The 55,963-nt window shown below is 68.8% G+C and carries 50 protein-coding genes, 1 tRNA gene and 2 pseudogenes (1 of these 53 cut by a window edge); 19 read left to right on the top strand and 34 right to left on the bottom strand.

Annotation, left to right across the window (positions count from 1 at the left end; genetic code table 11):
* Together glgP and ftsH are read left to right on the top strand one after the other, a co-directional pair.
* Positions 1 to 1,433: the 3' portion of an alpha-glucan family phosphorylase gene (glgP, locus tag BMZ38_RS06930; RefSeq protein ID WP_217638738.1), read on the top strand. It extends 379 nt beyond the left edge of the window; only the last 1,433 of its 1,812 coding nucleotides appear in the window; its start codon lies beyond the left edge, outside the window; its stop codon occupies positions 1,431 to 1,433.
* A gap of 43 nt (positions 1,434 to 1,476) precedes the next feature.
* Complete coding sequence (gene ftsH / locus BMZ38_RS06925; protein WP_091335787.1) at positions 1,477 to 3,351, top strand: ATP-dependent zinc metalloprotease FtsH; 1,875 nt, start codon at positions 1,477 to 1,479, stop codon at positions 3,349 to 3,351.
* A 61-nt stretch (positions 3,352 to 3,412) separates the two neighbouring features.
* Here the strand turns inward: ftsH and BMZ38_RS06920 are convergent, their stop codons facing one another.
* Positions 3,413 to 3,856 carry an Hsp20/alpha crystallin family protein gene (locus BMZ38_RS06920; protein ID WP_175483726.1) on the bottom strand — a complete coding sequence of 148 codons (444 nt, stop codon included), beginning with the start codon at positions 3,854 to 3,856 and terminating at the stop codon, positions 3,413 to 3,415.
* Positions 3,857 to 4,020: 164 nt separating this feature from the next.
* Positions 4,021 to 5,103 carry a hypothetical protein gene (locus BMZ38_RS06915; protein WP_175483727.1) on the bottom strand — a complete coding sequence of 361 codons (1,083 nt, stop codon included), beginning with the start codon at positions 5,101 to 5,103 and terminating at the stop codon, positions 4,021 to 4,023.
* 151 nt (positions 5,104 to 5,254) lie between these two features.
* Here BMZ38_RS06915 and BMZ38_RS06910 point away from each other — a divergent pair, with 151 nt between their 5' ends.
* From BMZ38_RS06910 to BMZ38_RS06900, 3 genes are read left to right on the top strand one after another with little or no spacing between them, the layout of a single operon-like run.
* Positions 5,255 to 6,337: an efflux RND transporter periplasmic adaptor subunit gene (locus BMZ38_RS06910; RefSeq protein WP_175483728.1), complete on the top strand. Its 1,083-nt coding sequence runs from the start codon at positions 5,255 to 5,257 to the stop codon at positions 6,335 to 6,337.
* Positions 6,334 to 7,581 (top strand): ABC transporter permease, encoded by a 1,248-nt coding sequence (locus tag BMZ38_RS06905; RefSeq protein ID WP_217638739.1) that lies wholly within the window; start codon positions 6,334 to 6,336, stop codon positions 7,579 to 7,581. The genes BMZ38_RS06910 and BMZ38_RS06905 overlap by 4 nt, the downstream gene beginning before the upstream one ends.
* The gene (locus tag BMZ38_RS06900; protein WP_091335779.1) at positions 7,581 to 8,255 is read left to right on the top strand and encodes an ABC transporter ATP-binding protein; all 675 of its coding nucleotides are present in this window, start codon (positions 7,581 to 7,583) and stop codon (positions 8,253 to 8,255) included. Before BMZ38_RS06905 ends, BMZ38_RS06900 begins: the two co-directional genes overlap by 1 nt.
* On the opposite strand, the gene BMZ38_RS06895 is transcribed toward BMZ38_RS06900, so the two are convergent.
* From BMZ38_RS06895 to BMZ38_RS06860, 8 genes are all read right to left on the bottom strand, one after another.
* Entirely contained in the window at positions 8,252 to 9,622 is a 1,371-nt protein-coding gene (locus BMZ38_RS06895; RefSeq protein WP_091335776.1) for an alpha/beta family hydrolase, read from the bottom strand. The two genes, BMZ38_RS06900 and BMZ38_RS06895, sit on opposite strands and share 4 nt — an antisense overlap.
* A 54-nt stretch (positions 9,623 to 9,676) precedes the next feature.
* Entirely contained in the window at positions 9,677 to 9,883 is a 207-nt protein-coding gene (locus BMZ38_RS06890) for a dodecin family protein (RefSeq protein ID WP_091335775.1), read from the bottom strand.
* 113 nt (positions 9,884 to 9,996) lie between these two features.
* Entirely contained in the window at positions 9,997 to 10,455 is a 459-nt protein-coding gene (locus BMZ38_RS06885) for an OsmC family protein (protein WP_245747224.1), read from the bottom strand.
* Positions 10,452 to 13,676, bottom strand: a complete 3,225-nt coding sequence (locus tag BMZ38_RS06880; protein ID WP_091335771.1) for an efflux RND transporter permease subunit — start codon at positions 13,674 to 13,676, stop codon at positions 10,452 to 10,454. Before BMZ38_RS06880 ends, BMZ38_RS06885 begins: the two co-directional genes overlap by 4 nt.
* Complete coding sequence (locus BMZ38_RS06875) at positions 13,673 to 14,743, bottom strand: efflux RND transporter periplasmic adaptor subunit (RefSeq protein WP_091335770.1); 1,071 nt, start codon at positions 14,741 to 14,743, stop codon at positions 13,673 to 13,675. The genes BMZ38_RS06880 and BMZ38_RS06875 overlap by 4 nt, the downstream gene beginning before the upstream one ends.
* Entirely contained in the window at positions 14,743 to 15,126 is a 384-nt protein-coding gene (locus BMZ38_RS06870) for a DUF302 domain-containing protein (protein WP_091335768.1), read from the bottom strand. Before BMZ38_RS06870 ends, BMZ38_RS06875 begins: the two co-directional genes overlap by 1 nt.
* A gap of 12 nt (positions 15,127 to 15,138) precedes the next feature.
* The gene (locus BMZ38_RS06865) at positions 15,139 to 15,351 is read right to left on the bottom strand and encodes a YgaP family membrane protein (protein ID WP_091335766.1); all 213 of its coding nucleotides are present in this window, start codon (positions 15,349 to 15,351) and stop codon (positions 15,139 to 15,141) included.
* Positions 15,348 to 16,649 carry an NAD(P)/FAD-dependent oxidoreductase gene (locus tag BMZ38_RS06860; protein WP_091335764.1) on the bottom strand — a complete coding sequence of 434 codons (1,302 nt, stop codon included), beginning with the start codon at positions 16,647 to 16,649 and terminating at the stop codon, positions 15,348 to 15,350. Before BMZ38_RS06860 ends, BMZ38_RS06865 begins: the two co-directional genes overlap by 4 nt.
* Positions 16,650 to 16,800: 151 nt before the next feature.
* Here BMZ38_RS06860 and BMZ38_RS06855 point away from each other — a divergent pair, with 151 nt between their 5' ends.
* The 3 genes from BMZ38_RS06855 to BMZ38_RS17500 all read left to right on the top strand — a co-directional run bounded on the left by BMZ38_RS06855 (position 16,801) and on the right by BMZ38_RS17500 (position 18,503).
* Positions 16,801 to 17,163, top strand: a complete 363-nt coding sequence (locus BMZ38_RS06855) for an ArsR/SmtB family transcription factor (protein WP_245747225.1) — start codon at positions 16,801 to 16,803, stop codon at positions 17,161 to 17,163.
* A gap of 64 nt (positions 17,164 to 17,227) precedes the next feature.
* On the top strand, positions 17,228 to 18,049 hold the full coding sequence (locus BMZ38_RS17505; RefSeq protein WP_139202419.1) for a universal stress protein: 822 nt from the start codon (positions 17,228 to 17,230) through the stop codon (positions 18,047 to 18,049).
* Between the two features lie 25 nt (positions 18,050 to 18,074).
* A complete protein-coding gene (locus BMZ38_RS17500) occupies positions 18,075 to 18,503 on the top strand; it encodes a universal stress protein (RefSeq protein ID WP_139202420.1) in 429 nt (142 codons plus the stop codon).
* On the opposite strand, the gene BMZ38_RS06845 is transcribed toward BMZ38_RS17500, so the two are convergent.
* The 3 genes from BMZ38_RS06845 to BMZ38_RS06835 are packed head-to-tail and all read right to left on the bottom strand — an operon-like array spanning position 18,500 to position 21,380.
* Positions 18,500 to 19,393 (bottom strand): ribose-phosphate diphosphokinase, encoded by an 894-nt coding sequence (locus BMZ38_RS06845; RefSeq protein WP_091335759.1) that lies wholly within the window; start codon positions 19,391 to 19,393, stop codon positions 18,500 to 18,502. The two genes, BMZ38_RS17500 and BMZ38_RS06845, sit on opposite strands and share 4 nt — an antisense overlap.
* Entirely contained in the window at positions 19,390 to 20,925 is a 1,536-nt protein-coding gene (locus BMZ38_RS06840; protein ID WP_245747226.1) for a thymidine phosphorylase family protein, read from the bottom strand. The genes BMZ38_RS06845 and BMZ38_RS06840 overlap by 4 nt, the downstream gene beginning before the upstream one ends.
* A gap of 8 nt (positions 20,926 to 20,933) precedes the next feature.
* A complete protein-coding gene (locus tag BMZ38_RS06835; protein WP_091335757.1) occupies positions 20,934 to 21,380 on the bottom strand; it encodes a CBS domain-containing protein in 447 nt (148 codons plus the stop codon).
* A gap of 59 nt (positions 21,381 to 21,439) precedes the next feature.
* Here BMZ38_RS06835 and BMZ38_RS06830 point away from each other — a divergent pair, with 59 nt between their 5' ends.
* Positions 21,440 to 21,937, top strand: a complete 498-nt coding sequence (locus tag BMZ38_RS06830) for a host attachment protein (RefSeq protein ID WP_139202421.1) — start codon at positions 21,440 to 21,442, stop codon at positions 21,935 to 21,937.
* 57 nt (positions 21,938 to 21,994) lie between these two features.
* Here the strand turns inward: BMZ38_RS06830 and BMZ38_RS06825 are convergent, their stop codons facing one another.
* Positions 21,995 to 22,786, bottom strand: coding sequence for a universal stress protein (locus tag BMZ38_RS06825; protein ID WP_091335752.1), 792 nt, complete (start codon positions 22,784 to 22,786; stop codon positions 21,995 to 21,997).
* 243 nt (positions 22,787 to 23,029) lie between these two features.
* On the opposite strand from BMZ38_RS06825, the gene BMZ38_RS06820 reads away from it, so the two are divergent.
* Positions 23,030 to 23,749, top strand: a complete 720-nt coding sequence (locus BMZ38_RS06820) for a response regulator (protein WP_091335750.1) — start codon at positions 23,030 to 23,032, stop codon at positions 23,747 to 23,749.
* A gap of 4 nt (positions 23,750 to 23,753) precedes the next feature.
* Positions 23,754 to 25,787: a PAS domain S-box protein gene (locus BMZ38_RS06815; RefSeq protein WP_091335748.1), complete on the top strand. Its 2,034-nt coding sequence runs from the start codon at positions 23,754 to 23,756 to the stop codon at positions 25,785 to 25,787.
* Between the two features lie 94 nt (positions 25,788 to 25,881).
* On the opposite strand, the pseudogene BMZ38_RS06810 reads toward BMZ38_RS06815, so the two are convergent.
* The 3 genes and pseudogenes from BMZ38_RS06810 to BMZ38_RS06800 form a co-directional block, all read right to left on the bottom strand.
* Positions 25,882 to 26,460: pseudogene (locus BMZ38_RS06810) on the bottom strand (Crp/Fnr family transcriptional regulator); the annotation flags it as partial.
* A gap of 166 nt (positions 26,461 to 26,626) precedes the next feature.
* Positions 26,627 to 27,610: a zinc-dependent alcohol dehydrogenase family protein gene (locus BMZ38_RS06805; RefSeq protein WP_091335743.1), complete on the bottom strand. Its 984-nt coding sequence runs from the start codon at positions 27,608 to 27,610 to the stop codon at positions 26,627 to 26,629.
* Between the two features lie 8 nt (positions 27,611 to 27,618).
* Positions 27,619 to 28,446 carry a universal stress protein gene (locus tag BMZ38_RS06800; protein WP_091335742.1) on the bottom strand — a complete coding sequence of 276 codons (828 nt, stop codon included), beginning with the start codon at positions 28,444 to 28,446 and terminating at the stop codon, positions 27,619 to 27,621.
* A gap of 174 nt (positions 28,447 to 28,620) precedes the next feature.
* Between BMZ38_RS06800 and BMZ38_RS06795 the strand changes: the two genes are divergently transcribed.
* Entirely contained in the window at positions 28,621 to 29,445 is an 825-nt protein-coding gene (locus tag BMZ38_RS06795) for a universal stress protein (RefSeq protein ID WP_091335740.1), read from the top strand.
* 53 nt (positions 29,446 to 29,498) lie between these two features.
* Here the strand turns inward: BMZ38_RS06795 and BMZ38_RS06790 are convergent, their stop codons facing one another.
* Positions 29,499 to 30,149 carry a BON domain-containing protein gene (locus BMZ38_RS06790; RefSeq protein ID WP_091335737.1) on the bottom strand — a complete coding sequence of 217 codons (651 nt, stop codon included), beginning with the start codon at positions 30,147 to 30,149 and terminating at the stop codon, positions 29,499 to 29,501.
* Between the two features lie 171 nt (positions 30,150 to 30,320).
* On the opposite strand from BMZ38_RS06790, the gene BMZ38_RS06785 reads away from it, so the two are divergent.
* Positions 30,321 to 31,715, top strand: a complete 1,395-nt coding sequence (locus BMZ38_RS06785; RefSeq protein ID WP_091335735.1) for an MBL fold metallo-hydrolase — start codon at positions 30,321 to 30,323, stop codon at positions 31,713 to 31,715.
* An 11-nt stretch (positions 31,716 to 31,726) separates the two neighbouring features.
* Here the strand turns inward: BMZ38_RS06785 and BMZ38_RS06780 are convergent, their stop codons facing one another.
* From BMZ38_RS06780 to BMZ38_RS06755, 6 genes are all read right to left on the bottom strand, one after another.
* Entirely contained in the window at positions 31,727 to 32,314 is a 588-nt protein-coding gene (locus BMZ38_RS06780; protein ID WP_091335733.1) for a SagB/ThcOx family dehydrogenase, read from the bottom strand.
* Positions 32,315 to 32,353: 39 nt separating this feature from the next.
* Positions 32,354 to 33,238, bottom strand: coding sequence for a universal stress protein (locus tag BMZ38_RS06775; protein ID WP_245747227.1), 885 nt, complete (start codon positions 33,236 to 33,238; stop codon positions 32,354 to 32,356).
* A gap of 9 nt (positions 33,239 to 33,247) precedes the next feature.
* Entirely contained in the window at positions 33,248 to 33,820 is a 573-nt protein-coding gene (locus tag BMZ38_RS06770) for a GNAT family N-acetyltransferase (protein WP_091335731.1), read from the bottom strand.
* A gap of 81 nt (positions 33,821 to 33,901) precedes the next feature.
* The gene (locus tag BMZ38_RS06765) at positions 33,902 to 36,469 is read right to left on the bottom strand and encodes a cation-translocating P-type ATPase (RefSeq protein WP_091335729.1); all 2,568 of its coding nucleotides are present in this window, start codon (positions 36,467 to 36,469) and stop codon (positions 33,902 to 33,904) included.
* Positions 36,466 to 36,903: a universal stress protein gene (locus BMZ38_RS06760; protein ID WP_091335727.1), complete on the bottom strand. Its 438-nt coding sequence runs from the start codon at positions 36,901 to 36,903 to the stop codon at positions 36,466 to 36,468. Before BMZ38_RS06760 ends, BMZ38_RS06765 begins: the two co-directional genes overlap by 4 nt.
* Before the next feature lie 11 nt (positions 36,904 to 36,914).
* Positions 36,915 to 37,685 carry an SDR family NAD(P)-dependent oxidoreductase gene (locus BMZ38_RS06755; RefSeq protein ID WP_091335725.1) on the bottom strand — a complete coding sequence of 257 codons (771 nt, stop codon included), beginning with the start codon at positions 37,683 to 37,685 and terminating at the stop codon, positions 36,915 to 36,917.
* A gap of 127 nt (positions 37,686 to 37,812) precedes the next feature.
* On the opposite strand from BMZ38_RS06755, the gene BMZ38_RS06750 reads away from it, so the two are divergent.
* The 4 genes from BMZ38_RS06750 to BMZ38_RS06735 all read left to right on the top strand — a co-directional run bounded on the left by BMZ38_RS06750 (position 37,813) and on the right by BMZ38_RS06735 (position 43,697).
* Entirely contained in the window at positions 37,813 to 39,099 is a 1,287-nt protein-coding gene (locus BMZ38_RS06750) for an NRAMP family divalent metal transporter (protein ID WP_091335722.1), read from the top strand.
* Between the two features lie 79 nt (positions 39,100 to 39,178).
* Positions 39,179 to 39,979, top strand: coding sequence for a universal stress protein (locus tag BMZ38_RS06745; protein WP_091335720.1), 801 nt, complete (start codon positions 39,179 to 39,181; stop codon positions 39,977 to 39,979).
* A gap of 47 nt (positions 39,980 to 40,026) precedes the next feature.
* On the top strand, positions 40,027 to 42,435 hold the full coding sequence (locus tag BMZ38_RS06740) for a phosphoketolase family protein (protein WP_281243889.1): 2,409 nt from the start codon (positions 40,027 to 40,029) through the stop codon (positions 42,433 to 42,435).
* 2 nt (positions 42,436 to 42,437) lie between these two features.
* Positions 42,438 to 43,697 carry an acetate/propionate family kinase gene (locus tag BMZ38_RS06735; protein ID WP_091336524.1) on the top strand — a complete coding sequence of 420 codons (1,260 nt, stop codon included), beginning with the start codon at positions 42,438 to 42,440 and terminating at the stop codon, positions 43,695 to 43,697.
* Here the strand turns inward: BMZ38_RS06735 and BMZ38_RS06730 are convergent.
* From BMZ38_RS06730 to ald, 10 genes are all read right to left on the bottom strand, one after another.
* Positions 43,619 to 44,275 carry a murein L,D-transpeptidase catalytic domain family protein gene (locus BMZ38_RS06730; RefSeq protein ID WP_342707641.1) on the bottom strand — a complete coding sequence of 219 codons (657 nt, stop codon included), beginning with the start codon at positions 44,273 to 44,275 and terminating at the stop codon, positions 43,619 to 43,621. The genes BMZ38_RS06735 and BMZ38_RS06730 overlap by 79 nt on opposite strands.
* A 93-nt stretch (positions 44,276 to 44,368) precedes the next feature.
* Entirely contained in the window at positions 44,369 to 45,403 is a 1,035-nt protein-coding gene (locus BMZ38_RS06725) for a L,D-transpeptidase family protein (protein WP_091335713.1), read from the bottom strand.
* A gap of 167 nt (positions 45,404 to 45,570) precedes the next feature.
* Positions 45,571 to 45,660 (bottom strand) — tRNA-Ser (locus BMZ38_RS06720).
* 17 nt (positions 45,661 to 45,677) lie between these two features.
* On the bottom strand, positions 45,678 to 46,958 hold the full coding sequence (serS, locus tag BMZ38_RS06715; protein WP_091335711.1) for a serine--tRNA ligase: 1,281 nt from the start codon (positions 46,956 to 46,958) through the stop codon (positions 45,678 to 45,680).
* Positions 46,959 to 47,076: 118 nt separating this feature from the next.
* Positions 47,077 to 47,655, bottom strand: a complete 579-nt coding sequence (locus BMZ38_RS06710) for a hypothetical protein (protein WP_091335709.1) — start codon at positions 47,653 to 47,655, stop codon at positions 47,077 to 47,079.
* 99 nt (positions 47,656 to 47,754) lie between these two features.
* Positions 47,755 to 49,089: a replication-associated recombination protein A gene (locus tag BMZ38_RS06705; RefSeq protein WP_091336522.1), complete on the bottom strand. Its 1,335-nt coding sequence runs from the start codon at positions 49,087 to 49,089 to the stop codon at positions 47,755 to 47,757.
* Between the two features lie 175 nt (positions 49,090 to 49,264).
* Positions 49,265 to 49,951 (bottom strand): YoaK family protein, encoded by a 687-nt coding sequence (locus BMZ38_RS06700; protein WP_091335705.1) that lies wholly within the window; start codon positions 49,949 to 49,951, stop codon positions 49,265 to 49,267.
* A gap of 7 nt (positions 49,952 to 49,958) precedes the next feature.
* Entirely contained in the window at positions 49,959 to 50,621 is a 663-nt protein-coding gene (gene lolA, locus BMZ38_RS06695) for an outer membrane lipoprotein periplasmic chaperone LolA (protein ID WP_091335703.1), read from the bottom strand.
* Positions 50,622 to 50,832: 211 nt separating this feature from the next.
* The gene (locus BMZ38_RS06690) at positions 50,833 to 53,157 is read right to left on the bottom strand and encodes a DNA translocase FtsK (protein ID WP_175483729.1); all 2,325 of its coding nucleotides are present in this window, start codon (positions 53,155 to 53,157) and stop codon (positions 50,833 to 50,835) included.
* Positions 53,158 to 53,386: 229 nt separating this feature from the next.
* The gene (gene ald, locus BMZ38_RS06685; RefSeq protein ID WP_091335701.1) at positions 53,387 to 54,451 is read right to left on the bottom strand and encodes an alanine dehydrogenase; all 1,065 of its coding nucleotides are present in this window, start codon (positions 54,449 to 54,451) and stop codon (positions 53,387 to 53,389) included.
* Between the two features lie 202 nt (positions 54,452 to 54,653).
* Between ald and trxB the strand changes: the two genes are divergently transcribed.
* Together trxB and BMZ38_RS06675 are read left to right on the top strand one after the other, a co-directional pair.
* Positions 54,654 to 55,616 carry a thioredoxin-disulfide reductase gene (gene trxB, locus BMZ38_RS06680; RefSeq protein ID WP_091335698.1) on the top strand — a complete coding sequence of 321 codons (963 nt, stop codon included), beginning with the start codon at positions 54,654 to 54,656 and terminating at the stop codon, positions 55,614 to 55,616.
* A gap of 130 nt (positions 55,617 to 55,746) precedes the next feature.
* Positions 55,747 to 55,963: pseudogene (locus tag BMZ38_RS06675) on the top strand (transposase family protein); the annotation flags it as partial.

Here is a 55,963-nt window from a genome sequence, read left to right as displayed (position 1 = left end):
TGCACGGCCGTCTCGGGCAACCGGTGCCCGTGCTGCTGCTGGACACCGACCTGCCCGAGAACAGCCCGGAGGATCGCGCGATCACCAGCGAGCTGTATGGGGGCGACGCCAGCTACCGGCTCAGGCAGGAAATCGTGCTGGGCATCGCCGGCGTGCGCGTCCTGCACGCGCTCGGCTTCGAGATCACCACCTACCATCTGAACGAGGGCCATGCGGCGTTGCTCGGACTGGAACTCCTGCGCCGCTATCCGCTGCCGGCCGACACCGTGGGCGCCGGCGAGCTGGGCTTCGATGCCGGTCCGGTACGCCGCTCCTGCGTATTCACCACGCACACGCCGGTCGATGCGGGCCACGACCGCTTTGCATACGACCTCTACGAGCGCCTGCTGCCGGGCTATGTCGACAGCGGGCAGGTGCGCCTGCTGGCCGGCCCGGACGCGCTCAACCTGACCCGGCTGGCGCTCAACCTGGCCGGCTTCGTCAATGGCGTCGCCGTGCGCCACGCGGAGGTGACCACGCGCCTGTTCCCCGGCTATGACGTGCGCGCGGTGACCAATGGCGTCTACCTGCCCGACTGGGTGCATCCGGCATTTGCCACCCTCTTCCACCGCTGCTCCAACTGCTGGGTGCACGATCCGGAGACGCTGGCGCGGTTCGACCAGTTGCCTGATGGCGACGTATGGCAGGCCCACGCGCAGGCGCGCGGCGACCTGGTCGCGTTCGTCGCCGACCGCACCGGTGTGGCGCTGGATACGCAGCTGCCGATCATCGGCTTCGCCCGCCGCATGACGGCCTACAAGCGGCCGATGCTGCTGTTCACCGACACGCTGCGCCTGCGCGCGATCCATGCGAAGGCGCCCTTCCAGGTCGTCATGGCAGGCAAGGCGCACCCGCACGACGAGGCGGGCAAGCAGCTGGTGCGGCAGTTGCACGCGCTGTCCCGCGAACTGGCCCCGCAGATCCGCCTGGTGTTCCTGCCCGACTACGACCTTGCCGCCGCGCGGGCGCTGGTGGCCGGTTGCGACCTCTGGCTCAACACGCCGCTGCCGCCGCTGGAGGCCTCCGGCACCAGCGGCATGAAGGCCGCCGCCAACGGCGTGCTCAACCTGAGCGTGCTGGACGGGTGGTGGGTCGAGGGCTGCATCGATGGCGTCACCGGCTGGTCGCTGGGCGAGGAGCACGACGACGGTGCGGCGAGCCGGAAGCTCTACGACTGCCTGGAGCAGGTCGTGCTGCCGCTCTACCACCGCAACCGCGCCGGCTGGATCGGGATGATGAAGCAGTCGGTGAGCAAGCTCGCCAGCTACTTCAACGCCCACCGCATGATGCGCCGGTACGCGGCGGAGGCCTATCTCCAGCATCGCGGTTCGGCCATCCGTACGGCAACGGACCAGCCGGCCGGCCGATCGCCGCCGCCCGTCCGTGCAGCTTGACCTGCGTCAAAAGCGAACGGCTGGACGCGGGCATAAAAACTCCATGGACACCCCGCGACGCGTTTCCCTCTGGTACCTGCTGATACCGCTGATCATCCTGGTCGGTACGCAGCTGATGCTCCCCCCGCTGCAGGACGACTCCATTGCCTACAGCCAGTTCCGCGCCGCCCTGGCCGCGGGGCGGATCGAGCGTGTGCAGGTCGGGCGCGACGAGATCAGCGGGACGTTCAAGCCGGCCCGGCCCGGTACGGCAGGTCGCCGGTTCACCACGGTCCCTGTCGAACCGCGGCTTGCCGATACGCTGGCTGCCGCCAGGGTGGAATTCAGCGCTGAGCCGCCTCCCGGTTCCTACGATCGCGTGCTGCCGTGGCTGGTTGGCGGGCTGGTGCTTTCCGGCCTGTGGCTGTGGTCGATGGGAAGAGCGACCAGCGGCAGTCCGACCTCCGGCCTGATGAGCGTGGGCAAGAGCAAGGCCAAGGTGTACCTGGAGCGCGGCACCGGCGTCACCTTCGCCGACGTGGCCGGCGAGGACGAGGCCAAGGACGAACTGAAGGAGGTCATCAGCTTCCTGCGCAACCCCAAGCAGTACGGCCGCCTGGGTGCGCGCATGCCCAAGGGCATCCTGCTGGTGGGGCCGCCGGGCACCGGCAAGACGCTGCTGGCCCGTGCGGTCGCCGGCGAGGCCGGCGTGCCGTTCTTCTCGATCAGCGGCTCGGAATTCGTGGAGCTGTTCGTCGGCGTGGGCGCGGCGCGCGTGCGCGACCTGTTCGAGCAGGCGCGGGCGCAGGCGCCATGCATCATCTTCATCGACGAACTGGACGCGGTCGGCCGCGCACGCGGCGCGTCCCTGCCGACCGGCGGGCACGACGAGAAGGAACAGACGCTCAACCAGCTGCTCAAGGAAATGGACGGCTTCGACCCCAGCGCTGGCGTGGTGCTGCTTGCCGCGACCAACCGGCCGGAGATCCTCGACCCGGCCCTGCTCCGCGCCGGGCGCTTCGACCGCCAGATCCTGGTCGACCGTCCGGACAAGCGCGAGCGCGTGGCGATCCTGCGCGTGCACCTTGCCAGACTGGTGCTCGGCAAGGACGTGAACGTCGAGGAGATCGCTGCCCTGACCACCGGCTTCAGCGGCGCGGACCTTGCCAACCTCGCCAACGAAGCGGCGCTGCTCGCCACTCGCCGGGGCGCCCAGGACGTCGGCATGGATGACCTGACCGATGCGCTCGAACGCGTGGTCGCCGGACTGGAAAAGCACAGTCGCGTGCTCAGTGCCAGGGAGCGGCGCATCGTCGCATTCCACGAGGTCGGGCATGCGCTGGTCTCGATCGAGCTGTCGGGCGATACCAAGGTGCAGAAGCTCTCCATCGTGCCGCGCGGCATCGGCGCGCTCGGCTACACGATCGAGCGGCCGACCGAAGACCGCTTCCTGATGCAGCGGCAGGAGATCACGCAGCGCCTGGCGATGTTGCTGGGCGGGCGCGCGGCCGAACTGATGATCTTCGGCGAAGCATCCACCGGCGCAGCCGACGACCTGGCCAAGGCGACCGGACTTGCACGCGCCATGGTCACGCACCATGGCATGGCCGCCGAGCTGGGCACGGTCAGCTACGAAACCGACGCCACGCCCATGCTGGGCACTCCCGCCGATGCCTGGCAACCACGGCGCTATGCCGAGGTCACCGCGGCGGCGATCGATCGTGCGGTACGCCAGCTGCTCGACGAGGCCTTGCTCACGGCGACCGACGTACTGCGCCACCATCGCGTCGGGCTGGAAGCGGCGGCGGAACAACTGCTCCTGCACGAAACACTCAGTGGCGACCAGCTGAAAGCCCTCGTGCAACAGGCCGACCGGCCGACGGACGTGCCGCCAGCTGCAAGCTCCCTGCAGGCCATGCGCGCGGCTGGCCGCGGCTGACTCCAGGTGACAAATCAAGGGCGCCCGCCAGGGGCGCCCTTTTCCGCCAGCATCCGGGCAGTCAGCCGACCTTGATCCGCCGCTGGTGGCCGTCTTCCTTCTTGGGCAGGTGCAGGCTCAGCACGCCGTTTTCGTAACGGGCATTTGCCTTGGCGTCGTCCACATCGGTGGGCAGGCTGAACGAACGGAACACCCGGCCGTAGTAGCGCTCCGTACGCACCTCGCGGCCACCGTTCTTCCTTTCCGATTCGCGACGGGCTTCGGCGGTAATGGACACCTGGTTGCCGTCGACCGTGACGTCGATGTCCTCCTTGCGTACGCCAGGCAGATCGGCGTCGATGTCGTAGGCTTCCTCGCTCTCGTTGACGTCGATGCGGATTTCCGGCGCCACGTCCAGATCACGGAACATCGGACGCAAACCGAAAGTGCGGAAGAGGTCGTCGAAATCGGCGGTGTCGCCCCGTGCGAGCGACTTCATGGGATTCCAGCGGGCGAGCATGGTCATGATGGCAAGCCTCCAATAGGGGTTGGGGAGAAGGCCCCGGGGCAGCACACCCGCTGGGCCGACTTCGACCCTACCCCGCCCGGGCGCCCACGGTTTGATCGACGTCAATCCGACCGCGCCACGCCGCACCGGGCCCGGCCGGGCCGGACCGAACGGGAACACGTTCAACGGAGCAGCGCCAACAGGATCTCCAGGCTGATGAGTGCAATGATGATGACCTCCAGCAGCCCCGCGCGGCTGGCAGCGGCCTCGTCGTAGAGCGCCGCGTAGGTGTCCCGGACGATCGCCAGCTTGCGGTCCACGGCCTGGTTCAGGGGCTCGACCTGCAGCAACTCGAGCGCGGCCGTGTAGGCACGGGCGAGATGCGTGCTGCCGGCAAGCTGCATGCTGGCATCCAGCCTGCCGGTCAGCTCGCTCACTTCCGCCACCAGGGTGTAGAGCCGACGTGCCAGGTTCGCCATGCGCCGGGGCGCGAGCAGATCGAAGCGCCGGCGGCTGCGGGCGACGAGGGCATACATGCGCGGCAGTTCGGCATCGAGCAGAGCGTCGTAATAGCGCAGTTCGAGCAGACGGGCATGGGCTGCCTCCAGCACTTCGGCCATGCCCGGGGTGGAACCGGGGCGGTAGACGAAGCTGCGCAGGCGACCGAGCGCCACCAGGTCATCGGCATGGTGCGAAAAGCAGTGCCTGAGCAGGTGCTGCCTCGTCCGTGCGGACAAGGGAAAGGGGTCGCCGGCCAGGAACCGGGGAAGATCCAGTTGCGTCGGCAACGAGGAGACCTCCGGCGACGCCGCGAACGCGTCCACTTCCACTATCAGGTGCTGCTCCGCCAGCGGCAGCCCCTCGCCATCGCGGAACGCCAGGCCGGTGGTTGCAAGCAGCCTGTGCGTGATCGTGTCCCAGGCCCGCACGACCGGATCGGGCAGCGTCTCGGGGGCGAGTGGCTCGACCTGCGCCAACACGGCGTCCCATTCCAGGTGCACCACCTCGCAGGTGAGCGCCAGTGCGACCACGCCGAAATCGTAGATACGCGCCATCGCCCTGCCCTCGATGCCCACGCCTGCGAGAGCGACCGTGCCGAGGTCGATGGCTACGGCGGGCAGGCCCGCCGTCAGGCGTGGCGCGTGCCCACCGGCTGCCGATGCGGGCCTGGCACGGATGTGCCGCAGGTCGATCGCATCGGCGATGTCGATCAGCCGCTGCAGGATGACGCGGCCCGATCGCACTTCGAGGGGGTCTGGGCTCATGGCAGAGGGCGTGGGAGGACGACACGATCGTCGCCTACGTCATCGCAGCTCCTTTGACATGCATCAAAGTGGCCCGGCGGCGAGGACGTACGGTTCCGGACGAGCGACGCGGTGTGCCATGGACGGCCCCGCGCCGTTCGCCGGAGTTGCCATGCCAGACGACCTCCCCCTCCCCCAGCAGGCGACCACCGCGCGCACCTTGCCGGCTCGCCCGGCTCGGCGCCACCACCTGCTCGCCTGGCTCATGGGAATCGTGCTCGTGCTTGCCTTGGCCGGGCTGTCGACATGGTGGATGCTGCCGCCGCGCGTGACGGTGGTGCACGCGCATCGGGGCCTGGCCGTCGAGGCGGTGTATGCCACCGGCACGGTGGAGCCCACCATCATGCTGCCGATCGCCGCGCGCATCACGGCGCGCCTGGTCGAACTGGACGTGGACGAAGGCGCGCGCGTGCGCGCCGGCCAGCAACTGGCCCGGCTGGAGGACACCGACCTGGCCAGCAACCTGGCTCAGTTGCGCTCACAGGAAGCGTTCGCGCAGGCCGAGTATCGCCGCTATGCCGCCCTGCTTCCGCGGGGCGTGATCGCGCGCACGCAGTACGACAAGGCCCGCTCGGACTGGCTGGCGACGCGCTCGGCCGCCGACCGTGCCGCCGCCGAGCTGCGCTACGCCCGCCTGCTGGCACCCACGGCAGGCACGGTGATCCGCCGCGATGGCGAGATCGGCCAGCTGATGACACCGGGCAGCACCGTGTTCTGGCTGGCCGTCGACTCGCCGCCACGGGTGACCGCCGACGTCGACGAGGAAGACATCGCGCGGGTGAGTCCCGGGCAGGCGGTGCTGATCCGCGCCGATGCCTTTCCCGGCCTGGTGTTCCAGGGTCGGGTGCACAGCGTCACGCCCAAGGGCGATCCGACCGGTCGAAGCTACCGCGTGCGCATCGCGATCGACGGGTCCACGCCGCTGCGCGTGGGCATGACCGCCGAGGTCAACATCATCGTGCGCCGCCATGCCGATGCCCTGCTGTTGCCCGACGGCGCGGTTGCCGGTGACCGCGTCTGGGTCGTGCGCGGCGACCGGTTGCAGGCGCGCCCGGTCGAGGTCGGCATCCGCGGCGAACGGCAGGTGGAAATCACCAGCGGCCTGTCGACGGACGACGCGGTCGTGGCCGCACCGTCCGAGGGCCTGCGCGCAGATGCGAAGGTGCGCGTGGCTGATGGCGGGGCACGCCGGTGATCCGCCTGCTCGTCGACGTCGCCGCGCGACACCTGCTGGCACGCCGGCGGCAGAGCATCGTCTCGCTGCTGGGCGTGGTGCTGGGCGTGTCCTTCTTCCTGTCGATCTCGGCGATGATGCGAGGCTCCGAGCAGGACATCATCCACCGGCTGGTCGACAACGCGCCGCACATCACCATCGAGGACGACTACCGCAATCCGACCCTGCAACCGGTGAGCCAGCTGTTCCCGGACGCCGCCGTGCAGCTGCGCCACGTGGTCCCGCAGACCGAGACACGCGGCATCCGCGGCTATGCGCAGATCCTCGACTTCCTGCGCCGCACGCCGGGCCTGCGCGCGTCGGCAGTGCTGAGCGGCCAGGCGCTGGCCAGCTTCGCCGGCAAGGACCGCGCGATCGGCCTCTACGGCATCGTCGCCAGCGAGTACGCGCAGGTCTCCACGATCCGCCGCTACATGGTGCGCGGCTCGCTGGACGAGTTGGAGGCCAACCCCAATGGCATCGTCATCGGCGACGAGCTGGCGCGGCGGATGAGCCTGTCGATGGGCGACAACCTGCGCATCGCCAGCACCACCGGGCAGGTGCGCACGTTCAAGATCATCGGGCTGTTCCACACGGGCCGCTCCGATTTCGACGCGGGCCAGGCGTTCGTCGCGCTCAAGCGCGTGCAGTCGATGCTCGATCGTCCCAACCGCATCAACACCATCGTGATCAAGCTGGCCGATCCCAACGCCGCGCGCACCGAGGCGGCGCGTATCGAGCAGCGCGTGCGCTACAAGACGGTGTCCTGGCAGGAACGGTCCGAAGACCTGATGAGCGCCCTGGCGATCCGCAGCGTCATCATGTACGCCGTGGTCGGTGCTGTGCTGGTGGTGGCCGCGTTCGGCATCTACAACGTGATCTCCACGGTGGTGCTGGAGAAGCAGCGGGACATCGCGATCCTGCGCGCCATGGGCTTTCAGGCGCGCGACATCGAGGGCATGTTCCTCGCCCAGGGCGCGCTGATCGGCGCGGTCGGCAACGTGTTCGGGATCGGGCTGGGCTGCGGGCTGATGGCCGGGCTGATGCGCATCCATTTCCGCGTCCCGGGCAGCACCGACGTCAATTACCTGGCGATCGACTGGAGCCTGTTCCAGTTTGTCCTGGCCGGCGGCGTGGCGATGCTGGCGGCGATGATCGCGGCCTACCTGCCGGCGCGTCGCGCGGCCAAGGTCGAGCCGGTCGACGTGCTGCGCGGGGGCACGTGATGGCCGAGGCGATCCGGCTGGAGCACGTGACGCGCCGGCTGGAGGGCGAGGTGCCGGTGACGCTGGTGAGCGACGCCAGCCTGCGCATCGATGGCGGCGAGTGTGTGGCGATCACCGGTCCGTCCGGCTCGGGCAAGTCGTCGCTGCTCTACCTGATGGGCCTGCTCGACCTGCCGAGCGAGGGGCGGGTCTGGCTCGGTGGCGCCGACACGGCCGGGTACGGCGAGGTCGAGCGCTCCGAGGCGCGGCTGCGCACGATCGGCTTCGTGTTCCAGTCGCACTTCCTGCTGCCGGAATTCAGCGCCTGCGAGAACGTGATGCTGCCGATGCGCCGGCTGGGCGCCTACGACGACGCAACGATCCGCGAGCGGGCGCGTGTGCTGCTCGGCGGGCTGGGCCTGGAAGACCAGCGCGACAAGGGGCCGCGCCAGCTTTCCGGCGGCCAGAGCCAGCGCGTGGCGATCGCCCGTGCGCTGGCCAACGATCCGATGCTGGTGCTGGCCGACGAACCGACCGGCAACCTGGACAGCGTCGCCAGCCGCAACGTGCAACGAACCGTCCTGGCCCTGGCGCACGAGCAAGGACGCGCGGTCGCGGTGGTCACGCACGATCCCGACTTCGCCGCGCAGGCGGACCGGCGCGTCCGCATCGTCGACGGGCGCATCCAGCCCTAGCTGGCCAGCCGTCCCGTTTCACGCCCGGCCGCCGGCTTCCTGCGTGGAGCGCGCACGGCCCCGCCCAGCCAGCAGCCGAACCAGTCGCAGGCCAGCTTCGACGCCGCATCGAGTGCACCGGGCTCGGGGAACAGGTGGGTGGCGCCGGGCACCACCACCAGTTCGTTCTTGCCGGGAATGCGCTTCTGCGCGGCGCGGTTGAGTGCCTGGATCTGCTTGTCCTCGCCACCCACGATCAGCAACGTCGGCGCGGTGACGCGGGCAAGCGTGCCCGGCCCGGCCAGATCCGGCCGGCCGCTGCGCGATACCACCGCGGCGATGTCCCGTGGCCGGGACGCGGCCACGGCCAAAGCGGCACTGGTGCCCGTGCTGGCGCCGAACAGACCGAGCGGCAGCTGGCCCAGCACCGGATCGTTGCGGACCTGCGCCACCACCGCGGCGAGCCGGTCGGCCAATGCCGCGATATCGAAAACGGACGCCCGCGATTGTTCCTCCTCGGGCGTCAGCAGATCGACCAACAAGGTGGCCAGGCCCGCCTGTTGCAGCCATTGCGCAACGCTGCGGTTGCGCGGGCTTTGCCGGCCGCTGCCGCTGCCGTGCGCGAAGACCACCAGTCCACGCGCATGAGGCGGTACGGCCAGGTCACCCGGCAAGCGCACGTCCGGCAGCATGAAGGCGACCGGCTCGGGGGCGGGCAATCCGGCGGCGACCCTGGGCGGGGCGGACAGCAGCCGCAGCACGTCCAGGTCGTCGACCGGCTGGAAGTCGGCGTAGAACGCCCCGACCGCGCGGAAATGCGCCGGCGCGTGCAGGCACACCACCTCGTCGGCCAGCTCGTTCAGCCCTTCCAGGCTGGACGGCGCGGCCACCGGCACGGCCACGACCAGCAACGCGGGACGCTGCTGGCGTACCGCTTCCAGCGCAGCGCGCATGGAGGCACCCGTTGCCAGGCCATCATCGACCACGATCACCACGCGCCCGGTGGGGCTGGCCGCATGGCGGCCGGGACTGTAGATGGCGCGGCGCTTGCGGATGATCGCCAGTTGGCGCGCGGTCTCCGCGCGCACGTAGCTCATGCCCACGCTGTTGAGGCAGCAATCGGTGTTGAGCTCGATGCGGCCCTGCTCATCGACCGCGCCGATGGCGACCTCGCAGTTGGCCGGCGAGCCGAGCTTGCGCACCAGCACCACGTCCAGGTCGCCGTCCAGCGCATCGGCGACGATGCGTCCGATCGGAACCCCCCCGCGGGGAATGGCGAGCACGAGGGGGCGTTGGCCGCGGAAACCGGCCAACGCCTCGGCCAGTTGCCGGGCCGCGTCGGCGCGGTCGCTGTAGCGCCTGCTGCCGGATGTCGGAAAAACGTTCATGAGGTTCTCCAGGGCCGCGCCGCGCAATGCGCGGCAGCTTGCGATTCGCCGGGCTCAACCGAGCACGAAACTGACCCGCATGCACACGCGCCAGGCGGTGATCCTGCCGTCGGGTCCGGTCACCACCTTGGTTTCGCTGATCCAGGCGCCGGTGATGCCGTCGAGCGTGCGGGCGGCCCGCTCCAGGCCCTGCTGCACGGCGTCCTCCACGCTGGAGGGCGATTCGGAAATGATCTCGATGACCTTGACGACGCTGCTCATGGCGCTTTCTCCGGCGATGAGGAATACCGGCGCGGGCTCCGTCCCGAGCGGGGCATCCCACCCTAAGCCGGCGGGACGCGGGATCCTTGATCCCGGTCAAGAAGTGGGCGGCTTCAGTTGCGCGGCAATGGAACGCCCGCCGGATCGAGCACGCGCACGTCCACCTCGACGCCCTGGCGCACGCTGCCGGTGACCACGCAGAAGTCCTCGAACTGGGCCAGCGCCCGATCCAGGTGCTGCAGCGACGCGGCCGCGTCGGCCAGTTGCAGGTCCACCTCGATGCGCGGCACGCGCCAGCGCCCGCCCGCGTTGCGCGCCACCGTCGCGCGCGCCTTGGCGGCGATCGGCGCCGGCCCGTTGCCGAACTTGCGCAGCGCGAACAGCAGGCTCGCCGCCAGGCAGTTGGCGACCGCTGTTGCGAGCAGGCGCGACGGATTGGGGCCATGGCCCTGCCCCAGCGGCGGCGGCTCGTCGGTCACCAGTTCGCCGAACGTGGCGCCGTCGAAGCGCACGTTGAATTCATAGTTGCCCACCTGGCGCAGGCTGACCTCGACCGTCTGCGTTTCGCTCACGTTGCGTCTCCTTCGGATGCCGGCGCGCGGTGCGCCAGCCATGCGTAGTAGAGCAGCGGAATGACCAGCAGCGTAAGCACCGTGGAGACCATGATGCCGAAGATCAGCGATACCGCCAGGCCCTGGAAGATCGGGTCGTCGATGATGAAGAAGCCGCCGACCATCGCCGCCACGCCGGTCAGCGCGATCGGCTTGGCGCGTACCGCCGCCGCTTCGACCACCGCCTCGCCCAGCGGCCGGCCGGCGGCCAGCGCGTGGTTGATGAAGTCGATCAGCAGGATCGAGTTGCGCACGATGATGCCGGCCAGCGCAATCATGCCGATCATGGAGGTGGCGGTGTACTGCGCGCCGAGCAGCGCGTGCCCGGGCATCACGCCGATCACGGTCAGCGGGATGGGCGCCATGATGATCAGCGGCACCACGTAGCTCTTGAACTGGCCGACCACCAGCAGGTAGATCAGCAGCAGGCCGACCGAGTAGGCCAGGCCCATGTCGCGGAAGGTCTCGTAGGTGATCTGCCACTCGCCGTCCCATTTCACCGAGGGCGCGCTGGCGTCCTCCGGCTGCGCAATGTAGTGCTGCTGCAGGCGTGCCCCGGCGACGTCCTCGTGGCGCAGCGCGCCGACCAGGCTGAACATGCCGTACAGCGGGCTGTCGGTGGCGCCCGCGTCGTCGCCGGTAACGAAGGCGTAGGGCAGCAGGTCCTTGTGGTAGATCGCCTGCTCCCAGGCGGCCGGGCGCACGCTCACCACCTCGGACAAGGGTACCAGCGCCCCGCCCTGGGCGCGCACGCGCAAGGCAAGCAGCTGCGGCAGCGAGGCCTGGTCGCCGGCCGGCAGGCGCAGGCGCACCGGTACCGCATACCTGGCGTGGCTGTCCATCAGGTAGGTGGCGTCCTCGCCCGAGAGCGCGGCGCGCAGTGCCTGCGCGATGCCCGCCTGGTCGAGCCCGAGGCGGGCGGCGCGTTCGCGGTCGACCACCATCACCTCGCGCGTGGCGGCGGCCTCGACGCTGGTGTCGATGTCCACCACGTCGGGATTCGCCTTGAAGCGCCGCTCCAGGCCCAGCGCGGTGCGGCGCACCGTGTCGTAGTCGGGCCCGTAGACCTCCGCGACGATGGGCGCGAGTACCGGCGGACCGGGCGGCACCTCGACGATCTTCACCGATGCGCCGTAGCGCGAGCCGATCGCCGCCAGCGTCGGGCGGATCGCCAGCGCGATCGCGTGGCTCTGCCGGTGGCGCAGCGACTTATCCACCAGGTTGACCTGCAGGTCGCCCACGTCCGGCCCGCTGCGCAGGTAGTACTGGCGCACCAGCCCGTTGAAGGTGATCGGCGCAGCCGTGCCGGCGTAGCCCTGCCAGTTGGCGATCTCCGGCAGCGTCGACACCGCCTGGGCCAGCTCGCCGAGCACGCGGTTGGTGCGCTCCAGCGTGCTGCCCTCGGGCATGTCGACCACCACCTGGAACTCCGACTTGTTGTCGAACGGCAGCATCTTGAGGATCACCGCCTTGACTACCACCAGAGCGACCGCGGCGAGCACCAGCACGCCCATCGCCGCGAACAGCAGGCGCCGCCGGCGGCGGGCCCGCTCGCCCGCGATGAACGGCGTCATCACCCGGTCGAACGCGCGATGCAGACGGCTCCCGGCGGGCACGTGCGGACCTGCCTTCGCGTGCGCAGGGTGGCGCAGCAGCTTGAGCGCCAGCCACGGGGTGACGATCAGCGCCACCGCCAGCGACAGCAGCATGCCCGCCGAGGCGTTGATCGGGATCGGCCGCATGTAGGGCCCCATCAGGCCGGACACGAACGCCATCGGCAGCAGCGCGGCGATGACGGTGAAGGTCGCCAGGATGGTCGGGCCGCCCACCTCGCCGACCGCCTCGGGGATGGCCTCGCGCAAGGTACGCCCGCCCAGCGCCATGTGCCGGTGGATGTTCTCCACCACCACGATCGCATCGTCGACCAGGATGCCGATCGAGAAGATCAGCGCGAACAGCGACACGCGGTTGATGGTGAAGCCCATCGCCCACGAGGCGAACAGAGTGAGCATCAGGGTGATGACCACCGCGCTGCCCACCACGATCGCCTCGCGCCAGCCCAGCGCGAACAGCACCAGCAGGACCACCGACCCGGTCGCGAAGATCAGCTTGTGGATCAGCTTGTCGGCCTTGTTCGTGGCGGTCTGGCCGTAGTCGCGGGTGACCGTGACGTGCACGTCGGCGGGGATCACCACGTTGCGCAACGCGGCGAGCCGTGCACCGATCGCGGTGGTGATGTCGGCGGCGTTGCTGCCGGGTTTCTTGGCCACCGCGATCGTCACCGCCGGCGCATTGCCGGCCGGGCCGCCCTTGCCTGCCGGTGCGCCGAACCAGGCGTAGCGGCTGGGCAGGTCGGCGCCGGCGTGGATGCGCGCCACGTCGGACAGGAACACCGGTTGGCCGTGCCGCAGGCCGATCACCAGGTTGGCCACGTCCCCGGCGTTGGCCAGGAAGGTGCCCGCGGTGACGGGCACGTCGCGGTCGCCCGCGACGCGGTCGCCGGCCTGGGCCACGACGTTGGCGGCCTTGAGCGCCCCGGCGAGGTCGCCCACCGCCATGCCGTAGGCGGCCAGCCGCGCCGCATCCAGCTCGACCACCACCGCCCGCGTCGGCGCGCCGATGGTGTAGACGTCGCGCGTGCCGGCCACGCGCTTGAGCTCGGTCTCCAGCGTATGGGCGACCTCGCCCAGCCGCGTCGGGTTCTGTGCCGGCGAATCGCTCCACAGCGTCAGCGCCATCACCGGCACGTCGTCGATGCCCATCGGGCGGATCAGCGGCGGCCCGACGCCCAGTCCGGGCGGCACGAAGTCCTGGTTCTGGAACACCTGGTTGTACAGCCGCACGATCGCGCTCTGGCGCGGCACGCCGACCTGGAACTCGACGGTGAACACCGCCATGCCCGGCCGGCTGATCGAATAGACGTGCTTGATGCCTTCGATCTCCGAGAGCTTCTGCTCCAGCGGGAAGGCGACCAGGTTCTCCACGTCCCGCACGTCGGCGCCGGGGAACGGCACCATCACGTTGGCCATGGTCACGTCGATCTGCGGTTCTTCCTCGCGCGGCGTGATGATGGCGGCGGCCAGGCCCAGCAGCAGCGCGGCCAGCGCCAGGATCGGCGTCAGCGGGGAAGCCTGGAAGGCGCGAGCGATGCGGCCGGAGAAACCGAGGCCCGGTCCGCTCATGGCGCCGCTTCGCCGCGATGCGCGCCGATCCAGCGCGCGGCCGCGGCCGGATCGACCGCGATGCGCTCGCCGTCGTCCAGTCCGGCGATCACTTCCACGGCGGCGCCGTAGCGTGCTCCGGTGCGCACCTGGCGCAACTGCGGCGCACCCTGCCCCAGCACGTAGATGCCCTGCAGCTCGCCACGCTGCACCAGCGCGGAGGCCGGCACCAGCAGACGGCGCTCGCGGCCGACGGCGAAGGCGACCTTCACCGTCATGCCCGGATACAGGCCGGTGTTCTCGCCCGGCAGCTCCAGCCGCACGCTGAAGGTGTGCGTGTCGGGATCGGCATAGGGAAACACCGTCAGCCGCGTCGCGGCGACGCGGTGCGCGCCATCGTCGAGCAGCACCTCGGCATGGTCCTGGCGCCGGATCGCCGCCACCGCGCTCTGCGGCACCTGCACCGTCACGCGCAGGTCCGTGAGCGACACGCCGGCCATCAGCGGCTGCCCCGGCTGCACCGATTCGCCGATCTGCACGAAGCGCCGCGTGACGATGCCGGCGTAGGGGGCACGCACCACGGTGTAGTCCAGTTGCTGGCCGACCTCGCGCATCTGCGCCTGGGCAGCCTGCAGCGTGGCCAGGGCGGCGTCGCGGCGCGCGCGTTCCTGGTCGAGCTGCTGGCGCGCGACCAGGCCGCGCGCGGCGATCGCTGCGACGCGCGCGTACGACGCGTTGGCCTCGTCATAGGCGGCCTGCGCGGCGGCGATCTGCGCCTGCGCGCGGGTATGCGCGGATTTCTGCTCGACGTCGGTGAAGCGCACGATCACCGCTCCTTGGGGCACAGTGTCGTTCACGTCGTAGGGCAGCTCGACCACGCGCCCGGCCGTCTGCGCCGAGACGGTGGCCTGGTGGACCGCCTCGACCACGCCATCCCACGCCTGCTCGCGCGAAGCGTCCTGCAGGCGCACGACACGGCTGTCGAGGTCCATCGCCACCGCTGTGCGGGGGGGCGGCGCCTCGCTGCCACAGCACCCCGCCAGCAGCACGACGCCGAGCGCCAGCCCGGGCAGCCGATGGCACCGCATCAGCGGGCCTCGTCGATCATCCGGCGCATCTGCGTCTCGACCTCGTTGGCGATGGGCTGCAGTACGGGGTCGTCCGACAGCATGCGCAGCAGGTGGTCCGGCTCGATCATGCCGATGCTGGTCTGCCCGCCTCCGGTATAGACCGAGATGCGGCACGGCAGCGCCATGTTCAGGCGCATGTCCGCCTGCATGACCTGGGCGGCCTGCCGCGGATTGCAGATCTCGAACACCTTGCACTCGCGTTCGAACGGCACGCCCTTGCTGCGCAGCGTGGCGCCGATGTCATGCACGTGCAGCACGCCGAAGCCGTTGCGGCGCACGGCCGCGTCCAGGTCTTCGGCGGCCTGCGCGAAAGTCTTGCGGGATTCGACGATGTAGTACACGGCAGACGTCCTTCAGCGACGGGCGGGAAAGGCGCAGCCAGGTTCGAGGCCCATGGCCTCGAGGATCCGTGCCAGCGGGCAGAAACCGGTGAAGGCCGACTGCAGGAGGTTGGCGCCGACGAATGCGGCGAGCCAGAACCAGGCCGGCGCCACCCACCAGCCCAGCGCGAGGGAGAGCAGCACCATGCTCCCGGCGAAAGCCATGACGATGCGATCGATGTTCATGGCAGGTCTCCCTGGGCATGCTTCACGGGCGGCTTGAGCCGCTCGATGCCGAGCAGCTTGAGCACGTACTTCTCGTACACCGGCTCGGTGTTGCCGCTGCGGATCTTGTGCAGGTAGTACTTCTCGAAGGCGAGCTTGGCCAGGTGCACCCACTTGCCCTCCTTCGCCCAGGTGACGTTGCGCGGCGGGATCTGCGGCAGCGCTACGAACGCGGCTCCCGTGTCGCCCATGTCGGCCAGGCACACCGCGTTCCAGGTCGCGCGGGCGTCGGGCTGGCGACCGGCGATCTCCTCGCGCAGGTTGTGCGCGATGGCGGTAACCATCGACTCGATCATGAAACCGGTCTTGGGCGCGCCGGTGGGTACCGGCGTTACCTCGACGGGCGGGATCGCGACGCACACGCCCGCGGCGAAGATGTTGCGGAAGCGCGGGTTGCGCTGGTGCTCGTCGATCAGGATGAAGCCGCGCGGGTTGGTCAATCCTTCGATGCCGCGTACCGCGTCCACGCCGGTGAACGCCGGCAGCAGCATGGCGTAGGTGAACGGCAGCTCGCTCTCGCCTTCGGGCTCGCCCCTGGCGTCGAGCTCCTGCAGGCGGAGCTTGCCGGCCTCGGCGCCGAGCACCTTGGCATTGGCGATCCAGCGAATGCCCCGCTGGCGGAACTCGTGTTCCATCAACGTCTTCGAATCGCCTACGCCACCCAGCCCCATGTGGCCGGCGTACGGCTCGGGCGTGACGTAGGTGATCGGCACGCGGTCGCGCAGCCTGCGCCGGCGCAGGTCGGCATCCACCAGCATGGCGAACTCGTAGGCGGGCCCGAAACAGCTTGCACCCGGCGCCGCGCCGACTACCACCGGACCCGGGCTGCCGAGGAACTTCTGGTAGGCCTCCCATGCCAGCTGCGCATGCTCGGCGGTGCAGATCGACTGGGTGTGGCCCTCCGGCCCGAGCCCCGGCACTTCGTCGAAGGCCAGGCGCGGCCCAGTGGTGACCACCAGATAGTCGTAGTCGAGCGTCCGGCCGTCGCGCAGCTGCAACCGGCTCTCGGCCGCGAGCACCTTCTGCGCCGGCACGTCGATGAAACCGATGCCGTGGCGCTCCAGCGGTGCGGCGAGCTCGAAGCCGATGTCCTCGCGTTTGCGCGTGCCCAGCGCCAGCCAGGGATTGGATGGCGTGAAGTTGAAGCGCGGCCCGTCGCCGACGAGGGTGACGGTGTGCCCACTGCCCAGTGCGGCATGAATTTCGTAGGCGGCGGCGGTTCCACCCAAACCGGCGCCCAGGACGATGATGTTGGCCATGGATGTCGCTCCTGTGGAGTGCCCGGTCATGCTCCGGCTTCATGCGTCGCGCCCGTTGACCCTGATCAAGGTCAACTTATATTAGTCATTACTAATATTATGTACAGCTAATATTCAAGCCTGCTAAAGTCCAGGCGAACCGGACCCCGCCATGCCCAACGAACCGCGACCCGATCTCTCCGCCATGCACGAGCGAGCCGACGAGGCTGCACGCCTGCTCAAGGCACTGGGCAACCCACAGCGCCTGCGGGTGCTGTGCCTGCTGGTGGAAGGCGAGCGTTCGGTCGGCGAGATCCACAAGGACCTGCCGGACCTGAGCCAGTCAGCCCTGTCGCAGCACCTGGCGCGGCTGCGCGAGGAAGGCCTGGTGCGCACGCGGCGCGAGGCCCAGTCGATCCACTATGCACTCGAGCCGGGACCGGCACGGGCGGTGATCGAGGTCCTGCACGCCGCCTACTGCCGGCCCTCGCGGCGTGGGGCCGCCGCCATTAAGCGGGGCGCGCGGTCGGGCTGACTCGGGCATCCGTCCAGGTGATCTGAACTTGATCCCGGTCAAATGCGGCCTTACGCAGCCGCGCATGCTGCGTACGAATCCCGCAGGGGCGCGCGGCATGACCGAGCTGATCGTCAACGTGGCGGAACCGGAGCGGGAGGCGCCGCTGATCGACTATGCGTTCTCCCTCGCCCGCCAGTGGCGCGCCTGGCTGACAGGGCTGTGCGTGGTGCCGGTGGATGCGCTGGTCATGGCGCTGCCCGACTCGCTCGGCGTCCTGGCGAGCGAGGAGCGCGATGCGCTTGCCGACGACGCATGGTGGCAGGCGCGCTGCCGGAAGGCCGCCGTTGCCGGTAGCTGGGAGGTCGTGTGCGGTGTCTACCGCAAGGTCGTGGCCGAGCGTGCCAGCCTGGCGAACCTCGTCATCGGGCGCCTGCCCGGATGGCCGGCCAGCCTGCAGGATGCCTCGCGCCGGCTCGCCGAGACGCTGGTCCACGGCGGCTGCCCGATCATCGTGGTGCCGGACGACTGGATCGCCCGGCCGGCGCTCGGGCACGTGCTGCTGGCCTGGAACGGCAGCGCCCCGTCCGCCCGCGCCGCGCGTGCGGCGCTGCCGCTGCTGCACATGGCCCATCGGGTGACCGTCCTGGATGGCACGCAGGGCGCCGGCAAGACCGCCGCCCCGCTGCGCGAATGGCTGGCCCGGCAGGACGTGCAATGCGATTGGCAGCCGTTCAAGCCCAGGGCAGACGTGGGCGAAGCCATTCACCAGGAAGCCGACCGCCTGTGCGTCGACCTGCTGGTGCAGGGCGCCTGGGGCCGCCGGCGGACCAGCGAGCGGCTGCTGGGCGGTGCGACGCGACACTCGTTGCGTCACAGCCGTGTCCCGCTCCTGCTCGCGCCCTAGCCCCGGTCATGAAGGGACGTCCATCATGAAGATCCTGCTGCCTGTCGACGGGAGCCCGAGCAGCCATCGCGCCGTCCGCTACGTCATCCGCCACTGGAATGGCATGCCGGTGGCGGGGCGCCCGCAGCTGGTCCTGCTGCACGTGGATCCGGCGCTCAGCGCCGGGGTGACCCGTTACCTGAGTGCGAACGACGTGAGCCGGTTCCATTCGACCAACGCGAGTGCGGCCCTGCGCACCGCCCGGCGCACATTGGCCCGGGCCAACCAGCTGTTCGACGAGATGCACGAGATCGGCGACCCGGCCTCGGTGATCATCCAGCTGGCCTCCCGCCTCAAGTGCGACCTGGTGGCGATGGGCTCGCATGGCTGGGGCGCGCTGCTCAGCCTGGTGCTCGGCTCGGTGGTGGTGAAGGTGCTGGCCCATTCGCGCGTGCCGGTGCTGGTGGTGCGCTAGAGGACCTTACCGGCGATGGCCGACAGCGCCTCGGCGACGCGGGCGCTGACGTCGATGGCGGCCACCTCGCCGGGCACCGTATTGGTGGTCACCAGTCGCGCGATCCCGGCACCATGCAGTGCATCGAGCGACTTGCGGCCAAGCAGTCCATGCACGACCACCGCGACGGGCGCCGGTTGCACCAGTTGCTCGCGCACGCCCCTGGCCGTGTCGATGAGGGTCTGTCCCGAGGCGATGATGTCGTCCAGCAGCACCGGCGTGTGGCCACGCCAGCGCGCCAGCGACGGCAGCCGCACGCTGACGGCGCGATCGCCGTGCCGCTGCTTGCGCGCCACCACGCAGGGCACGTCGAGCCGGTCGGCCACCGCCTGCACCCATTGCGCGCTCTCCCCATCCGGACCCACCAGCAGGGGCAGGCGCACGTTCGCGCCAATCCATGCCGCCAGATCCGGCGCCGTGCGGACGACAACCGTGCGGCAGGCGAACACGTCCGCCAGGTCGCGGATGCGGTGCAGGTGTGGATCGACCGTCACCACCCAGTCGAAGGCACCACCGAGCAAGCCGCCGATGACCCGCGCCGACACCGCTTCGCCCGGACGGAACCGCTGGTCCTGGCGCATGTAGGCGAGGTAAGGCGCGAGCAGCCCGACCTGCGTGGCGCCGAGTTCCCGCGCGGTGTTCGCCGCGGCGAGCAGCGGGAACAGCTTGGCATCGGGCCGGTGCAGCGAGCACGCCAGCGCCACTGCGCCGTGCGGCGGCGTCACCAGCCGCACACGCGACTCGCCGTCGGGAAAGCGATGCAGTTCCAGCTCGCCACGCTGCCAGCCCGCATGCCGGCGCACGGCCCGGGCAAAGGCCGCGTTGCCGGGCAACGCGTAGAGCATGCTCATGGGGCGGGACCAATGCGGACGATGTCGGGATGCCGGGCGACGTATTCCATGGCGTAGGCCACTTCGCCGGGACTCTGCGCATGCAGGGTGAAGAGCGGCTGCTCGCGGACCACCGGGGCGCCCACGCGCACGTCGACGGTCAGGCCGGCCAGCGGGGAAAAGGGAGCGCCCGCGAGTTTGGCCGCCTGCGCCAGGCGCCGGTTGTCGATGCCCTCGACCTTGCCGGACGTGCTCGCCACCACCGGATGCCGGTACGGCGCAAGGCCAGGAGTACGCAGGCCGCCCTGGGCCTCGCAGATCGCCTGGAACTGGCGCCAGGCCTGCCCGGTGTCCAGACACTCGCGCGCCAGCGCAAGCGACGTGTCGGCCCCGGCGCGCCCCGCCGTTTCGAGCACGACGGCCGCAAGCGCCAGTGCACGCTCGCGCAGGTCCAGCGGCTGTGACGGCAGGTTCTGCATGACGGCCAGCACGTCACGCGCTTCCAGTGCCGGCCCCACGCCACGCCCGACCGGCTGCAGGCCGTCGGTCCGCAATACCGTCAGCCCGAGGCCGAAGCGGGCAGCCACCGCGAGCAGCATCTGCTCGAGCATCCCGGCCTGGCGCGGTTCACGCACCTTGGCGGTCGGGCCGACCGGCATGTCGATCACTACGTGCGTCGAGCCGGCGGCGATCTTCTTGGACAGGATCGAAGCGACCAGTTGCCCGGGACTGTCGATGTCCAGCGCACGCTCGATGTGGATCAGCGTGTCGTCCACCGGCGCCAGGTTGATCGCCCCGCCCCACACGATGCACCCGCCCGTACGCTCGACCGTGCGGCGCATCCGCTCGATGTCCAGGTCCACCGGCGTCAGCACCGCCATGGTGTCCGCTGTTCCCGCGGGGGAAGTGATCGCCCGCGAGGAGGTCTTGGGCATGGTCAGGCCCAGTGCGGTGGCGATGGCGACCACGATCGGCGTGGTGCGGTTGCCCGGGAGGCCGCCGACGCAGTGCTTGTCCACCACGACCGGGACCGGCCAGCGAAGCCGGGTACCGGTGTCGACCATCGCACCGGTCAGCGCGACCACCTCGTCCAGCGCCAGATGGTCGCCGCTGCAGCCGGCGATGAACGCAGCCATTTCGATGTTCGAGTAACGCTGCGCCGCGATGTCGGTGACGATCGCGCGCAATTCGGCCTCGGACAAGGTCCGTCCGTAGAGTTTGGCGCGGACGCTCGGCAACGACTCGACACTCGGCGGGTGGGACAGGCTCACGCGCTCATGCGTGGTGGGTTGCAGGTGTAACCACACCGATTCGGACAAGCCGATCTCGTCAGCCGCCAGCGCGCCGCCTTGCACGATCGCAAGCGTGGCCATCACGCGGCGGCTGCCCACGCTCAACTGCAGCCGCGAGTGCGGCCCGAAGCCCTCGCCGTGGCATGCCGGAGCCCCATGCAGGAGATAGACCACGTGCTCGCCACCGGTATCAATGCCCATGCGGCGCGGGCGCAGCCGTTCGGGCGGGAACGGCAGATCAGGCAATGGCACGGCGGGCACGGGGCCTCCTAGAGATAGGCACGATCGAGCGTCGGCTGGACGTTGAGCGTCTGGTTGACGCGGTCGGCCAGCGCCGCGAGCGCCACCAGCACGTCGTCCGTGCTCACGATGCCGACCAGCGCGCCCGACGGGTCGACCAACGGCAGCCGACGGACGCCGCGCTCCTGCATCGTGTCCACGATCTCGTCGAGGGTGGCCTCCGGATGGCAGCACAGCAAGGGCGCCGACATGATGCACTCGATCGCCGTGGTGGCCGGATCGAAGTGCGCGGCAATGCCCCGGGTGACCAGGTCCCGGTCGGTGACGATGCCCACCGGCAGGGTGCGGCCATCCTCTCCGCGAGTGACCACGATGCTGCCGGCCTGGTGCCTGCGCATGATGCCGGCCGCCTCGGTCACGGTCATGGAAGCATCAGCCTGGATCACACGCCGGGTACCGATGTCGACAGCGCGCATGGCGGCTCCTGTCAGTGGCTGCTGGCATCCGCAGGATCGGCCACTCGTGCGGAGAACGGTTGACCAGGATCAACTGGACGACCGCCTGCGTTACTACCCTTCGCCTGCATGTCACCGCCTGGCGGGAGGGAGCCATGAACAAGACGTGGGTACTGGTCGCCGACAGCGTGAAGGCGCGTCTCTTCGAGTTCGAAAGGTCCAACGATCCGTGGGCCGAAACGGCCTGCTTCATCAATCCCTATGCCGATACCGGCCCGGCCCCCGAGCGACCGGCGCGGGTCCACGAAAGCATGGGACCGGCCCGCCACGCCATTGAGCCGCACACCCGTCGCAAGGATGCCTCCAACGCGCGCTTTGCTTCGATGCTGGCGCTCACGTTGCGCAAGGCACACGAGGAGCGGCGCTTCGAGACGCTCGTCATTGCCGCGGCCCCACGCTTTCTGGGCGCGCTGCACGGGCAGATGGACAAGGCGCTGCAGCACTGCGTGAGCCGGGAGATCAGGCGCAATCTGACAGGCGTGGACAGCGCCGGCATCCGGGAGTACCTGCTTCACTAGCGGCCCCGGCCCGAGGCGCAGCGGGATACCGGTAAGCAACCTCCCGGACCGCAAGGCTCAGTGCGCAAGAAGGATGGGCCGGTCGATATGGCTGAGCAGCGCCTGGGTCAGGCGACTGCGTCCCAGCGCGGTCGTCCAGTGGCGACCGTACGCGCCCATCACCAGCAGGTCGGCGCCCATACGATTGGCCTTGTCGGCGATCGTCGCTTCGCGATGGTGCGAAGGGTCTAGCGATTCCCACTGTGCCGGCACGCCCTGCCTGGCCATCCACGCAAGCAGCGGCAGCGGCGAGGGAGTGATGCCCGGCAGGCAGGCCTGCTCACCGTCGAGCACGTGGACATCCGTGGCCTGGGTCAGCAGGGGCAGCGCCGCATGGATCGCCGTGGCTGCCTCGGCCGAGCCGTTCCAGGCCACCAGGATGCGCGTGCCCATGGCCCCTCTCCAGCTCGAGGGCACCAGCAGGAGCGGGCCTGCCGCCTGTACCAGCGCCCGGTCAGGCTCGGGTGAGTGCACGTCGCGCGCGCCGCCTGCGCTGGACACTTCGAGGCACACCAGGTCGGCCAGCCGCGAGCGCTTGGCAATCGCGGGAGCGACGTCGCCGCGAAGCACTTCCCAGTCTCCCTCCACGCCCTGCCTCTCACATTGTCCCAGCCACCAGTCCCGACGTGCCCGCGCGCTCTGTTCCTCCGCCTCGAGCAAAGTCGTTTCGAAGGACAGCGCCACCGGCGGCTGCAACGGAAGCACCTGGAAACCACAGGCGAACGCTTTCACGCGCTTGGCGAGCGCCAGCGTCGTCTCGATGAAGGGGTTCCCCGCGTGGGGACCGGCATCGACAAGCAGCTCGAACATCTGGGGGCCTCGGTCCGGAGGACGGGGTACCAGCGTGGCGCGGCACGTACCCAGGCTTGTTGACGCGGATCAATCCGGGCGTTTTGACGTCTACTTAATCAAGTTCGCGCGGGGTATATTTATTGGTATAAAAGGGAAGGTTTTGCCCAGGAGTGGGCGTTTGTTGCTTTCGGCGCGCTCGTGCGCCATTCCCTCACACCATTGGGGGCTTTCGTGTCAGCACAGCATCCTGACAAGCGAGAGATGTCCTTCCGGCAGGCGCACCTGCTGGTGGTCGACGACGACATGGAAATCTCGGCGCTGCTCAAGCGCTATCTCTCCGCGCAGGGTTTCCAGACGAGCACGGTGGGCAACGGCAACGCCATGCTTGGGCTGCTCGCCACCGTCGCGATCGACCTTGTCCTGCTGGACCTCGGCCTGCCCGGCGAGGACGGCCTGGAGCTGACCCGGCACCTGCACGAGCACTGGCACGGTCCGGTCATCATCGTCACCGGGCGCGGCGATTCGGTCGACCGCATCGTGGGGCTGGAAGTGGGCGCGGACGACTACGTCACCAAACCCTTCGAGTTGCGCGAGCTGCTGGCGCGCATCCGCAGCGTGCTGCGCCGCGCAGGCGAGCGTCCGCGCCAGACGGCATCGCAGCCTGCGGTCTACCGGTTCGCCGGCTACCGTTTCGAACTCGACAGCCGGTCCCTCACCTCACCCTCCGGCGACTGCGTGCCGCTGACCAGCGGCGAGTACGGGCTGCTGCGGGTGCTGGTGACGCACGCTAACCGGGTGCTTTCGCGCGACGAGCTGATGAACCACCTCTACGGCAGGGACGCGGGTCCCTACGACCGCGCCGTGGACGTGCAGATCGGTCGCCTGCGTCGCAAGATCGAATCGGACCCGGCCGCTCCCGTCCTCATCAAGTCCGTGCGTGGGGCCGGCTACATCTTCAGCGACACGGTACGCCAGGAGTAGCGCCATGCCGTCCGTTCGCGTCACCGGCAATGAAGACCTCTACCGCACGCTCTTCGAAACGGCCCCCGACGCGATGGTGGTGGTCGATCCGACGGGCGATGTCGTACTGGTCAATCCGCAGGCCCAGCGGCTGTTCGGCTACCCGCCCGAAGAGCTGGTCGGCCAGCCGGTGGAAAAACTGCTGCCGGAGGCCGCGCGGGCCGCGCACGTGGCGCACCGAGCGCGCTACATGGCCCATCCCCGCGTCCGCCCGATGGGTGCAGGCTACGAACTGACCGGGGTACGCCGCGACGGCGGGACCTTTCCGATGGAGATCGCCCTGAGTCCGGTCGGCAGCGGCCTCTATGCCGCGTCCATACGCGATATCTCCGAAACACAGCGGGCGCGGCAGGCGCTGGAGCGTGCGCGCCGCGACGGCTACCTGGCCGAGCTGGGCCGGCTGGTGCTCGAATCCGGCCGCGACGCGTCGCTCCGTGTCGAGGTGTCCGCCCTGATCGCCCAGGCACTGGAGGTCGACGGCGTGGCTGTCGCCGTGGGCCTGCCCGGTGGCAACGCGCTGCCGATCCGTTCGGCCAGCGGCCTGGGACCCGCACTGATCGACGCCATGGCGGACGCCTTCGCGCGCGATCAGCTGATCGCTCACCTGACGCAGAGGCAGCGCACGGATGCCTGGATGATGACGCAGGCGCCCGCGGACGAACTGCCCGCCGTGCGGGCAGCACTCGCCACGCACGGTTTCGCCGATGCAGCCATCCTGCCGCTGCTGGACCGGCACCGCGTCACCGGCGCGCTGCTGGCGCTCATCCGCGAACCGGCCGACCTGGACAGCGACCAGCGCCACTTCCTGCAACTGGCCGCCAACATGCTTGCCGCGGCCATCCAGCGCGGCCGCAGCGACGAGCAGCTTGCCCACGCACAACGGCTCGACGCGCTGGGCCAGCTTACCGGCGGCATCGCACACGACTTCAACAACCTGCTGACCATCGTCTCGGGCAACCTGCAGATCCTCGACGCCGAGTACAGCCAGATCGCCGATGCCCGCGAGCTGATCGACAGTGCCTCCCGGGCGGTCGACCGCTGCATCAACCTGACCCGCAAGCTGCTGGGCTTCTCGCGCCACCGCGCGCTGAGTCCGCGTGGCGTGCGGCCGCAACAGATATTTGGCGACGTGCAGGAGATGCTGACGCGCACGTTTGGCGCCCGCATCCACGTAAGCCTGGATTGTCCGGACGATGTTCCCGCGGTCTATGCCGACCCCGGGGAACTGGAGACGGCGCTGGTCAATCTTTCGATCAACGCGCGTGACGCCATGCCCGAGGGCGGCTCGCTGCGCATCAGCGCCCGCGAGCGCGACATCGTCGCCGGGGAGGCGGGCGGCCTGCCGCCGGGGCGGTACGTGGCATTCCTGGTCGAAGACACCGGCACCGGCATGCCGCAGGAAGTACTCGACCATGCACTGGAGCCCTTCTTCACCACCAAGGATGCCGGCAAGGGCAGCGGCCTGGGACTGAGCATGGTCTACGGCTTCGTCCGGCAATCGGGCGGACGCCTGACGATCGGCAGCCAACCGGATCGCGGAACGCGCGTGGAGATCCTGCTGCCCACGGCGCCGCCCGCGGAAGACGCCGGTGAGGCCCGCACCGCCGGCAGCATCAGCCCTGGGCATGCGCGGGTGCTGGTGGTCGAGGACGAACCTGGTGTGCGCCGGGTGGCCGTGCGCTTCCTGCACTCGTTGGGCTACGACACGCTGGAGGCCGTGGATGCCACGCAGGCATTGGCGCTGCTGCGCAGCGATGCCGGAATTCGACTGGTGTTCTCGGACGTCGCCCTGGCCAACGACACGACCGGGTTCCAACTGGTGCGCGAGGCCCGGCGCCTGCGCCCGGGGCTGCCCGCGCTGCTGGCCTCCGGCTACGAACACGCCACCGATGGCGCAGAGCAAGCCCTGCCGGACGGTGTCCGGCTGCTGCGCAAACCCTACCGGGTGGATCAGCTGGGCGAGGCCTTGGCGCAGGCGCTGGAGGCCCGGCCGATCTGATCGCCCCTCAATGGATGGTTTCGCCCTGCCCTGCCATGCGTTGCAGCCCGTCCGCATCGAGCAGGCGGATCTCGCGCCGCTGTACTTCGATGCACTGGAGCCGGTCGAGCCTGGTCAGCGCGCGGGTCACGGTCTCGTGCTTGAGCCCCAGGAAGCTTGCGATATCGGCGCGCCCCATGCGCAGCAGGAAGTGCCGCGCGCTGAAGCCCAGCCGCAGGTGCCGCCTGGCCATGTCCAGCAGGAAAGCGGCCACGCGTTGCTCGGCCGAGAGCGTGCCCAGGGCCAGCATCCAGGCCCGGTCGTTGCGGATCTCCTCGGCCAGCGCCGCGGTCAGGCGGCTCTGCAGCTCGGGCATGTACAGGCACGCGTGCATCACCGGCGGATAGGGCAACTCCCAGATCTCGCTGTCGTCCAGCGCCACCACGTCGCACGAATAATGGGCAAGCCCGATCGACTCGACACCCACCAGGTCGCCGCGCATGCGGAAGCCGGTGACCCGCTCGCGTCCGTCCTCGGACAGCTCGCAGGTTTTGAGGAAGCCGGCGTGGACGAGGTAGATGGCGTGGAACGACTGTCCCGCCCGGTAAGCGTGCTGTCCGGGCGCAAGCTTCCGGCGCAGGATCTGAACGTGCCTGGACAATTGGTCGATGTCGATCGGGCCCGCCACGGCCATCGCCTGGGACTGCGGGCTGTAAGGGGGAAACGAAGTCTGCGTGGCAAGGGCGTTCATGGCGGTTTCCGGAGAGGCGGGACACGGCCAGACTAGCCCGCCATTGCCACCGCACGACGACGGCCCTGCAACCCTGTGTAACGGTCGGTAACAGCGTGGCTACCGTTGGTTACGGCACCAGCACGGCCGCTCCGCTGAGGTTCCCGTGGCGAAGGTCTTCGAGCGCCTCGTTCGCCGCGTCCAGCCGGTAGCGCCGGATCGCGGCATGGACGTCCGCGCGGCCCGCCTCGGCAAAGAAGGCGTGGGCATCGGCCCGCGTCAGGTTGGCGACCGACACCAGTTCCCTCTCCTCCCACAACAGCCGGTAGGGAAACGCCGGGATGTCGGACATGTGGATGCCGCCGCACACGACCCGCCCCCCCTTGCGTACGGCCGCGAGCGCCAGCGGCACGAGCTCACCCGCCGGCGCGAAGATGATCGCCGCATCGAGCGGCTCGGGTGCGGCAGCCGCGGCATCGCCCGCCCAGGCCGCGCCTTGCGACAGGGCGAACGATTGCGCCGCCAGGTCGCCCGCACGGGTGAACGCATACACCCGCCGGCCCTGGTGCCGCGCGACCTGGGTCATCAGGTGGGCGGCGGCCCCGAAGCCGTAGATGCCGATCCGCCTCGCCGTTCCCGTCCTGCACAGCGCGCGCCAGCCGATCAGGCCTGCGCACAGCAGCGGTGCGGTCGCGACCGGATCGATCTCCTCGCCCAGGGGAATGCAGAAGTCGGCCCGTGCGACCAGATGGCTGGCGAAGCCACCGGGTCGGGTATAGCCGGTAAAGCCTGGCGCATCGCACAGGTTCTCGCGGCCGCTGCGGCAGTAATCGCACACGCCGCAGGTCGAGCCCAGCCATGGCACGCCCAACCGCTGGCCAAGCCCGAAGCGGCCGACGCCGGTGCCGAGCCGGTCGACCTTGCCGATTACCTCATGCCCCGGCACGAGCGGCGGCGTCACGTCCGGAAGCTCGCCATCGACCACGTGCAGATCGGTGCGACACACGCCGCAGGCCTCGACCCGCAAGCGGACTTCGCCGGGCCCCGGCTCGGGGTCCGGCAGCTTGTGCAGTACCAGCGGGTGCCCGATCCGGTCGAGCGTCATCGCCCGCATGGAACGCCTCAATGCCGGAACAGCACGGGCAGCCGTGCGTTCGAAAGCACGTCCCGCGTCGCCCCGCCCAGGGCCCACTCGCTGAAGCGGCTGTGGCCATAGGCGCCCATCACCAACAGGTCGGCGTGGAAGCGATCGGACTGTTCGAGCAATGCTTCGCCGGCGCCGTGCTCGTTGGTCAGCAGATCCTGCGAGCGCGCGCGGACACCGTGCCGCTTGAGGTAGGCATCGATGTCGAAAGGCGGCTTCCAGGTGACTTCCTGGAACGTGTCCTTGGGTGCCCCGCGCAGCAGCAGCACCTCGTCGGCCCGCTGCAGCAGCGGCAAGGCTGCGTGCACCGCGCGGATCGCTTCGGAGGCACCGTTCCAGGCAATCGCCACGCGCGACAGCGCCACCGTCAGCACCGGCTGGGGCGGTACCACGATGCACGGCAGGCCCACCGAAAGGATCAGCGAGGCCAGATCCGAAGGCGACGACCACGCCCAGCCCGGATTGCGTTCGAGCACGAGCAGGTCATGCCAGCACGCGATCTGCACCAGCGCATCGGGAAGGTTGCCCTGCCCCACGACCCAGGCGGCATGCTCGATGCCCATGCCGTTCGCCCAGTCGATGAAGGGTCGCTCGGCGGCCAGCGCGCTCGCTTCGAGCGTGCGGCACGTTTCCAGAACCGCCTCGATCAATTCCGGCGTGCTGAAGCTTGGTGTCGCATACAGGGGGGACGGATAAACGTACGCCCCCGTGACCGATGCCTGCAGGAGGCCCGCCAGCTGCGTGCCGTACTGTGCACCACGCGACCAGTTTTCGTGGCTCAGGGTGTTGATGAGGATGTCATACATGGCGTACCTCCAGGCCTGCGCCGCCCGGCCGGGCCGCGTCGTCGCGACACTAGGCCAGCGTGCAGCGGACAAGCTGACGCAGGTCAACTGCACCACGTGCGCGCCGCGCCACGCCTAGGACTGACCTAAGTCAAAACCGCGCACGCAAGGTGCGCCACGCTGCGATGGCGCAACTTGATCGAGGAGGTCACGACCGTGCGCGACATCGTGGCCCACAGCCCCGGATTCCAGACCTGGCACGGCAGCGTCCGCTACGCGGCGCAGCTTGCCGCCGCCATGCAGGCATCGCTCACCGGCCTCTTCGTGGCCGCGCGCAATACACCGGTGCCCGGCCCGCGGAGGCTGGTCGCCGAGATGGCAGCCTACGCACAGGACGAACTGCAGCGGGCGATGCTCGCGGGGCGCGACTTCGCGGCATGGGCGAACCAGCTCGGGGTGTCCGATACCCGTTGGCAGGTTGCGATCGGGCCGGCAGCCGATGCGCTGGCGATGGCCGGCGACTGGCACGACCTGATCGTGCTGCAGGGCGATGCCACGGCCGACGGTCCGGTAGAGCGCCTGATCGGCGAAGTCCTGCTCGCCGGGGCCACCTGCATCGCCGTCCCCCCAGCCAACGTGGCCCCGGGTCGCCTGATCCACGCAATGGTGACCTGGGATGGCTCCCCGGCATCCAGCCGTGCCCTGCATGCCGCCCTGCCGCTGTTGCGCAGCGCCCAGGTGGTCTCCCTGTTGCAGCCGGACCGGGAATGGATGCGCATCGACCAGACGGACGCACTCTCGCATCTGCGCACCCAGGGCGTCCCAGTTGCCGCCGTGGAAACCGTGCCGGGGGTCGATGAGGCCGCAAGCGAACAGTTGCTGGCGTACGCCAGCGACATGCGCGCGGACCTGATCGTGATGGGAGCAAGCGGACACCGTCGCCGCGGAGAGCGTTGCCTGGGGCCGACCACGCGTGCCGTGCTGGCGCAGAGTCGCCTGCCGGTCTTGCTCAAGAACTGAGCGGGCAAAAAAAGGGGCGCTGGCGCGCCCCTCTGGAAGGCAGTCGGCCTTCCTTATGCGATGCGCACCCGGTTCTCCACCGTGCGCACGCCCGGCGCCGACCAGGCAGCGCGCTCGACGGCCTGGCGCTCCTCCCAGTCGTCGACGCGGCCTTCGATGGCCACCGCTCCGTTGGCATGGATGTCCACCTTGATCCGGTCGGCCTCCACTTCCGCATGCCGCTTGAGCGCATCGAGGATGTTCTTGCGCACGTCGCCGGCCTGCACGTGCGGCACCACCTGGATGTCGTTAGACACGCCGGTCACGCCGGACAGTTTGCGCACGTCCGCCTCCGCGGCCTGGCGCTGGTAGTTCCAGGGCACCTCGCCGGTCAGGGTGACCCAGCCGTCGGACACCTTCACGTGGATCTTGTCCGAGGGCGTCAGGTCGTCCCAGGTCATGATGTTGAGCGCGCGCTTGGCGATGTCGTCGTCGCTGAGCTTCTTGCTGCCCGGCAGCTGGACCTCGATCTTCTGGGCGATCGCCTTGACGCCGTTGACGCGCCACGTCGCGCGTTCGGCAGCGATCTTCTGGGCATAGCTGGAGACGTGTCCGGTCAAGGTCACCACGCCGTCCTTGGCCATGACGGCGATGTTCGATGCGTCGACGCTCGGCTCGAAATCCAGTTCCTCCAGTACGTCGTCCCTCAGGCTCAGGTCGTTCATGGCACACCTCGTTATGTCGGTGGGGGAGAGGTGCCATTGCGCCATTACGGAACGGGCCGCCATTTGAGCGAGATCAAGTTTGCCGTTCGGCCAGCCGCGATTGACCCTGGTCAAGCCGCCGGGTGCCATGCGTGCCACGGTACGCCGCACTGGATCGGCGGATGCATCGCGATGCCCCTTACCTACGCTTGTCACGGCGCCGCGCGCGAGGTCACCGGCTCGTGCCACCTCATCGAGGCCGGCGGCCACCGCCTGCTCGTCGACTGCGGCATGTTCCAGGGCGACCGCGATACCGAAGCGGCCAACGCGCAGCCGTTCGGCTTCGATCCGGCGTCCGTCGACGCATTGCTGCTTACCCATGCACACCTGGACCACTGCGGGCGCATCCCCCTGCTCGTGCGCCAGGGGTTCCACGGACGAATCCTGGCGACGTCGGCGACCCGGGAGCTGGTGCGCGTGGTGCTGCTCGATGCCGCCAGCCTGCAGGTGGAAGACGCAGCGCACGCGAGCCGCAGCAGCCGCAACGGCCAGGACCATGCCGCGCCGCTCTACGACCTGGACGATGCCTTGCATGCGCTGGATTTCTTCGACCGGGGCGTCGGGTACGACGAGGCGACCGAGGTCGTCCCCGGCATCGTTGCGCGCTTTCTCGACGCCGGCCACATTCTGGGTTCGGCCTCGGTTCGTCTCGACGTGCGGGATGGCGAACTGCACCGCTCGGTGCTGTTTTCCGGCGACCTCGGCAACCCGGGACGGCCGCTGCTGCGCGACCCGACACCCGCCCCGGATGCGGACTACGTCGTGATGGAATGCACCTACGGCGACCGTCCACACCGCCCCCTCCCGGATTCCGTGCAGGAGTTGTTCCGCGCGATCCGCGAGACGGCCCAGCGGCACGGCAATGTCGTGATCCCGACCTTCGCGCTGGAACGCGCGCAGGAGATCCTCTACTACCTCCACCAGGGTTTGCGCGAAGGTGCGATTCCCGCCCACGTACGCGTCTTCCTCGATTCGCCGATGGCCATTTCCGCGACGGAAATCTTTCGCCGCCACCCCGAGTGCTTCGACCAGGCGTTCCTGGACGTGCTTCGCCATGGCGACCCGTTCGCCATGGAGGGCCTGCATTTCACCCGCAGCAGCGTCGAATCGATGGCCATCAACAACATCGACGGGGGCGCCGTGATCCTGGCCGGCTCGGGCATGTGCAACGGCGGGCGCGTGCGCCACCACCTGAAGCACAACCTGTGGCGGGAGCGCAGCTCCGTGGTGTTCGTCGGCTATGCGGCGGAGGGCACGCTCGCCCGGCGCATCGTCGATGGCGCATCCAGCGTGCGCGTGTTCAACGAGGACATTCCGGTCCGCGCGCAGGTATGGACCATCAACGGCTTTTCCGCCCATGCCGATCGCCCTTCCCTGCTGGCCTGGCTAGGCGACCGGCCGCGCAGGCAGGTCCTGCTGGTCCATGGCGAGTACGAGCGTGGCATGCGCTGCTTCGCCAACGTACTGGCCTCGCGCGGCCTGGCCCCGCAGATGCCGCGAATGGGCGAGCGCATCGACCTGGACTAGCGCTGCGGGCCTCAGGCCGCGAATCCCACCGTCTGCGCAAGCAGCACGCGCTGGCGCGCACCCAGCCCCAGCGCCGTGGCCAGCGCGCGGCGGTCCACCAGTCCGCGCACGACCGTCGCCAGGCCTTCGGCCGCGCAGAACAGGTAGACGTTCTGTGCGATCGCGCCGGCGTCGGCGCCGCAGTAGAAACGCCGCTCGAGCGGATCGGTCGCCTCCATCCGTGCCAGATTCGCGACGTAGACCAGGTCGAGCGCGGCCGTACCCACGAACTCCTGCATGCCGGTCGACGCGCGCACGTCACTCGCCAGCACCCGTTGCAGGCAGTGCGCTTCGGGTTCGTATCGCCAGGCACCGTCAGCCGCTGCGAGGTAGATGTCGATCGCGTGCCAGTTGCGGGCCGAGGGGGCCGTGCGACCGCCGGTGGCGGGGCGATTGATGCCGCACGCGGCCCACAGCAGGTCAGACAGCAACTGTGGAGACAGCGGTCGATCGGTATACAGACGCGTGCTGTGGCGCCGGGAGAGCGCCATCATCAGCGGCATGCCGCCGGCCTTGTGCGGCACCGAAAGGGCTATCCGATTGGTGATTTCGATGTCCATGGATGCCTCCTGTGGGGACCGAGCGCCTGCCGGTCGCCATCAGTGCTGGAGGAACACGGGAATGCGCGAGTGCTCGAGCATGTAGCGCGTCGCGCCGCCGATCACGTTCTCGCGCAGCCGGGAATGTCCGAACGCGCCCATGACGATGAGGTCAGCCCCCACCTGCTCGGCCTTCTTCAGGAGTGCGGCACCCGCGGCGCGGGCCGGAACGCCGACGCACATGGGGTCGGCTTCGACGCCGTGCCGGGCCATGTAGACGAAAGGTTCGAAGTGCGGCAGATAGCATTCGCCCTCGGGTCTGTGCGGCCGTCCGCCATCGAGCAGGACCACGCGCTGGGCATCCTGCAGGAACGGTAGCGCCGCGTGGATGGCGCGCGTGGCCTCGACGCTGCCGTCCCAGGCCACCAGTACGCGCGAGAAGCGGGCGTCGCGGTCCCAGCCCGAGGGCAGGATCAGACTGGGCAACCGGCAGGTGATCAGCACTTCGCCGAGCAGCTCGGCGAGGCTGTCGCCCTCGACCACGTCCCGTTCCAGCACCGCCATGCTGTGCCATGCCCCCAGTTCGCGCAGGACGCGCGCAAGCCCGGTATGGGCGACGACCCATGACGCGTGCGGTGCGCCTTTGCTCCGTGCGAAGGAGCGGAACTGGTCGCCCTCCTCGTAATTCTGCACTGGCGTGTCCAGCAGCAGCCCCAGCACGGAGGGCTCGCTCTCCGGCCCGCGCAGCATGCGCAGCGACTCGTCCACGAAACATCCGGTCAGCAGGCTCTGCCAGCGGGCAGCCAGCGTGGCGGCCACCTCCACGGCGGGATTCCAGGGCGAGGTGCAGGTGGCAACGGCAACGATGTCCGAGAGGCGGCTGGCGATGGGTGTAGCCGGCTTCATGCCGGTTGCCGAGGCCTGCGGGTGGGACGCGACGTTCATGGCGACACCTCACAAGGCCAGCGTATGGATGACCTGCGTCGGGTCGCTGGGGTCGAGCGACCGCTTGAACCCCAGGTAGGCGGCCAGCTCCTGCATCGCCTGGTTGTCGGCGGCGTCGAGGGAGTACATCTGGCGAAAGCCGTGCTTGCGGGCCACGTCGATCAGATGGCGCATCAGCACCACGGCCAATCCCTTGTGCCGCCAATGTTCGGCTACCGTGACCGCGCATTCGCAGCGCGTGTCGTCGCTCGATGCGCTGTAGCGGCTGATGCCCACTTCGCGCAGGTGCCCGTCTTCGTGCGCCAGCGCCAGGAACGCCATGCGCCTGTCGTAGTCGACGTCCATCAACTGGTCGACCAGCTGGGGGCTCGCCTCGCGGAAACTGCAAAGGAAGCGCAGGCGCTTGGCGTCCGGCGACATCGCCCGCAGGAATTGCTCTTCGAGCTCGCGGTCCTCCGGACGCAATGGGCGGATCAGCACCACCGTGCCATCGCGCAGGTGATCGATCCAGTGCGTTCCCTCGAGCAGCGTAGGCGCGCTCACCGGGGTCGGTGAAGCTGTCGCGTTGGGTAGCGTGGACATGAGCGGACCTCGTCAGGTGGTAGTGATGTCGTCCTGCGGGTTCATTGGGTCATGGCGGCCCATGGGCCGGATTGATCCTTGTCAACTACGCGCGTGGTCACGTGAGCCCCGCGGGCTGGATCGCCTTGACGACAGTGCTTGGCTCAAGCCGTGGGCGGCGGTGGGCAGGAGCGCGAGCCAGGAGACCAGCGCCAGCACCATGACGACGGCCGCCGCAGCGGTGCCGGGGTTCGGAGGCGCCAGATCGAGCAGGCCACGCACGACCGGCACGCCGAGCGCCACGACCAGGATGCCGCCCAGGCCGGCCGGCATCAGGAGCAGCCAGCGATTGCCCTGCCCGGGGGCCGCGGCGGCGACATGCCGCTGGCGGCGCACGAGCACGAGCAGGAGCAGGCAGGCGACCAGGCCAAGGAACATCACGGTCCGCGTCTCCGAAGCGCTCCAGCCCTGCCACAGGACGATCCCGCAGCCACACAGCAGGATGATCGCCAGGCCACCGCCCTGGACCAGGGCGTAGGCCAGCTTCGCCGGCGCGAAGGGTGACTCTCCCGGCGACCGCGGCGGGCGGCGCATGACGTCCGGCGCCTCCGGCTCGGCCTCGAAGACCAGCGAGCACGCCGGATCGATGACCAATTCCAGCAACACGATGTGCGTCGGCATGAGCAGCAACGGCCAGTGCAGGAGCGCCGGCATGAGCGCGAGCCCGATCACCGGTGCATGCACGGCAAAGACATAGGCAGTCGCGTTGACGATGTTGTCGTAGATCCGGCGGCCTTGGCGGATCGCCCGCACGATGCTGGCAAAGCTGTCGTCCAGCAGCACCAGGGCGGCCGCCTCGCGCGCCACGTCGGTGCCGCGCTCGCCCATGGCGATGCCCACGTCGGCCGCCTTGAGTGCGGGCGCGTCGTTGACCCCGTCGCCGGTCATCGCCACGACTTCGCCGGACTGCTGCAGCAGGCGCACCAGGCGCAACTTCTGCTCCGGGCGCAGCCGTGCGCATATGTCGACGCGACGGAGGCGCTCGCGCAGCGCGTCGTCGTCGAGCGCATCGATCCGGTCTCCCGTCAGCACCTCGCGGCCGGGCGCCATGCCGATCTGGTCGCCGATCGCACGGGCGGTCACCGGATGATCGCCGGTGAGCATGAGCACGCGAACGCCCGCCTGGCGGCATTCCGCCACGGCTGCAGGCACCCCGTCCCGCGGAGGATCGCCGAACCCTACGAAACCCAGCAGGCGGTAGTGAAAGTCGCGCTGGCTCCCGGGCCACTCCGGGCCGTGCCAGTCCGCCTCCGCCACGCCAAGCACGCGCAGGCCGCGGGCGGCCATCGCCTCGACCTGCGCCAGGGCCAGGGCCGTGTCGGGCGGTGACAGCCGGCACAACGCCACGATGGCCTCGGGCGCGCCCTTGGCCGCGAGTGCGTATTGCCCCGGATGCTGGGCGGGAAAGGCCCGCGTCATCGCCAGCACCTCAGGCGAAAGCGGGTACTCGTGCACGGCCGCTGGTGCGGCCGCCGAACCACGGTCATCGGTGTAGCGGGCGGCGAAGGCGTAGATCGCCTGCTCCATCGGATCGAACGGCGAGGGCGGCGTCGCCAGCAGCAGGCAGTGGACGACCGCGGCGAACCCGGGCGGCAGCACCAGCCCGGTGCCATTGAGATGCTGCCCACCGTCTGGCCGGGCCATCTCCATGAGCCGCATGCGGTTCTGCGTCAGCGTGCCGGTCTTGTCGACCGCCAGCACGGTCACGGCGCCCAGCGCCTCCACCGCCGCCATGCGGCGGGTAAGCACCTGGTGGCGTGCCATGCGCCATGCGCCCATCGCGAGGAAGACGGTGAGGATCACGGGGATCTCTTCCGGAAGGATCGCCATGCTCAGGGCGACGCCCGCCAGGATGCCGTCGAGCAGGGTGGCACCGTCCCACAGCCAGCGCAGCAGGGTGTAGGCCACGGCGAGCGACACCGCCGCGATCGCCAGCGCGCGCACCAGCCGCGCCGATGCGCGTTGCATGCCCGATGGCGTTTCCCGCGTCGATGCCAGCGCCAGTCCGATCCGGCCCATGGCAGTGGCCGACCCGGTGGCCACCACTTCGGCAAGCCCCCTGCCCTTGGTCACCACCGTGCCTGCGGACACGCGGGCCGACTCACCGCCAGGCAGCCGCGTGGCCGCCACGGCCTCGCCGGTCAGCAGCGACTCGTCCACCTCCAGCAGCCCCTCGCGCAGCAACCCGTCGGCGGCGATGCGGTCACCTTCGCCCAGTACCAGCAGGTCGCCACGCACGACCTCCGAAGCAGGTATGCGCTGGTGGCGGCCGTCGCGCACGACCAGGGCGCGCGGCGCCGACAGGTCGCGCAGCGCTTCCAGTGCGCGCTGCGTCTTGCGCTCCTGGGCGAGGGTGATGCCGATCACCAGCAGCACGGAGCCCAGCAGGAACGCCGCCTCGGCGCGGTCGCCCAGGGCGAGGTAAAGCCCACCGGCCGTCAGCAGGAGCAGGAACATCGGCTCGAGCAGCACCTTGAGCACGATGCGCAGTAGCGGCTGGTGCCTGCTGCCGGGCAGGGCATTGGGGCCGTCCCTCGCAAGGCGGCGCCTGGCTTCGTCGCTATCCAGTCCGGCCGGACGGGCCTGCGGTGGCGGCGCGGCTACGTTCAATGGCAGACCAGCACCGGGAGCTGGCTGTGAACCAGCACTTTTTGCGTTTCGCTGCCGAGCAGCAGCTTGGTGAAGCCCCGCCAGCCGTGCGAACCCATGATGATCAGGTCGCAGCCCTTTTCCTGGGCCACGCGCAGGATCGCATCGCACGGATGCTTGTCGAACACGTAGTCGCTGTCGCAAGGGATGCCGACCTGCCTGGCCTTCTCCCGCACTTCGCCGAGGTAGTGCTCGGCCCATCGCACCGACTCTTCGGTGTAGCTGGTCTCGCTCTGCGGAATGATCTGCGTCATGTAGGCAAGCGACTGGAACGGCAGTATCACGTGCAGCGCATACACGCGCGCGTTGAGCCATTTCGCCAGCTCGATGCCTGCGTCCACTGCGCGGATGGACACCTCCGAGCCGTCCGTCGGTAACAGGATGTGGCGGTACATACGCGTCTCCTTCAGCGGCAGGTGTAGCCGCCGTCTATGACCAGTTCGCTGCCCGTAATGAACTTCGACTCCTCGCTGGCGAGGTAGACCACGCCCCAGGCGATGTCGTCCGGCTCGCCCATGTGCCCCAGCGGATGCAATGCACCGACCTGTCGGCGCTGCTCGTCCAGGTCGCCACCGTGGCCGGAAAGAAAGCCGTGCACCATGGGCGTCCAGATGAAGCCCGGGTGCACCGAATTGACGCGGATGCCGTCGCGCGCATACAGCAGCGCGTCGGTCTTGCTCATCAGCCGCACGGCTCCCTTGGAAGCGTGGTACGGCGGCACGTCGGCTGCGCCGACCAGCCCGTAGATCGAGGAAAGGTTGACGATGCTGCCGCCTCCGGCCCGGCGCATGTGCAGGATCGCGTGCTTGGTGCAGAAGAACACGCCCTTGACGTTCACCGCCTGTACGCGGTCCCACTCTTCCTCGGTCAGCTCGTGGGTGGGCTTGTCTGTGCCGGCGATGCCGGCGTTGTTGACCAGGACGTCCAGCCGCCCGAACAGGCTGGCCACTTCGTCGATGGCATGGGCCACCTCTGCTTCGGAGGCGACGTCGGCGTGCAGGTAGCGCGCATGGTGGCCGAGGCCGACCAGTTCCCCCGCCAGCTCGCGTCCGGAGTCATCCATCCGATCGAGGATGGCGACCGTGGCGCCCTCCTCCGCCATGCGTCGCGCACACGCGGCGCCAATCCCGACCGCACCGCCGGTCACGATGGCGACCTTGTCCTGCAGCCTGTTCATGGTTTTCTCCGCGCGGTTGGCCGGTTGTGCGACCAGCCTAGGCGGCTGGCCATCGGACAACTTGACCCTGGTCAATCCTGCAGCGGCTGCCGCACAGCAGGCTGGGCACGACTACACGGAGCCCTGCATGGCGATCCGGCTGTTCCGACATGGCGTTGCGCTGCGTGTCCGCCGCCTGCGCGGATCGGCCATCCGGCTTGGCGCCGGCCTGATCACGGGTGCGGCCGACGACGATCCGAGTGGAATCGCCACTTATTCCCAGGCAGGCGCACGATTCGGACTGGCCACGCTATGGACCGTCTGGTTCACGCTTCCGCTGATGATCGGCATCCAGGCCGTGTGCGCCCACATCGGGCGCGTTACCGGGCGTGGCCTGGCCGCCAACATGACGCGGTGTTTTCCACGCGCGCTCACGCTCGCGCTGGTGGCATTGCTGCTGGCGGCGAACGTGTTCAACCTGGCTGCCGACCTGGGGGCCATGGGCGAGGCGACGCACATGCTGCTGGGCGGGAGCGCCTCGCTCTTTGTCGTGCTGTTTGCGGCACTTTCGGCAGTGCTGGAAGTGGCCATTCCGTTCGCGCGCTACGCCCGGCTGTTGAAGGTGCTCACCTTGAGCCTTCTGGCCTATGTGTTGACCACCCTGGTCGTACACGTGCCGTGGGCAGAAGCGTTGCACCGCCTGTGGGTGCCGGTCTGGCGCCGCGACCGCGACTATCTGCTCACCGTGGTGGCGATGTTCGGCACCACGATCAGCCCGTACATGTTTTTCTGGCAGGCCGCGCAGGAGGTGGAGGAAGAAGAGCAGGCCCAGGAAGAGCCGCTGCTGCTGCAGCCGGCCGCCGCGCCCGGCGCATTGCGCCGGATCGACCTCGATACCGTCGTCGGCATGATCTATTCCAATGCGATCGGTTTCTTCGTGGTCCTCGCGGCGGCGGTGGTGCTGCACGGCCATGGCGTGCGCGCGATCGAGGACGCGGCCGATGCCGCGCGGGCGCTGCGGCCTCTGGCCGGCCGATTCGCCGGCATGCTGTTCGCCATGGGCATCGTGGGCACCGGCCTGCTGGCCATACCCGTGCTTGCCGGCTCGGGAGCGTATGCCCTGGCTGAGGTGTTCCATTGGAGCAGCGGGCTGGACCGGCGCTTCGGGGAAGCGAAGCTGTTCTACGGTCTGATCATCCTGGCGACGTTGGGCGGCGCCGCGTTGAGCCTCACTCCGACGAGGCCGATCCACATGCTGTTCTGGGCGGCCGTGCTGAACGGTGTCATTTCGGTGCCCCTGATGGCGGCCGCCATGTGGCTCGCTACCCGCCGGGAGGTCATGGGCGCGCTGGCAGTGCGGTCGTGGTTGCGCCTGCTCGGATGGGCCGCCACGGCAGCCATGGCAGGCGTCGTGGCCGCGATGGCATTCGCCTGATCAGCACTGCCCGGGTTGACCTCGATCAAACCGCACTCTCGTGCACGGCCGAGCATGAAGCTTCGCCGGGAGAAGCGCCATGTACGAGATGATCATCAACGTCGACCACATGCGCGAAGACGTACCCGCCATTCAGCTTGGCCTGGCCGTTGCGCGGCAGCAGCAGGCGTTCGCCGCAGGCGTGCACATCGTTGCCCAGATCCCATCGGTGACGGCGATTCCCGATGCGCTGGCGATCCTGGAAGCCGAGGAGGACTCGGCACGGCAACGCGCCCCGTGGTGGGACGAGCTGAGCCGGCGGTCGAACGTGCAGGGCTCCTGGGAGGTCTACCGGGGGCTCTACGTCACCGTGCTGGCGACGCGTTCGCGGATGGCCGACCTGCTGGTGTGCAGCGCACCTGGCCGGCAGGATCTTCCGATCGGCTGGGACAACGTCACCCGCACCCTTTTTGCCGGCGGCGCGCCCATGCTGCTGGTGCCGGAAACCTACGAAGTGCGCGGCGCACCCACCCGCGTGCTGCTGGCTTGGAACGGTTCGGGCGAGTCCACCGAGGCCATCCGTGCCGCATTGCCTCTCCTGCGCAGCGCCTCCGAAGTGCGCCTGCTGGATGGTTGGCGCGAGACCCTTCCCGGCTTCGGGCCACCCACGCTTGCGGTAGGCGAATGGCTTGCCCGCCAGGGCGTGAGCGTGCAGCAGCGGCACCCGTTCCATCCCGGGGAGGATGCCGGCGCACACCTGCTGCGCGAGGCAGAGACGATGCGGGCGGACCTGCTGGTCATGGGCGCATGGGGGCGCTCGCGCATCAGCGAGCTGGTCCTCGGTGGCACGACCCACCACGTGCTCTCGCACACGCACCTGCCGTTGCTGCTGGCGCACTGAGCCGTCGCGTCCATCTCACCGAAACGCCTGTACCCGGAGCCACGCCCATGTTTACCGATGACCCAGTGCGAGCGGCGAAGCCTGCGACGTCCATGCCGCTTTCCGAGGAGCTGCTTTGGCGCATGGATGCCTATTGGCGTGCAGCCAATTACCTGACCGTCGGCCAGATCTACCTGCAGGACAACCCCTTGCTGGAGGTCCCGCTGGAGCGGCGCCATATCAAGCCCCGCCTGCTCGGCCACTGGGGCACGACGACCGGCCTCAACTTCATCTACGTCCACCTGAACCGGCTGATCAAGGCGCACGACCTGGACATGATCTACGTGATCGGCCCGGGGCACGGCGGCCCGGGCCTGGTCGCGCAGGCTTACCTGGAAGGCTCCTACACCGAGGTGTATCCGGACATCGAGCGCGACAGGCACGGCATGCGGCGGCTGTTCCGCCAGTTTTCCTGGCCCTATGGCGTGCCCAGCCACGTGGCGCCGGAAACACCCGGCTCGATCCACGAGGGCGGCGAACTGGGCTATTCGCTGGCCCATGCCTACGGCGCCGCGTTCGACAACCCGGACCTGATCGTCGCCTGCATCGTCGGCGACGGCGAGGCGGAAACCGGTGCGCTCGCCACCAGCTGGCACTCGAACAAATTCCTTAACCCCGCCCGCGACGGTGCGGTGCTGCCGATCCTCCATCTCAACGGCTACAAGATCGCCAACCCCACGCTGCTGGCCAGGATCACTCCTGACGAGCTGGGCGAACTGTTCCGCGGTTACGGGTACGAGCCGCTGTTCGTCGAAGGCGACGATCCTGCTCAGGTGCACCGGCAGCTCGCGGCAGCATTGGATAAGGCGCTGGCGCGCATCCACGGGATCCAGCAGGCTGCCCGCCACGCGACGGACGGCCAGGCGCCCGCTCGAGCGCGCTGGCCCATGATCGTGTTTCGCACGCCCAAGGGCTGGACCGGTCCGAAGGTGGTCGATGGCCTGCCGGTGGAAGGCACCTGGCGCGCCCACCAGGTACCGCTCAAGGATTTCGACGACCCCGCCCACGTCCGACTGCTTGAAGACTGGCTGCTGAGCTACCGCCCGCACGAGCTGTTCGACGCAGACGGGCGGCTTCGCCCCGAACTGGCCGAGCTTGCGCCCACCGGCCGCCGGCGCATGGGCGCCAACCCGCACGCCAACGGCGGCGTGTTGCTGCAGCCGCTCACCCTGCCCCACTTCCGCGACCATGCGGTCCGGCTGGCCGCGCCCGGCGGGCTGGAGGTCGAGTCCACCCGCGTGCTTGGCCGTTACCTGCGCGAGGTCATGCGACTCAACGCCCAGGCCGGCAACTTCCGCCTGTTCGGACCCGACGAAACGGCCTCGAACCGGCTGCAGGACGTGTTCGAGGTGACCTCCAAGGCGTGGATGGCGACCATCGAGCCGGTCGACGAACACCTGTCACCGCAGGGACGCGTCATGGAAGTACTGAGCGAGCACCTCTGCCAGGGCTGGCTGGAGGGCTACCTGCTGACCGGCCGGCATGGCCTGTTCTCGTGCTACGAGGCGTTCATCCACATCATCGACTCGATGTTCAACCAGCATGCGAAATGGTTGAAGACCACCCGGCACATCCCCTGGCGTGCGCCGATCGCTTCGCTCAACTACCTGCTGAGCTCCCACGTGTGGCGCCAGGACCACAACGGCTTCTCGCACCAGGATCCGGGCTTCCTCGACCACGTTGCCAACAAGAAGGCCGACGTCGTGCGCATCTACCTGCCGCCGGACGCCAATTGCCTGCTTTCAGTGGCCGACCACTGCCTGCGCAGCCGCAACTACGTCAACGTAATCGTCGCCGGCAAGCAGCCCGAGTGGCAGTGGCTGGACATCGACGCGGCCGCGCGCCACTGCAGCACCGGTGCGGGAGTCTGGACATGGGCGAGCACCGACGAAGGGCGCGATCCCGAGGTGGTGATGGCCTGCGCCGGTGACGTGCCGACCTTGGAGACGCTCGCCGCGGTGACCCTGCTGCGCGAATACGCCCCGGACCTGCGCGTGCGTGTGGTCAACGTGGTCGACCTGATGGTGCTGCAGCCGCCCGGCGAACATCCGCACGCGCTGAGCGACGTCGACTTCGATGAGTTGTTCACCCGCGACAAGCCGGTGATCTTCGCCTTCCACGGCTATCCCGGTTTGATCCATCGCCTCGCCTACCGCCGCCACAACCACGACAACTTCCACGTGCGCGGCTACAGGGAGGAAGGCACCACGACCACCCCATTCGACATGACGGTGATGAACAACCTGGACCGTTACCAGCTGGCGCTGGACGCGATCCTGCGGGTGCCGCGCCTGTCGGCTCTCGCGTCCGATGCGACCGACCGCTACTGGGCGACGATGGAGCGCCACCGGCTCTACATCAGCGAACACGGCGAGGACCTGCCGGAAGTCGCCCAGTGGCGCTGGACGATGGGGTGACCATGCGCCGATCAGGCTTCCACGTGCTGGCGATCAACAGTGGCTCCTCGTCGCTCAAGTTCGGCCTGTTCAGTGCGCGCGGTTGCGAGGCGGCACCGCGCGTCGCCGGCGAAGCCCAGGCGATCGGAAGCTCTGCCGGGCTGCTGCGCGTGCGCGACGGCCATGGCGGCGACACCCTGCACGAGGAGACCGTGCCGATGGCCGACGGCGTGCAGGCCTTTTCGCGCATCGCCCGCGTCCTGGACGGCATGGACGTGCCTGCTCCGGACGCCATTGGCCACCGCATCGTGCATGGCGGTGCGCAGTTGCGCGCGCATGCGCGCATCGACGCCACGGTCATGGCGCAACTGGAGGCGGCCAGCGCGTTCGCGCCATTGCACGTACCAGCGGCGCTGGCCGTGGTCCGTGCCGCGCAGAGACGGTTTCCGGCACTTCCGCAGGTCGCTTGCCTGGATACCGCTTTCCATGCTGCGCTGCCCGACGAAGCGCGCACCCTGCCGGTGGATCGCGCACTGCAGGCTGCCGGAGTGCAGCGCTACGGTTTCCACGGCCTGTCCTGCGCATCGATCCTGGCGCAATGGCCGCAGGCCCCTGCACGGCTGGTGATCGCCCACCTGGGCAGCGGCGCCAGCGTCACTGCCGTGCGCAAGGGCCGGTCCATGGATACCAGCATGGGCATGACGCCCAGTGGCGGTGTGATGATGGCCACGCGCAGCGGCGACCTGGACCCAGGCGTACTGGCCTGGCTCGCCCGTGAAAAAGGCATGGACGCGCGCGCGATCGAGCGCCTGGTGGATCACCGTTCCGGCCTGCTAGGGGTTTCCGGCGTCAGCGGCGACCTGCGCCGGCTAAGGAAGGTAGAGCGCACGGACCCGTTCGCGCGGCTGGCCATCGCGATGTTCGTGCTGTCGGTACGCAAGCAGATCGCGGCGATGGCCGCCGTGCTTCAAGGCATCGACGCGCTCGTCTTCACCGGGGGCATCGGCGAACACGATGCGCAGGCGCGCGCCGACATCTGCGATGGTCTGTCATGGGCGGGCATCCGGCTGGATCCTGCGCGCAACCGGGCCGGTGGGCTACGGATCGGCATGGATGGCGCCGCCTGCGACGTGCGCGTGATACCCACCGAAGAAGAGCGGCAGATCTGCCGCCACGTGCACGACCTGCTCACCGACGCGGAGGCTCAGCGCGAGGACAGCACTTCGTTGCCCCCGCAATCACCCAGCACGCGCGAGCCCTGCAGCCAGCGCGGATCGGGGTAGTAAGCGAACACCACCGAATGGGCGGCGATGGCGTCGATCAGCTTGTGCGCGACACCCGCGCGCACCGCCGGACACCCCCAGCTGCGGCCCAACCGGCCCTGGCTGCGGGCAAACGCTTCGCTGACGTAGTGGGCGCCATGGATCACGATCGCGCGGCTTTCGGCCTGGTCGTTGAAATTCCCGTCGATGCCCTTGAGGCGCAACGAATAGCCGTTGTGGCCGGTGTAGGTGCCATCCGTCACGAACGTGCCCAGGCTCGACATCAGGCTGCCTGGCTGGTTGGAGAACCGGTCGGCCAGGTTGTCGCCGCTGTTGCGCCCGTGCGCGACCAGTTCGTGGAACAACAGATGCGGGTGCGGCCCGAGGCCAAACACCCACAGCCGTGGCGTGGTGGACGGCAACGAATAGTCGATCACGCTGAGCGTCTGCGCGGGCATGCTTCGCTGCACGCAGGCGAGCGCCCGGGTGGCCAGGGCCAGGACCTTGGGGTTGGCCGCGGGCGCCGCGCGGCTCAAGGCCTGGGCAAGTGGATTGGAAACGGTATCGGTTGCGGCAGCGGCCGCTGGCAACAGCAACACGAGGGGAAGCAGGTATCGGAACGGCAAGGGCAACCGCCTGAAGTGGGGGGACAAAACACGCCCAAGAGTGCCCCACGTGCCCTTAATTAATCGCTAGCGCGCCGCGGGCGTTTCCAATGCCTCGAGCAGGGTGCCGTAAGGTACCGGCTGACCACCCCGTGCGGGGAGGTCGGTGACCAGCACAGTAGTGCCTACGCTGATGCGCTGGCGAAGCTGTGCACCGAACGCGTCCGGCACCTTGAGCGCACGGGCCAGCTCGCGCGGTGCAGGCGCCGGCCCCTTGCCGAGAATCCGGTAAGCCGACCAGAGCCCGCCGCCCTCCTCCGGCGCCCCCTGGGGCCCGGCGCGTCGCACGTACAGCAGCATGCCGCCGGTAGTAAAACCCGCAGGCACGCTTATTGGGCTGCTCGCGACAAGCCGTCCCGACTGGAGGACATACAGAGCGCGATCATGGATGCTCGCCACCACGCTCAACGGCCCACCATCATCCGCCGGCCAGGGCACCCGCCCGTCGTTTGCCAGGCCGGTGCCCTCCAACCCGAGCGGTGCGATCGCCGCCGGGTGGTTGATCTGCGGGGGTGCGACGCGCTGGTCGGCAACCACCACCACGGTCCCACGGGGGCTGATCACGAACAGCCGCTCGGCAAACGCCGGCGGCAAGCGGATACAACCGTGCGACGCTGGATGGCCTGGAAGCACGCCTGCATGCAGCGCAAGCCCATCCCAGGTCAGCCGCTGCATGAACGGCATGGAGGCGTTGTCGTAGAGATTGGAACGGTGCTCGCGCTCCTTTTGGAGGATCGTGTAAACGCCCGTGGGTGTTTCGTGCCCACGACGGCCGGTACTGATGCGGCTGGCGCCGATGGCGACCCCATTGCGGTAGACATAGATGCGCTGCTCGTCGAGGCTGACCAGCATCACCATGGGACCGCTCGGCGCGAGCTCGGGCCGCCAGAACGATTTGTCCCCGGGCACGCCTGCGGCGGATCGGCCCGCAAGCGCGAGCAGGCTCACGAGCGCCAGCAGCAAGCCATGGCGAGCAGGCACATGGCGCGGCCCAAGCCCGGCTGCGGTGCTATCGACACAGTCCACGAGCGATCTCGCGTGTGACCCGGTGTCATCGTGCATGACGGGGCCGTCTCCCCGTTGACCAAGGTCAAGAGGTGTTTTCTCCCTGTGGGTCTTGCTTGCTCCTGCGAGCGATCTGACGCTGACAGCCGAGGTATGGGGCAGAGCGTGGGTCTGGACGAACGTGCAACAAAAAGCCCCTGAAATCAGGGGCCCAGCTTTCTTTATGGCGGAGAGAGTGGGATTCGAACCCACGGAAGGTTTGACCCTTCGCCGGTTTTCAAGACCGGTGCCTTAAACCGCTCGGCCATCTCTCCATTGTTGTGCGCCCTGCTCAGGCGAGGCGATCGAGGCCTCGCAGGTAGGGCCTGATTGCGTCGGGAACGGTAATCGAACCGTCGGCGTTCTGGTAGTTCTCCATCACCGCGATCAAGGTGCGGCCGATGGCCAGCCCCGAGCCGTTGAGGGTGTGGACGAGCTCGGGCTTGCCCGTTTCCGTGTTGCGCACGCGGGCCTGCAGGCGGCGGGCCTGGAAGTCCTCGCAGTTGGAGCAGCTGGAGATCTCGCGGTAGGTGTTCTGGCTGGGCAGCCACACTTCCAGGTCGTAGGTCTTGGCGGCGGTGAAGCCCATGTCCCCGCTGCACAGGAGCATCTTGCGGTACGGCAGGCCGAGCTTCTGCAACACGGTTTCGGCGTGTCCGACCATCTCTTCCAGCTGCGCGTGCGACTGGTCCGGGCGGGCGACCTGCACCATCTCCACTTTTTCGAACTGGTGCTGGCGGATCATGCCGCGGGTGTCGCGGCCGTAGCTGCCGGCTTCGGCCCGGAAACACGGCGTGTGCGAAGTCATGCGCAGCGGCAGCGCGTCGGCTTCCTGGATGGTGTCGCGCACCAGGTTGGTCAACGGCACCTCGGCGGTGGGAATCAGGTAGCGCCTGGCATCGCCGACCTGGGTGGCGAACAGGTCGTCCTCGAATTTCGGCAGCTGGCCGGTGCCCTGCATGCTGTCGGCGTTGACGATCACCGGCACGTTGCATTCGAGGTAGCCGTGCTCGGCAGTGTGCAGGTCGAGCATGAACTGGCCCAGCGCGCGGTGCAGGTGGGCCAGCTGGCCCCGCAGCACGGTGAACCGGGCGCCGGAGAGTTTCGCCCCGGCGTCGCCGTCGAGCCAGCCGTGGCGCTCGCCCAGCTCGACGTGATCCTTGACGGGGAAATCAAAGCTGCGCGGCTCGCCCCACCGGCTGATCTCTACGTTGTCGCTCTCGTCCTTGCCGATAGGCACCGACGCGTGCGGGAGATTGGGGATGCCGAGCGCGATGCCGGCCAGCTTGCACTGCACTTCGCCCAGCGCCTGTTCGTTGGCCTTGAGCTTGTCGCCGATGCCGGCGACTTCGGCCATCAGCGGCGCGACGTCTTCGCCCTTGGCCTTGGCCTGGCCGATCGCCTTGGAGCGGGTGTTGCGCAGGTTCTGCAGTTCCTGCGTCTCGGTGGAGAGCCGCTTGCGCTCGCTCTCCAACGCCTCGACGGCGCCCACGTCCAGTTCGAAGCCGCGGGTTTGCTTCAGACGCGCGGCGGTGTCGGCCAGGCGCGAGCGCAGGAGAGCGGGGTCCAGCATGAGGGCGTTCCGTCGAAGTGCTTGAACGGGCGATTATCGCTGTCGGGGGCACACGCTAGCAACGCGAATGCCGCGCCGCCCCATTTCGGGGCATGGTGGCGACGCCACGAGACGCTTGTCAGAGCGCGGACCTGCGCTCCAGGCGACCGATCCACCAGGCCATAGCCGCGCCAGCGAGCAGCCAGCCGATCACCTGCTCGGCCAGCGCCGCCACGGTGAAGCTGGCTGGAAAGCGGTACCAGTTCCAGTACGGCACCATGGTGCTGAGCCAGGCGAAGATGGCAGCCGCGCCGGCCAGGGCGAGCCGGCGGCCAAGCCCCAGTCCGGGCAGGCTCATGAGAGCGGCAAGCACGAGCGCCGCCAGCGTGTCGGATACCCACTGCATCACCAGCGGCCGGCCCATGCGGGTCATGTCCTCCCCTTGCGGCAGGTAGACCACCCAGGCATACGGCGCGGTGCTGGCCTTGGCACCGTAGGCCTTGACCGCCGCCTGGTCGTGCATGGCATCGGGGCCGAGCCAGGGCAGGATGTAGACGCCCGGTTCATTGCCCAGGCCCTCGTGCAGGCTGGACAGCACCGCGTCCTCGTGCGCCGGCGGGTGGATGCCCGGATTGCCCAGGCCCAGCGCCATGTGCGCGATGGCGCCCCAGATGAACATCACGATGCCGCCGATGAGTGCGGCGATCAGGATACGCATGGTGCTCCCCTCCCCGGTTGCCAGCGCCGAATCTAGGGGTGTTGCAGTGCGTCGGGCAAGGGCCATCCCCTCGCCGGGCGTGGCCGAGGGAAGAGAGGGCTACCTTTCGCGCGCCTGGCGGCGGGATTCGCGCAGGGCGAGCAGCTTTTCGCGCAGCTTCTGCTCCAGCCCGCGGTCCACCGGCTCGTAGAACACCGTGCCGTCGAGGGCGTCGGGCAGGCATTGCTGGTCGAGGGCGATGCCCCCCCTGGCGTCGTGGTCGTACTGGTATCCCTTGCCGTAGCCCAGCCCTTTCATCAGCTTGGTAGGCGCATTGCGCAGGTGCATCGGCACCTCGAGCGTGCCGGTCTCGCGCACGGCGGCGCGTGCCTTGTTGCAGGCCACGTAGGCGGCGTTGCTCTTCGGTGCGATGGCGAGCCAGATGGCCAGTTGCGCCAGGCCCAGTTCACCCTCCGGGCTGCCCAGGCGCTCGTAGGTGTCCCACGCGTCCAGCGCCATGCGCCAGGCGCGGGGTTCGGCCAGGCCGACGTCCTCGACCGCCATGCGCGTCATGCGACGGGCGAGGTACAGCGGATCGCAGCCGCCGTCGAGCATGCGGCAAAGCCAGTACACCGCGGCATCCGGGTCGGATGAGCGCACCGATTTGTGCAGCGCCGAGATCTGGTCGTAGAACTGCTCGCCGCCCTTGTCGAAGCGGCGCGTGCGGTCGGCCAGCACCTGCGTCAGCGTGGTCTCGTCGATGTGGCCGTCGACGGCAAGTTCGGCGGCAATTTCCAGCAGCGTGAGCCCGCGGCGCACGTCGCCGTCGGCGGCCTGGGCGATCAGCTTCAACGATTCGGACGCGACATCGAGCTGCAGCCGGCCCAGGCCGCGCACGTCGTCCGCCAGCGCGCGCTCCAGTGCGGCGACGATGGCATCGGCCGACACCGCCTCCAGAACGTGTACGCGGCACCGCGAGAGCAAAGCGGAGTTCAGCTCGAACGACGGATTCTCGGTGGTGGCGCCGACGAAGACGATCACGCCTCGCTCGATGTGCGGCAGGAAGGCATCCTGCTGGGCCTTGTTGAAGCGATGCACCTCGTCCACGAACAGCACGGTGCGCCGGCCGCTGGCGAAGTTGGCCTCGGCCTCGGCCAGCGCCTTGCGCACGTCCGGCAGGCCGGAGAGCACCGCCGAGATGGCGCGGAAATCCGCATCGGCGTAGCGGGCCACCAGCAGCGCCAGCGTAGTCTTGCCGCAACCGGGCGGCCCCCACAGCACCATCGAGTGCACCTTGCCCGCTTCCAGTGCGCGGCGCAGCGGCGATCCGGCGGCGGTCAGCCGCGGCTGGCCGACGATCTCGTCGAAACTGCGCGGGCGCATGCGCTCGGCCAGCGGCTTCAGCGCGTCGGAGTCGGGATCGGGGAACAGGCCCGGTGATGAAGGCGATGCCATCGGGGCATGATAGAGACTCGCCATCGCCGCTGCAGCGGCGCCCGAGAACATCGTTGGGCGATCCGGGGTTCATCACCCTTGCTTGGACGAACGGTGGAGAGGCCAGCGACCCTGCACCAGCGCGGCTCCAGCCATCGCCCCCCCCGGTTGGCCGAGTGCGGACCGGAACAAGATGTCAGGAGCTATTCGCGGCCGCCTCGCCCTTGAGCTGGCGGTAGAGGCCGTACCCAAACCCGCACAACCCGGTCAGCACGGCCGGGATCAGCAGGCTGCGCTCGCGCAGGAAGCCATAGAGGATGGCGCCGACGACGCCACCGAGCATGAAGCTGCCGATCACCAGCAGGCAGACACGCACGCGCAGCGCATCCACCTCGAGCCCACGCAGGCGATGACCCAGGTAGATGCCAAGGTCAGTGAACATGCCCGAGACGTGGGTGGTGCGAAAGACCATGCCGCTGTAGGTGCTGACCATGCCGTTCTGCAGGCCGCAGGCCATCGACGCCAGCCAAAGACCGGCAGCGCACTGGCGACCCAGCAACGGTACGGCAAGGAAAAGCAGCACAGACTCGATCAGCAGCGCCACGCCATAAGGCCGGCCGAGCTTGAGCGTGCCTTTCTGCACGATCGCGCCGCTGGCCGTCGCACCGACGACGAAAGCCAGCAGCGACAAGGCCCAATGCAAGGCTTCTCCGCCATCTCCGGTGCCCAGCGAGATGCCGAGCAACGTCGTCGAGCCGGTCAGGTTGCTGATCGACTGATGGCGAAAACCCATGTAGCCCGCCGCGTTGACCAGGCCGGCAATAAAGGCGAGCGCGGCCCCGCCCACCCACGCCCAGCGCGGCAGCTGGCGCAGCACGGGCATGCCCGGATCAATCCTTCAGCGGATGGGTAGTCATCACCGGCAGGTCGCCGATCACGTCGGCGCCCGGCGGGGGCGTGAAGTTGAAGGTCGTTGCCGGCAGCTCGACGTTGCGCTGCCAGTCGGCGAAACGGATGTCGGTGATGGCGCCAAGCTGGTCCTGGAACACCATCCGCTTCAGACCGCTGGCGTCGAAACCGAGGTCCGCGTAGCCGAACTGCGGGTCCCTGGCCTTCGAGGTCAGGCGCAGCCAGCTCAGGCCGTCACGCTCGCCCTGCTCGGTGACCTTGAAGTCGCGGTCGAGCTGCTTGAGGTCGGTGATCACGGTCAGCGGGCTGTGCGCTTCCTCGGTGCTCTGCACGCGCACGGTGACCTGCTCCAGCTCCGGGTCGTAAAGCCACACGCGGCTGCCGTCGGCGACGATGGTCTGCTTGTAGGGCGCGAGCGTGTCCCAGCGGAATTCGCGCGGTGCTTCCAGCGCGAGCGTGCCCGAACTGCTCTTGGCGCCCTGCCCGCTGGCGTCGGTCAGGGTCTGGGTGAAGCGGCCCTTGAGCGAATGCAGGCCGGTGGCGAAGGCATCCAGGCGCTGGCGCGCGGGGCCCACGGCGGCGTTGGCCAGACCTGCCAGGGACAGCGCGAGCGTGGCGAAGAAGGTGACGGCAAGGCGGTTCATGGAAGCCCTGTTTCTCGAGAACGTGCGGGGAAGTTTGGGTAGCGGCGGCTTAATCGCGGTTCAAGCTGATGATGGGTGCGGGAACATGGCGATCGCATGTGAGTGGATTTCCCGCAAGAGTGGCCCCTCGCCCCGGCCCTCCCCCGGCGGGAAGAGGGAGCGGGACACTGGCACGCCGAACTTGCTTCGAGCCGGCCAAATGGGCGCGACATTACTTCGGCGGCGGCGGGGCGAGCACCTCGCGGTTGCCGTTGTGCTGCGGTGCGCTGACCACGCCGTCCTGTTCCATCTGCTCGATCAGCCGCGCGGCCCGGTTGTAGCCGATGCGCAGGTGGCGCTGCACGCCGGAAATCGAGGCGCGGCGGGTCTGCGTGACCACGGCCACGGCCTTGTCGTAGAGCTGCGCGTCGGCATCGCCGCCTTCCTCGCCGTCCTGCGGCAGGCCCGAGTCATTGATGAACTTGCCATCGGCGGTGGCCTGCACTTCCTCCAGCACGCCCTCGATGTATTGCGGTGCGCCCTGTGCCTTCAGCCAGGCGACCACGCCGTGCACCTCGTGGTCGTCGACGAAGGCGCCGTGCACGCGTTCGGGGGTGGCGGTCCCCGGCGGCAGGTAGAGCATGTCGCCGTGGCCGAGCAGCGCCTCTGCTCCGGACTGATCGAGGATCGTGCGCGAGTCGATCTTGCTGGACACCTGGAAGGCGATGCGAGTCGGGATGTTGGCCTTGATCAGGCCGGTAATGACGTCCACCGACGGACGCTGCGTGGCCAGCACCAGGTGCACGCCAGCGGCGCGAGCCTTCTGCGCCAGGCGGGCGATCAGCTCCTCCACCTTCTTGCCGACGATCATCATCATGTCGGCGAATTCGTCGATGATGATGACGATGTAGGGCAGCGGCTCGAGCGGCTCGGCCGCCAGGTTGGGCATCTCCGGATTGGGGCGGAACAGCGGGTCGAGCAAGGGCTGCCCAGCCGCCTCGGCGTCCTTGACCTTCTTGTTGAAGCCGCCCAGGTTGCGCACGCCCACCGCGGCCATCAGCTTGTAGCGACGCTCCATCTCGGCCACGCACCAGCGCAGCGCGTTGGCCGCTTCCTTCATGTCGGTCACGACCGGCGCGAGCAGGTGCGGAATGCCCTCGTACACCGAGAGCTCCAGCATCTTCGGATCGATCATGATCATGCGGACGTCTTTCGGACTCGCCTTGTAGAGCAGCGAAAGCACCATCGCGTTGACCGCGACGGATTTGCCCGAGCCGGTGGTACCGGCCACCAGCAGGTGCGGCATCTTGGCCAGATCCGTGACCACCGGCTTGCCGCCGATGTCCTTGCCCAGGGCAAGCGCGAGCGGCGACTTCATCTGGTCGTATCTATCCGAACGCAGGATCTCGGACAGATACACGATCTGCTTCCTGGCGTTGGGGATCTCCAGGCCGATCACGTTCTTGCCCGGGATCACGTCGACCACGCGCACGCTCACCACCGACAGGCCGCGGGCGATGTCCTTGTCCAGGCTGGAAACCTGCGAGCCGCGCACGCCGGCGGCCGGTTCGAGCTCGAAACGGGTGATCACCGGGCCGGGGTAGACGCCGACCACCTTGGCCTCGATGCGGAAATCCTTGAGCTTGAGCTCGACCTGGCGCGAGAGCACTTCGAGCGTTTCTTCCGAATACCCCGGGCCTTGCTCCGGTGCCTCGTCCAGCAGCGAAAGCGGCGGCAATTCGCCGGGTTGCGAGGCGCCGACGAACAGCGGTATCTGCGTCTCGAGTTTCGCGCGCTCGCTCTTGGCCACTGGCGCAGGCGGAGTCTCGATGCGCACTGGCTCGCGCCTGGCCTGCTTCACCGCCTCGGCCTTCTTGACGACTTCGCGCTCGGCGCGGGCCTGCTGCGCCTTGGCCGCTTCCGGCGCCTGCTTGAGCTTGCCGCGCAGCCAGCCGACCACCATCAACGTGCCCTGTCCGGTCCAGTCCATCACCTTGAACCAGGACAGGCCGGTGGCCAGCGTCACCGCGATCAGGAACAGCGCCAGCAGGAGCAGCGGTGCACCCTTCTCGCCGAACGCCTGCAGCAGGCCGTGTCCGACCCACTGCCCGATGATGCCGCCCACGCCCTGCGGCAGCACCGGCTCGGTGAAGTTCAGATACAGCAGTGCCGGCGCCGTGACGAAGAAGAACACGAAACCTATCAACCGCAGCGAGGATTCCCACGGATGCTCCGCTTCTTCGCCATGCTGGCGCAGCACCTGCACGCCCAGCAGCAGGAACAGCAGCGGGAAGCAGTAGGAGACCCAGCCGAAAATGTAGCGCAGCAGGTTGGCGATGTTGGCCCCGACCGCACCACCAAAGTTGCGTGCATGCTCGACCGTGCCGACGTGACCCCAGCTGGGGTCCTGGTCGTTGTAGCTGGCCAGGCAGACCAGCAGATAGACCGCCAGCGGAAGCAGCAACAGGGCGCCGACTTCGCGCAGGCGGCGCTTGGCTTCTTCGCTCAGGCCGGTCGATTCGATTGCTTTCTTTGCGTTTGCTGCGCTTCGCGCCACCGGAGTGGATTCCCCTCGAGACTTCGTCCCAAGTCTACACAGGGCGCTGAGGGGGTAGAAGCTTGATTTTTCTGGAAAGGCGCAAGCTTTCCAAAGCTCCCTCTCCGACCGGGGAGAAGGGCTGGGGCGAGGGTCCGGGCGGAGCGCGAGATCACGCTCCGCCTGAAACCCTGACCACCTAACGGAACGCCCTCTCCCGAACGGGTGTTCCGAATTTACCGCTTAGGCTTCAAACCACGCCCTGCAGCGCCGGGTGCACCAGCTTGCCACCGTCGACGTTGATGCCGCCAGCCAGCGGTGCGTGGTCGCGCCACTGGTTGCCGGCGGCCAGGCGCTGCACGTACGGCAGGATCGCCGCCGAGATCGCCACCGACGAGGTCTGCGGCACGGCGCCCGGCATGTTGGTCACGCAGAAGTGGGTCACGCCGTGCACGTCGTAGGTCGGCTCCTTCCAGGTGGTCGGGCGCGAGGTCTCGAAGCAGCCGCCCTGGTCGATCGAGATGTCGACCAGCACCGAGCCCTTCTCCATGGTCTTGACCATGTCCTCGGTAACCACGCGCGGGGCCTTGGCGCTGGGGATCAGCACGGCGCCGACGACCAGGTCCGCATCGCGCACTTCCTTCGCCACCGACGACTCGTAGGCATACAGCGCGGTGACGTTCGGGCCCATTGCCATCATTTCGGCGAGGCGATCCTGGCGCTTGTCGAACACCACCACGTTGGCCCCAGCGGCTGCGGCCAGCGCGGCAGCGTTGCCACCGGCGGCGCCGGCGCCCAGCACCACCACCTTGCCGCGCGGCGTGGAGGCCATGCCACCGAGCAGCTTGCCCTTGCCGCCCTGCGGGCGATGGAGCAGGGTCGTACCAATCTGCGTGGCGATGCGGCCGGCGATCACCGACATCGGCAGCAGCAGCGGCAGGCCGCCGTTCTCTTCCACCGACTCGAACGCCACGCCGGTGAGGCCGATCTCCAGCAGGCGCTTGGTGAGCTCCGGCTCGGCGGCCAGGTGCAGGTAGCAGAACAACAGGTGGTGCTTCTTCAGCAGCGCCAGGTCGCCGGCGATCGGCTCCTTGACCTTGACGATCAATTCGCCCTTCTCGTACAGCGCCGCCGCATCGGGAACGACCTTGATGCCTTCACTGGTGTAGTCGGCGTCGGAGAAGCCGCTCTTCTCGCCCGCGCCGGCCTGGATGAACACCTCGTGGCCGCGGCGGACCAGGTCGGCGGCGGCGGCGGGGACGAGGGCAACGCGACCCTCGAGGGTCTTGGTTTCGGAGGGAATACCGATACGCATGGCAGTAGACGATCCTGTGGGGGTTGGGCCGGCGCAAGCGCGTCAGCGGAGTGGGAAAGCCATCGCGAGGAACCTTGAATCGCCGTCCGCCCTTCCCCATCCTTGGCGGGTTCCAGCACCGCCCCGGTGGCCGGCGACGTAACGCCGCAGGGAGCCGGGCGAATAACGATCAAAGCCACCAGCAAACCCAAGGATTATAACGATGAGCACCCCCAAGCACAGCCGCCTGCTGATCCTCGGCTCCGGCCCGGCTGGCTACACCGCCGCGGTGTACGCCGCACGTGCCAACCTCAAGCCGACGCTGGTCACCGGGCTGCAGCAGGGAGGCCAGCTGATGACCACCACCGAGGTGGACAACTGGCCGGGTGACGTCGAAGGCCTGCAGGGGCCGGCGCTGATGCAGCGCATGGCCGAACACGCCGAGCGCTTCCACACCGAGATGATCTTCGACCACATCCACTTGGTCGACCTCGGCCAGCGCCCATTCCGGCTGAAAGGCGACTCGGGCGAGTACACCGCCGATGCGCTGATCATCGCCACCGGCGCGACCGCCAAATACCTGGGAATCGCCAGCGAGGAGAAGTTCAAGGGCCGCGGCGTATCCGCCTGTGCCACCTGCGACGGCTTCTTCTTCCGCGAGCAGGACGTGGTGGTGGTCGGCGGCGGCAACACCGCCGTGGAAGAGGCGTTGTACCTGGCCAACATCGCGCGCAAGGTCACCCTGGTCCATCGCCGCGACAAGCTGCGCGCCGAGAAGATCATGCAGGACAAGCTGTTCGAGAAGGCCGCCGCGGGCAAGATCGAGCTGGTCTGGAACAGCGCCATCGACGAGGTGCTGGGCGACGCTTCGGGCGTCACCGGCGTGCGCGTCAAGGACGTCAACTCCGGCGCCACGCGCGACATCGAGGCGACCGGCTTTTTCGTCGCCATCGGCCACACGCCCAATACCGGCATTTTCGAAGGGCAGCTCGAAATGCACGATGGTTATATCAAGATCAGGAGCGGCACCAGCGGCATGGCCACACTGACCTCGGTGCCGGGCGTGTTCGCTGCCGGTGACGTGGCCGACCATGTCTACCGCCAGGCGATCACTTCGGCGGGATTCGGCTGCATGGCCGCGCTGGATGCCGAGCGATGGCTGGACCAGCAGCACCTGATCGGCTGAATGCCGGGCGGGCCGAAGCTCGCCGCCGCACCTGCCAGGCACAATAAAAAGGTTCTTCGCAGGTTTCCGTGGAGCGTTTTCCCTAGCATCGATAACTTAGACCTTTCGAGAGAGGTCTAAGGGACGTTCCATGCTGGATCGGAAGACGATCGAGGCGCTGGGTGGCTGGAAGGGATACCGGGTGGAGCGGGTCGTGTGGCCGGAGGGCGAGAGCCGCACGGTGATGATCCACCTGAAGCCGTCCGCCAAAACGATGCATTGCGCGCATTGCGGCAACCGATGCCGGCAGGTCCATGAGACGACCGTTCGCCGGGTGCGTGACCTTCCGCTGTTTGCGCTTCGGGTCG

The organism is Frateuria terrea (assembly GCF_900115705.1).
GTDB classification, from domain to species: Bacteria; Pseudomonadota; Gammaproteobacteria; order Xanthomonadales; family Rhodanobacteraceae; genus Frateuria_A; species Frateuria_A terrea.
Note: the sequence above shows the minus strand (reverse complement) of the source record. Positions and strands in the feature narration are given on the sequence as shown.

Excerpts from the sequence above, each read along its gene's own strand:
- BMZ38_RS06750 (WP_091335722.1), top strand. The coding sequence starts at position 37,813 with ATGGCGATCCGGCTGTTCCGACATGGCGTTGCGCTGCGTGTCCGCCGC.
- BMZ38_RS06900 (WP_091335779.1), top strand. The coding sequence starts at position 7,581 with ATGGCCGAGGCGATCCGGCTGGAGCACGTGACGCGCCGGCTGGAGGGC.
- BMZ38_RS06825 (WP_091335752.1), bottom strand. The coding sequence starts at position 22,786 with ATGTTCGAGCTGCTTGTCGATGCCGGTCCCCACGCGGGGAACCCCTTC.
- BMZ38_RS06845 (WP_091335759.1), bottom strand. The coding sequence starts at position 19,393 with ATGAGCATGCTCTACGCGTTGCCCGGCAACGCGGCCTTTGCCCGGGCC.
- BMZ38_RS06755 (WP_091335725.1), bottom strand. The coding sequence starts at position 37,685 with ATGAACAGGCTGCAGGACAAGGTCGCCATCGTGACCGGCGGTGCGGTC.
- BMZ38_RS06710 (WP_091335709.1), bottom strand. The coding sequence starts at position 47,655 with ATGCGTATCCTGATCGCCGCACTCATCGGCGGCATCGTGATGTTCATC.
- BMZ38_RS06860 (WP_091335764.1), bottom strand. The coding sequence starts at position 16,649 with ATGGCCAACATCATCGTCCTGGGCGCCGGTTTGGGTGGAACCGCCGCC.
- BMZ38_RS06770 (WP_091335731.1), bottom strand. The coding sequence starts at position 33,820 with ATGTCCACGCTACCCAACGCGACAGCTTCACCGACCCCGGTGAGCGCG.
- BMZ38_RS17500 (WP_139202420.1), top strand. The coding sequence starts at position 18,075 with ATGAAGATCCTGCTGCCTGTCGACGGGAGCCCGAGCAGCCATCGCGCC.
- BMZ38_RS06920 (WP_175483726.1), bottom strand. The coding sequence starts at position 3,856 with ATGACCATGCTCGCCCGCTGGAATCCCATGAAGTCGCTCGCACGGGGC.
- BMZ38_RS06835 (WP_091335757.1), bottom strand. The coding sequence starts at position 21,380 with ATGCGCGCTGTCGACATCGGTACCCGGCGTGTGATCCAGGCTGATGCT.
- BMZ38_RS06820 (WP_091335750.1), top strand. The coding sequence starts at position 23,030 with ATGTCCTTCCGGCAGGCGCACCTGCTGGTGGTCGACGACGACATGGAA.
- BMZ38_RS06790 (WP_091335737.1), bottom strand. The coding sequence starts at position 30,149 with ATGAACGACCTGAGCCTGAGGGACGACGTACTGGAGGAACTGGATTTC.
- BMZ38_RS06815 (WP_091335748.1), top strand. The coding sequence starts at position 23,754 with ATGCCGTCCGTTCGCGTCACCGGCAATGAAGACCTCTACCGCACGCTC.
- serS (WP_091335711.1), bottom strand. The coding sequence starts at position 46,958 with ATGCTGGACCCCGCTCTCCTGCGCTCGCGCCTGGCCGACACCGCCGCG.
- BMZ38_RS06745 (WP_091335720.1), top strand. The coding sequence starts at position 39,179 with ATGTACGAGATGATCATCAACGTCGACCACATGCGCGAAGACGTACCC.
- BMZ38_RS06880 (WP_091335771.1), bottom strand. The coding sequence starts at position 13,676 with ATGAGCGGACCGGGCCTCGGTTTCTCCGGCCGCATCGCTCGCGCCTTC.
- BMZ38_RS06740 (WP_281243889.1), top strand. The coding sequence starts at position 40,027 with ATGTTTACCGATGACCCAGTGCGAGCGGCGAAGCCTGCGACGTCCATG.
- BMZ38_RS17505 (WP_139202419.1), top strand. The coding sequence starts at position 17,228 with ATGCTGCGTACGAATCCCGCAGGGGCGCGCGGCATGACCGAGCTGATC.
- BMZ38_RS06700 (WP_091335705.1), bottom strand. The coding sequence starts at position 49,951 with ATGCCCGTGCTGCGCCAGCTGCCGCGCTGGGCGTGGGTGGGCGGGGCC.
- BMZ38_RS06800 (WP_091335742.1), bottom strand. The coding sequence starts at position 28,446 with ATGTATGACATCCTCATCAACACCCTGAGCCACGAAAACTGGTCGCGT.
- BMZ38_RS06760 (WP_091335727.1), bottom strand. The coding sequence starts at position 36,903 with ATGTACCGCCACATCCTGTTACCGACGGACGGCTCGGAGGTGTCCATC.
- BMZ38_RS06855 (WP_245747225.1), top strand. The coding sequence starts at position 16,801 with ATGCCCAACGAACCGCGACCCGATCTCTCCGCCATGCACGAGCGAGCC.
- BMZ38_RS06910 (WP_175483728.1), top strand. The coding sequence starts at position 5,255 with ATGCCAGACGACCTCCCCCTCCCCCAGCAGGCGACCACCGCGCGCACC.
- BMZ38_RS06865 (WP_091335766.1), bottom strand. The coding sequence starts at position 15,351 with ATGAACATCGATCGCATCGTCATGGCTTTCGCCGGGAGCATGGTGCTG.
- BMZ38_RS06915 (WP_175483727.1), bottom strand. The coding sequence starts at position 5,103 with ATGAGCCCAGACCCCCTCGAAGTGCGATCGGGCCGCGTCATCCTGCAG.
- BMZ38_RS06775 (WP_245747227.1), bottom strand. The coding sequence starts at position 33,238 with ATGAACGTCGCGTCCCACCCGCAGGCCTCGGCAACCGGCATGAAGCCG.
- BMZ38_RS06780 (WP_091335733.1), bottom strand. The coding sequence starts at position 32,314 with ATGGACATCGAAATCACCAATCGGATAGCCCTTTCGGTGCCGCACAAG.
- BMZ38_RS06735 (WP_091336524.1), top strand. The coding sequence starts at position 42,438 with ATGCGCCGATCAGGCTTCCACGTGCTGGCGATCAACAGTGGCTCCTCG.
- BMZ38_RS06895 (WP_091335776.1), bottom strand. The coding sequence starts at position 9,622 with ATGAACGTTTTTCCGACATCCGGCAGCAGGCGCTACAGCGACCGCGCC.
- BMZ38_RS06875 (WP_091335770.1), bottom strand. The coding sequence starts at position 14,743 with ATGCGGTGCCATCGGCTGCCCGGGCTGGCGCTCGGCGTCGTGCTGCTG.
- BMZ38_RS06890 (WP_091335775.1), bottom strand. The coding sequence starts at position 9,883 with ATGAGCAGCGTCGTCAAGGTCATCGAGATCATTTCCGAATCGCCCTCC.
- BMZ38_RS06805 (WP_091335743.1), bottom strand. The coding sequence starts at position 27,610 with ATGCGGGCGATGACGCTCGACCGGATCGGGCACCCGCTGGTACTGCAC.
- ftsH (WP_091335787.1), top strand. The coding sequence starts at position 1,477 with ATGGACACCCCGCGACGCGTTTCCCTCTGGTACCTGCTGATACCGCTG.
- lolA (WP_091335703.1), bottom strand. The coding sequence starts at position 50,621 with ATGAACCGCCTTGCCGTCACCTTCTTCGCCACGCTCGCGCTGTCCCTG.
- BMZ38_RS06785 (WP_091335735.1), top strand. The coding sequence starts at position 30,321 with ATGCCCCTTACCTACGCTTGTCACGGCGCCGCGCGCGAGGTCACCGGC.
- BMZ38_RS06705 (WP_091336522.1), bottom strand. The coding sequence starts at position 49,089 with ATGGCATCGCCTTCATCACCGGGCCTGTTCCCCGATCCCGACTCCGAC.
- ald (WP_091335701.1), bottom strand. The coding sequence starts at position 54,451 with ATGCGTATCGGTATTCCCTCCGAAACCAAGACCCTCGAGGGTCGCGTT.
- BMZ38_RS06725 (WP_091335713.1), bottom strand. The coding sequence starts at position 45,403 with ATGCACGATGACACCGGGTCACACGCGAGATCGCTCGTGGACTGTGTC.
- trxB (WP_091335698.1), top strand. The coding sequence starts at position 54,654 with ATGAGCACCCCCAAGCACAGCCGCCTGCTGATCCTCGGCTCCGGCCCG.